This window comes from Micromonospora sp. HM5-17 (genome assembly GCF_003762835.1).
Classification (GTDB): Bacteria; Actinomycetota; Actinomycetes; order Mycobacteriales; family Micromonosporaceae; genus Plantactinospora.
This window is the reverse complement of record NZ_RJWA01000004.1, coordinates 1-56,938: the sequence shown is the minus strand read 5'-3', so window position 1 is coordinate 56,938 and position 56,938 is coordinate 1. Positions and strand designations below refer to the sequence as shown.

The following is a 56,938-nucleotide window of genomic DNA, read 5'->3' as shown; positions in this document are numbered from 1 at the left end:
GCCAGCAGGCCGGCGATCACGACCGGCGGCCAGAGTGCGCGGAACAGGCGCCGAGTCTGGCTCGGTGGTGCCGGACGGTCGTCGGGACGGGCACGTCCCGAGTGCCCGTCGGTCATCGCACCGCCCCCTGTGTCGCCTAGCGGGAGTCGTCCAGCCCGGCCAGGCGCCGGGCCCGGGCGAACACCTCGTCCAGCATTGCCGGTGTGAGCCGTCCGGTAAAGGTGTTCTGCTGGCTGACGTGGTAACAGCCGAGGACCTGCGGCACGGCTCCGCCGAACCAGTGTGCCCCATGGCCGAAGGCAGGTCGCGGGGTGGGCGGCTGGACGCCGTACACCCGGCGGAGGATCGGCCACCACGCGGCCCAGGCGAAGGCGCCGAGCGCGACCACGACGCGCAGGGTTGGTTTGATCAGTTCGAACTCCCGGTGCAGCCAGGGCGCGCAGGTGTCCCGTTCGGCCGGGGTGGGCTTGTTCTCCGGCGGCGCGCAGCGGACCGCGGCGGCGATCCGGGTGTGCCGCAGTTCGAGTCCGTCGCCGACGGCCACGCTGGTCGGCTGGTTGGCCAGGCCGGCCCGGTACAGCGCCGCGAAGAGGACGTCTCCGGAGCGGTCCCCGGTGAAGATCCGGCCGGTCCGGTTGCCGCCGTGCGCGGCCGGGGCCAGGCCGAGGATCGCGATCCGGGCGTCGGCGGCGCCGAAGCCGGGCACCGGCCGGCCCCAGTACTCCTGGTCCCGGAAGGCGGCGCGGCGTACCCGCGCCACCTCCTCGCGCCACGCCACGAGGCGGGGGCACGCACAGCACCCGGCAACGGCGGCGTCCAGCTCGGCCAGGTCGGCCGCCCGCGGTGCGCGGGCGGCCACGTCGGCGGGGGTACGCGGCTCAGCCAAGCCGGGTCCGGAAGAAGTCGAGGGTACGAGCCCAGGAACTGGCCGCCGCCGGCTGGTCGAAGACCTCGGGGCGGTCGTCGTTGAAGAACGCGTGCGAGGTGCCGGGGTAGTCGTGCAGGACACACGTCCCGCCGGCGGCCTCGATCGCCCGCCGGGCGGTCTGCACGCCCTCGGCGGCGGAGGTGCCGTCCTCCTCGGCGCAGTGGATCAGCGCCGCCTTGCCGGTGTAGTCGGTCCAGTCCGGGCGCATCCGTTCCCAGGGAAGGACGGGATAGAAGCCGACGGTCGCGACGATCCGCTCCGAGAGCGTGGCCGACCAGAGCGCCAGGCTGCCCCCGGCGCAGAAGCCGACGCTTCCGATCCTGCCGGTCACCTCCGGCCGCTCGGCCAGGTAGTCGGCGGCGCCGGCGATGTCCCGGGCGGCCTGGTCCATCGCCAGTCCCAGGAGGAGCCTGCCGGCGTGGTCGGGCTCGGTCGTGGAGACGCCGCGGTAGAGGTCCGGGGCGAGGGCGACGAAGCCGGCCGCGGCGAACCGGTCGGCGACCGAGGTGATGTGCGGCACCAGCCCCCACCACTCCTGGATGACGATGACGGCCGGACTGGCCGCATCCGAGTCGGGTATGGCGAGGTAGCCCTCGCTGGTCTCCCCGTTACTGCGGTAACGCACCATCTCGCCCATCGGTGGCCCTCCTGTCGGTCAGACATCGTTGGCTGGTCGCACAGTTATTTCCGACCGATGTCGGTGGTCGGCTCCTGCGTGTCGCCGGTGTCCGGGTAGCCTGCCACGATCGACCCGTTCGACGGAAGGCAATGCTGACGTGGCGTACACCTCCCGTTGCTCTGGTGTACGCCACGTCGCTGCTCGCCCCAAGTGAGCCGGGCGAGGGGGCTCAGGTGGTGGGAGTCACGCTCGGGGAGGACGGCACCGTCGGGCGGGCCGGAACCGAGCTCAGGGTCGGGGTCGGACTCTCGGGCGGGGCCGGGGTGCCGCCGGGGGCGGGCGGGGTGGTCGGGCGCAGCCGGAACGGGGCGCCCTCCGGGCAGTACGGGTACGGCTGCTGCGTCAGGTCGTCGAGGTACGGGTCGTAGTCGTCCTCACCGTCCGGGAAGAGTCGCTGCCGTGCCTCCGGACACCAGGGCTCGCCGAGCCGGATCGGCTCGCCGTTCTGGTCGAACAGCCGGACGCCCTCCAGCAGCCGCCCCTCGCTGTCGTAGACGTAGACGTCCCGCACCCCGGAGTACTGGTCGGTGTAGACCTCCTGGAACTGCGGGTAGGAGGAGCGCGTACCCACGGCGGCGAGTCCGATCAGGCCGAAGATGACCAGCAGGACGTTGCTGGTGTGCAGGATCCACCTCGGTCGCCGGCCGAGCCGGTCGGTCCGGCGGCCGAGCCAGATCGACCCGGGGACGGTCACCGCCAGCAGCAGCAGGGCGGCCAGGGTGCTGCCGCCGAGCCGGGGCAGCAGGCCGAACGACTCCCCGGTGCTGAACACGGTGATCAGCATCGCGACCAGGTAGCCGCGCAGCACCCACCAGGCGGGACGAAGCAGCCGGACGTAGTCGCTGAGCCGCTCGTACCCGAGGACCACCCCGAGCCGACGGTCGACCACGCGTAGCCGGTCGCGGCCGGCCTGGAGGACGGCACCGAGCCGCTGGTCGAGGTTGCGGGCGGAGGCCGGGGGAATCCCGGCGGCGGCGCGCAGCTCCATCGCGTACGCCTCGGGCGGGCCGAGCCGCTCGATGAGTGACCCCTCTGTCTCGGCGGCGACCTCGGCGAGGTGCTCGGGAAGGTCCTCCAGCAGTTCCTCCCGCACCGTCGCCGGCAGGTCGGCCAGGGTCGCCTGGACCCGGGCGACGTACCGGGCGATCTCCGGCGCGGTCACCGTCGCGCCCTCGCTCCGCTCGGTCATGCCGCCACTCCCTTCTCGTCGAGCAGCCGGTCCATCGAGGCGGCGAACGACCGCCACACCTTACCGGAGCGGGCGAGTTGATCCCGGCCGGCGGCGTTGAGTGAGTAGTACTTACGGTGCGGGCCCGACTCGCTGGGAACCACGTACGTGGCCAACAACCCAGCCTGGAAGAGTCGGCGCAGGGTGCCGTAGACGGAGGCGTCGCCGACCTCGTCGAGACCGGCGGAGCGGAGCCGGCGCATGATGTCGTAGCCGTAGCCGTCCTCGTCCTTCAGCACGGCCAGGACCGCGAGATCCAGCACGCCTTTGAGCAACTGGGTCGTGTCCACAAGCTGTGGATGCTACTCCGCAATACGGAATAGCGTCAACGACGCCGTAGTTGGCGGGCGCCCGTTACCGTGTCGCCGTGCCCGCCGAGACCGACGTCCTGCACCGTCTGCTCCGCTCCGCCGGGGTCTACCGGGGCCGCGGCGACGGGCCCGAGAGCGGGCCCTTCCTGGCCCGGATGGTGGTCACTCCGGCACTGGCCGGACGTGCCGCCATTCTGGACTACGAGACGACCACCGACCGGGACGGCCTGCGGCACGTCGAACACAGCGTCCTGCTGCTCGGCGCGGACGGCCGGCTGGAACTGCACGTCGCCAGCCTCGACCTGCCCGGCATGGTCCGCTTCACCCAGCAGACACCCGGACAGTTCACCGCGTACGAGGGACCGCTGCTCGCCCGGATCGTGCTCACCCTGCCCCGCCCCGGTCTGCTCAGCTACGCGTGGTGGTGGTCCCGGGACGATCGGGAACCCCGGGAACAGTACCGGGCCGACCTGCGGCGTACCGACTGACCGGCCCGGGTCCGGCGTGCCGTCCGGTTCCGCCGGCGTGCGGCGACCCCACCTCGTGCGGGCTTCGACCACCCCGTTTAGGTGCCGAGGCCGGGGGGAGACAAGCCGCCGACGGAGGGAGCAGAGATGGCCAAGGGACTCTTGTCCGGTCGCAGCAACCACACCGGCCGCCGGGGTGGTCGCGGCGGCCGCACTCGGACGGCCACCAGACCGGCTGCCGCCCGCAAGGCCACCGGCGCCAAGAAGGCGCCGACCAGGCGGACCACCCGGGCCGCGAAGGCCGCCACCGCCGCGAAGCGGGCCGCCAGGGCAACCGCGGCACAGACCCCGAAGAAGGCGGCGAAGCCGACCGCGCCTCGCGCCGGCCGGCCGGCCCCCGCCGCGACCCGAACCCCGCCGTCGAAGCGAACCCCCGGAGCGAAGCGGGCACCGGTGGCGAAAAAGTCGGCAGCGACACCGGCCCGCAACCTGGCCGCGAAGGCCCCCGCCCGGACGACCGCCAGCGCCACCGCACCCGCACGCACGGCGAGCGCGGCCAAGAAGCCGGCCCGCACGGCGACCGCGGCCACGAAACGCACGGCGACCGCGGCCGGGAAGTCAGCCCGCACGACCGCGGGTGTCCGGAGGCCGGCCCGCAGGGCCACCACCGGCTCGTCTCCGTCGCGGGCGACTCAACGCCACTGACCGGCGAACAGCGGTTCGGTCGGGCGCTCCGCCCGCCCGATACGCAGTTCCTCGAAGACCGTGTCCCGGGCGGCGCGCTCCACCTCGGCGTCCAGGTCGACGTCGAGTTCCGTCGAGGCGTCGTGTGCCGCTCCGATCAGCACCAGCTCCACGCCGGGCTGGTCGAGGAACGCGGGCGGGTCGAGCGGGGCGAACCGGCGGTCACCGAACCGTTGTTGCAGCTCGGCCGGGAGCCTCGCCCGGTCGGCCTCCCGCAGACCGACTCCGGGTGGGGACGGCGCGCGGGGATTCTTCACCGTGACGATGTGGCTCGCCTCCGGCTCGATCTGCAGATCGTGCTGCGGAGGGCCGGGGCGGCGTGGCAGTTCCAGCTGGTACGCGAGGTGCGTGTGGTCTGTGTGGCGGGCGAGGACGTACGCCCCCTCGGCCACCGGTCGGGCCGCCTCCTGCCGCCGCGCGCCCCGGGTCCGCGTCGCGTACTCGCGCGGCTCCAACGCCTCGTGGAGTTGCTGCGGCCGCCGCGCCACGGCGGCGACGAAGGCCCAGAAGCGGTCGTGCTCCTCGACGTCGGGCAGCCGCTTCCGACCGACCACGAGCAGCCGGAGCTGGCGTCGGCCCCGCCACGGGCGCAGCACCACCAGCAGCCGTTGCACCTCGGTCAGCGACTCCACCCGCTCGTCCGCCACCCGGGGCCGGTACAGGAAGTAGATGTCCCCGTCCTCCAGCACCTCCGTCATGGCGCCGGATACCCGCCCCGCCCGCGCCCGTAACCCGCCTCCGCGGGTCACCCCGTCGCCGGCGCCCCGGCCCTAGCCGCTGGTGACGACATCCACGGCCCGCTTCTTCGCCTCCTCACCGACCTCGGGCACCACGAAGTTGTTCGCCCTGATGTGCGCGAGCAGGTCCGGCTCCGGCGGAAGGCCGTGCTCCCGCAGGTAGTACGCGACCGCGCCGCCCCACACCCACGTACCGTCGGTGTGGAACGTCATCGGCACCTCCGGTCGGCGCTCCGGATCGAACTCGTCCCGGGCATAGCCCCGGGCGGCGAGCACCACCGGCGCGTTCTTCAGGTAGGCAACGACCTGGTCGAGTTCGGTTGACGGCACCGGCGGACGGTCGGCGGCGGGCCGCCCCGCGTCGTCCAGCCGGTCGTAGACCCGCGCCATCCGCAGTTCTCCCTGGCCGACCGGCGACGCGGACGGCACCGGCGGAGCCGACGAAGCCGGCGGCGCGGACGACGCGGGCGGAGTTGAGGAACCCGGAGGAGCGGACGGCACCGGCGGGGCCGAGGAGACCGGCGGCGTGGACGGCACCGGTACGGACGCCACTCCCCGCGCCGGCGGGCTCGCCGGCGCGGGCGGAAAGGCCGGCGGCGCACCCGGCGTCCCGGGAAACGCCGGAGCCATGGCCGGCGCGGCCGGGGGCGCTGCGGGATCGGCCGGGGGCACGGCCGGAGCACCGGGGAAGGCCGGCGGCATCGCCGGCATCCCCACCGGTGCGGCCGTCGGCGCCGATGGCATCGCCGGAGGAGCGGCCGGCGGCATCGTCGGGATACCGGACGGCCCGGTCGCCGTCACCGGTACGGCGGGCGGCACGGAGGCCGGCGGCTGGGCCGCCGGGGGCAGCCCGGCCCGCACCCGCAACCAGTCCGGAATGTACTGCTCGGCGCGGGGGAAGAAGCGCAGCTCGTCCTGGAAGCCCTGGGGCGAGGGCATCCAGCGCCAGCGCGGCTCCTGGTCCAGCCCGACGGTCAGCTGGGGCGGCGCTGCCGGGTCGACGACCAGGGTCGCGCTGAACCAGGTACCCCGGCCCGGCTGGTACATCCCGGCCCGCAGCCAGCCGAGCAGCTGGACGACCGTCGCGGGAGGCTGCACCGGCCAGGTGCCCCCGTCGAACCCGACCGCCAGCACGTCGGTCTCGATGTACAGCCCGACCGCCCGGTACTCCACGTGCAACTGTCGCCAGCCAGCCGGCACGGCGGCGGCAAGCAGTTCACCGATCGGCCCCACCAGGGGATGCGGCTGCGCCGGATACGCCGACATCGGTGGCTGGCTCATCGTTGCGTCCCTCCCCGGTTCCCACCGGCACCGGCAAGCCGTGTCGAGGCCGCCCCGCCGGTCGTACCCACACCAGCGCCGTCATCATCGCCGATCGCTCGCGCCGAGGCGTCACCGACTCCCGCCCTCGGTCGCCGGGCTCACCGCCCGGCGCCGACTGCCGGAGAATGTCCCCATGGCACGGACGCGACCCGGTCTCGACGTACCAGACCTCACCGGCCGGCTCGCGGTCGTCACCGGCGCGAACAGTGGACTCGGTTTCGGCCTCACCGGCCGGCTCGCCCGGGCCGGCGCGGAGATCGTCCTCGCGGTCCGGAACCTGGAGAAGGGGGCGGAGGCCGTCCGGCGGATCCGGGCGGAGCTGCCGGAGGCCCGGCTCGACCTGCGACACCTGGACCTGTCGTCGCTGGCCAGCGTCGCCGCGTTCGGTGCCCAGCTGGTGGCCGAGGGACGGCCCGTGGACATCCTGATCAACAACGCCGGCATCATGGCACCGCCGCACCGGGTCCTGACCGAGGACGGCTTCGAGCTGCAGTTCGGCACCAACTACCTGGGACACTTCGCGCTGACCGGACACCTGCTACCGCTGCTACGGGCCGCCGGCGCCGCCCGGGTCGTGTCGATGAGCAGCCTGATGAGTCGGCTCGGCACGCTCGACCTCGCCAACCTCCACGGCGAGCGACGCTATCGGTCGTGGATCGCGTACGGCCGTTCCAAGCTCGCCCTGCTGGTCTTCGCCCGGGAACTCCACCGGCGGAGCACGGCGGCCGGATGGGGCCTCCACAGTACCGCCGCTCATCCGGGCGCGACCGTCACCAACCTCCAGGTCACCGGCGCCACCCACGGTGGGCGCCGCATCCGGCTCATCGCACTCCGCAACCGGCTCATGTACGCCGTCCCGGTGTGGCAGCAGGTCCCGACCGGGATCCTGCCCGCCCTGTACGCCGCCACGAGCCCGCAGGCCGAGAGCGGCGGCTACTACGGGCCGGACGGCTTCGCCGAACTCGGCGGCGGCCCCGCCCCGGCGCGACTCCCCGCCAACCTGCCGGACGCGGCCGACGCCGCCCGGCTCTGGGAGATCTCCGAGCGGCTCACCGGGGTCCACTACCCCCGGTGAGGGGCGACGTGGACGTCGAGGCAGCCCGGGCCGGGTGCCGTCCCCACACCGCTGCTCCGCCCGGGGACGGTACCCGCACACCGATGGCCGTACCGGCTCAGACGGTGACGATCTCCGACCGCAGCGGCGCGAGCGCGGCGCCGATCTGGCCGATGGTCTCCTCCGGCACGCCGAGCCCGGAGAGCGTGGCGACCAGGTGCCCGACCACCGCGTCGAAGTGCTCATCGCTGATCTTCAGATCGGCGTGCGCGGCGGCCATGTCCCGGCCGGCGTAGATCTCCGAACCGCCGATCGCCGCCGCGATGAAGGAGCGCTGGTGCGCCTTCAGCCGCTGCATGTCCACGTTGGTGAAGTACGGCGCCAGCTTCGGGTCGCCGAGCACCCGTGCGTAGAAGTCGTCCACCGCCGCGTGGACGGCCGGTGCTCCGCCGATGGAATCGTAGATGCTCATGGGGTGAGGCCTTTCTCGACAGACGATGGCCGACAGTTCCGGGTGATCGCCCCGAGCCACGACACCGCAGACGGTACGTCCGGCTCGTTGCCTGGGCATTGGCGATCGACGACGGCGAGGCTATCAATCCCTCACATCGGGACGACGGCGGCGGTGCGGCATCCCCACCCGGATCCGTCGACGGGTACGGCGGCTCGCCGGCAGAAGGCGTGGGGCCTCGGTCAACGCGGTGCGGTCACAACCTCCGCGCCAGCGTCGACGCCGCCCCACGTCGGGGAGTCGTCGGGCCCGCCGCGGAGGCCGCGCCGGTGCACCCGGGCATCGCGCGGCGCGACAGGTCGTTTGTCCCGCCTACCCTCTCCCGACTCACCGACCCGGGACCGGTGCGGCACCACCCAGTGACCAGGCGATGCCGTCGAGAATGTCGTGCTCGGAGGCGATCACCGAATCCATCCCGGCCCGTTCCATGATCACCTTGAGCACCAGCGCACCCGCGCCGATCACGTCGGCCCGTCCCGGGTGCATGACCGGGATGGTCAGCCGTTCGGCCGCCGAACGGGCCAGCAGGTCGGCGGTCACCTTCGCGACCTCGTCGTAGGAGATCCGGGCGTGGTGGATCCGCTCGGAGCGGTACTCGGGCAGACCCAGCGCGATCCCGGCGACCGTGGTCACCGAGCCGGCCAGCCCGATCAGCGTGGCCGCCTCCCGCCCCGGCACGGCCGCCAGCGCCCGGTCCACCACGGCGGTGATGTCCGCCTCCGCCGCCGCGATCTGCGCCGCGGTCGGCGGGTCGTCGGCGAGGTGCCGCTCGGTCATCCGCACACACCCGACGTCCACCGAGACCGCCGCGTCGACCACCGCACTCCCGCCGGTCGGCCGGCCACCGACCACGAACTCGGTGGAGCCGCCGCCGATGTCGACCACCAGGTACGGCGCCGGCACGTCCGGACCGAGCCCGCGTACGGCCCCGGTGAAGGAGAGCCGGGCCTCCTCGTCACCGGTCACCACCTCCGGCTCGACCCCGAGCGTCGCCAGCACCATCGCCCGGAACTCCTCGGCGTTGGAGGCGTCCCGGGAGGCCGAGGTGGCGCACATGCGTACCCGGCCCGCGCCCAGCTCGGCGATCCGCGCGGCGTAGTCGGCGAGCGCCACCCGGGTCCGCTCGATCGCCTCCGGGGCCAGCCGGCCGGTTCGGTCGACGTCCTGGCCGAGCCGGACAATCTCCATCCGCCGGACCACGTCGACCAGCTCGGCCTCCGGCCCGGCGGACGGATCGGGCAGGTCGGCCACGAGCAGCCGGATCGAGTTCGTGCCGCAGTCGATCGCCGCGACCCGGTTGGGGACCGGTTCCGTCATCACGATCACCAGACTACCGAGCCGGTCGCCGCCCAGCGGGCTACAGCCGGAGCAGCATGCGGACGTTGCCGAGGGTGTTCGGCTTCACCCGTTCCAGGTCGAGGAACTCGGCGACACCCTCGTCGTACGAGCGGAGCAGCTGCTCGTAGACGGCGGGCGGGACCGGCGCCCCGTCGATCTCGACGAAGCCAAAGGACCCGAAGAACCGGGTCTCGAAGGTGAGGACGAAGACCCGGGAGACGCCGACCTCGCGGGCGGTCGCCAGCAGCTCCGTCACGATCCGCTGGCCGATCCCGCGACCGCGCCACCGCGGGTGGACCGCGACCGACCGGATCTCGGCCAGGTCCTCCCACATCACGTGCAGCGCCCCGCAGCCGAGCACCGTCTGCTCGGTCGGGTGCACCGCGACCCAGAACTCCTGGACGTCCTCGTAGAGCGTGACCAGCGGCTTGCTGAGCATCCGCCGTCCGCCCCGGTACGTCTCGATCAGATCCCGGATCTGACGTACATCCCCGGTCCGGGCCCGCCGAATCACCACATCCGGCGGGCCCGCCGGCGTCGCGGCGTCGCCGGTCATTCCGCCGGCTCCACGCAGGGGCCGTCACGCCACCACGGTTCCAGCAGCTCCAGCACCTCGTCGCCGAACGGGTTGACCCCGGGTCCGACGGCGAGCGCGTGCCCCAGGTGCACGTGGAGGCACTTCACCCGGCCCGGCATGCCGCCGGCCGAGATCCCCTCGATCTCCGGCACCCGCCCGATCGCCTCCCGCCGAGCGAGGTAGTCCCGGTGCGCCGCCCGGTAGCGCTCGGCCAGCTCCGGATCGTCGGCCAGCCGGGCGGTCATCTCCCGCATCACCCCGGCGGACTCCAGCCGGCTGCACCCGGCGACCGCCCGGGGGCAGGTCAGGTAGAACAGCGTCGGAAACGGGGTGCCGTCGGCGAGGCGGGGAGTCGTCTCCACCACGTCCGGCAGCCCGCAGGGGCAGCGGTGGGCCACCGCCCGGGTGCCGCGCGGCGTACGGCCGAGCTGGGCGGCCACCGCCGCCAGGTCGCGCGCGGTCGCCGGTTCGCGCACCGGGGGAGGTACCGCCGCCGACGTCTCCGCCGGCACGCCGGACCGCTCCGCCGGCACGTCCGGCGGGGTACCCGGTCGGCTCACCGTCCGGCCCGTTCCGACTCGTTGGCCGCCCGCACGCTGGACCAGAGGGTGTCGTACCAGGGCTCGGGACTGGTCTGCTCGGCCGCCTTCGGGTCGATCCCGGCGTCCCGGGCGGCGCCCTCCTGGTCGGTCAGGACCACCAGCGGCACCTCACCGGGAAGCACCATGTAGAACCGTTCCCGCGCCTGAATCTTCACGTACTCGGGGTCGTCCCAGAGCGCGGCCTCCTCCTCGAGGTCCCCGATCAGCTCCCGCTGTGCCCGCAGGTCCGCCTCCATCCGCGCGATGTCGGACTGCTGGTCGAGGTAGACCCGGACCGGGTAGGTGTAGGCGAGGGCGAGCGCGACCAGGACGCCGACCAGGACCGCGACCCGGCCGGTGTAGCGCCGGGGCTGGGGCGCGGTGGTGCGCTTCACGGCCCGGGGGGTGCCGGTGCGGCGCGTCGCCCCGGGCCGGTTGGCCGACCGGGGGCCATCCACGCTCCGTCCGGCACCCGCCACCCGGGGCACGCCGGTCGACCGGACCGCAGCCAGCCGCGACTCGACCCGCCCGCCGAGGTCGCGAGAGACCGGGCGGCCCGCCCGGATCCCCCGGGCCGACCGCCGCATCGGGCCCTGCCCACTCGGCGTACGGCGCTGCGTCATCGCCCTGGCACTCCTCCCCGAGCCGTGCGTGGTCAGGCCGAACGGTAGCGCGGGAAGGCGCTCGCACCCGCGTACCGCGCCGCGTCGGCCAGCTCCTCCTCGATCCGGAGGAGCTGGTTGTACTTTGCCACCCGGTCGGAACGGGCCGGGGCGCCGGTCTTGATCTGCCCGCAGCCCATCGCCACCGCCAGGTCGGCGATCGTGGTGTCCTCGGTCTCACCGGAACGGTGGCTCATCATGCACCTGAAGCCGGCCCGGTGCGCCAGGTCCACCGCCTCGAAGGTCTCGGTCAGCGAACCGATCTGGTTCACCTTGACCAGGACGGCGTTCGCCGCCTTCTCCGCGATACCCCGGGCGATCCGCTGCGGGTTGGTCACGAAGAGGTCGTCGCCGACGATCTGGATCCGCTCCCCGACCGAGGCGGTGAGGGCGGTCCAGCCGGACCAGTCCTCCTCGGCCAACGGATCCTCGATGGAGACGATCGGGTAGTCGTCGAGGAGCTTGTGGTAGTAGGCGGTCATCTCGTCCGCCGTCTTCTGGCTGCCCTCGAACGTGTAGACGCCGTTGTCGAAGAACTCGGTGGCTGCCACGTCGAGCGCGAAGACGATGTCGCTGCCGAGCCGGTAGCCAGCCTTCTCGACCGCCTCGGCGATCAGGTCGAGTGCGGTGGAGTTGGTCGGCAGGTCGGGGGCGAAACCTCCCTCGTCACCGAGTCCGGTGCTGAGGCCCTTCTTCTTCAGCACCGACTTGAGCGCCTGGTAGACCTCGGAGCCGGCGCGCAGCGCCTCCCGGAAGGTCGGCGCGCCGATCGGGGCGATCATGAACTCCTGGATGTCGACGTTGGAGTCGGCGTGCGCGCCACCGTTGAGGATGTTCATCATCGGCACCGGCAGCAGGTGCGCGTGCGGGCCACCGAGGTAGCGGAAGAGGCTCAGCCCGCTGCTCTTCGCCGCCGCCTTCGCCACCGCGAGCGACACGCCCAGGATCGCGTTAGCACCGAGTTCCGACTTGTCGTCGGTGCCATCGATGTCAATCATCTTCTGGTCGATGAGGCGCTGCTCGCTCGCCTCGTACCCGACGAGCTGGTCGACGATGCGGTCCTCGATGTTCGCGACCGCCTTCTCCACGCCCTTGCCGCCGTACCGGCTCTTGTCGCCGTCGCGCAGCTCGAGCGCCTCGAAAGCCCCCGTGGACGCGCCGGACGGCACCGCGGCGCGGCCGACCGTGCCGTCGTCCAGCCCGACCTCGACCTCGACGGTCGGGTTGCCCCGCGAGTCCAGAATCTCCCGGGCGACGATCACCTCGATGGTGGCCACTGTCCTGCTCCTCAGTAGTCGATAACGGTCCATCGGTTGTCGATGGCGGTGGCGTCCCCGTCGCGACGGTGCGGCTGAGGCTCCGTTGGGACAGCCTATCGGGCGGCCGTGGTCCGGCGTGCGCTGCCTGGCGGACCGTCCGCGGCCGCACCGGGAATCCCACCCCACCCCGACATTTGCGGAGCACCTTCCCGACTGGCGGCAGTCGGTTTGCGCGTACTCGACCCGATCGACAAGGCTGGGGGCATGCCGGCTGTGTCGACTTCACTCCGGGTACTCACGGGGGCCATCATCGCCGTTCTGACCGTCACCGGGTGTCAGACCCTGGACGACGCGGGTCGGGTCATCGGCCGAGCCGACCTGGTCAACGACCTCGCCGCCCGGCTGGACCGCGCGAACGACCTCACCTACACGGCCGACTACCAGCTGCCGGGCGGCCGGACCGCCTCGATCGCGCAGTCCCAGAATCCCGTCCGGACCGCCTACGTCTACCCGGGCGGGAAGCTGACCGTCACCGCCGAGGCGATCACGGAGTGTGACACCAGCCGGAAGAAGCCGACCTGCACCCTCACCGCGCCGCCCGCGCCGAGCACCAAGCCGGCGACCACGGTCTTCACCCAGATGAACAAGCACGGCCTGGTCACCCCGCCGGTGGTGGTGGGGCTGCTCACCGCCGCCGCGCTCGACCCCGCGGCGGTCATCGAGCAGAACGACACCACGATCGCCGGCCGGCACGCCACCTGCGTCCAGGTACGGGAGCTGAGCAACGCCGCCGCCAGCAGCTTCGACGCCTGCATCACCGGCGAGGGCGTGCTCGGCAGCTTCACCGGCACCGTCGACGGGACCGAGCTGCGGGTGACGATGAGCCGCTACCGCGATGCGGTGGAGAACAGCGTCTTCGAGCTGCCGCCCGGCGCCGGGGTGGTCGACCGGCGTCCCGCCGCACCGCGGTGACCGGGGACGCGGTGTCGGCCCGGGGTCTCCGCGCCGGGCCGACACCAACCCCGTCAGTGGCGGTCACGGGGTGGCCGCGATGCCCTCCATCCCGCTGGTGAGCTGGCCCTGGTTGACGGCCTTCGGCAGTCCGGTGACGGTGGTGACGAGCCGGAGCGAACCGTCCTCGCGGACCTCGTAGCCCTGCACGGTGCCGGCCGCGCCGTTCTGCACGTACAGGAAGCCTCCGCTGGCGGTCATGTCGATCGAACCGCCGTCGGTCGTCGCCGCCACCGCGGCGACCAGCTCGACCTGCCCGTCGGCGCCGATCCGGTAGCTGCTGATGGTCGAGGTACCGGCGTTGGCGACGTAGTAGAAGTCGCCGACCCGCTGGATCCAGCAACTGGCGGTCTGACCGTTCGGCACCGCCGGGCCGACCGCGGTCAGCTTGCCGCTCTCCTCGTCGATCAGGTAGCGGATGACCGCGTTGGCCGCGGCCAGCGTGACCATGACGCCTCCGCGGTGGTCGACGGTGAAGCCGAACGGCATGCCCTCGGCGGGGTTGGCGACCGGCTCGGCCGACAGGCGTCCGCCGCTCTCGATGCGGAACGTGTCGATGATGTCGTGGCTCTTGGTCGTGACCAGCACGAACCGGCCCTCCGGGTCGACGCCCACCTGGGCCGGGGCGTCGCCGAACGGCGGCGGGTTGGGATTGCCCAGCCCGAGCGACCGCTGCGCGCCGGGGATCGGATGGAGTTCGTCCCGCTCCAGGCGGTAGCCCTGGACAACGCCCTCCCCACCCGCGTTCAACACGTAGACCAGGTCGTCGTGCACGGCGACGCTGACCGGCAGCAGGCCGCCGGACCAGATCACCTGGCGCCGCTCCAGCGTGGTGCCCCGGACCCGGAACAGGGTCACGGTGTTGCTACCGGCGTTCACCGCGAAGAGCAGGCCGTCGTGGAAGGCCAGGGAGTGCTGGGAGGCCAGCGGATCAACCGGCGGGTTCAGGGTGCTGCCGCCCAGCCCGCCGGTCTCGAACTCGCCGCTGAAGGTGAGCTGGCCGGCGTCGTCCCGCTCGTAGACCCGGATGGCGTTGCCGAGAAAGTTGTTCGTCTGGACGAAGACGAGTCCCTCGGTACGCCCGGGTCGCGGTGGCCCGTCCGCCTCCGCCGGGACGGTCAGGGCGAGGGAGGCCACGAGACCGCCCAGGGCAGCGAAGATCGTACCTTTTCGGCGCATGACTCACCTTCCATATACCTGCGGTGAAGATGAGAAAACTATTCTCATTCACCAGGCTAGGGCGAGACCGCGCGCTTCGATGGCGTTTAGCCTGATCAGGGCCGACGAGAAGACACGAACGGGACCGAGCCGTCAGGCCGTCAGGCCGAGCAGGACCGGAAGGTGCCGCGGCGGCGGGGAGCCGTGCGCGAGCATCGCGTCATGCCACTCCCGGATCGAGACCCCGCCCGGCCGCCGGGCGGCGATCTCCGCGACCTGGGTGTAGCCGACGAAGTACGTCGAGAGCTGTGTCGAGGTGAGCAACGCCCGCCGCCACTTCCCGGCCGCCTCGCCCTCCTCCTGGAAGCCCCGGCCGGTCATCAGCGCCATCCCGTCGGCCTCGGTCATCCCCTCGCAGTGCACGAGCTGGTCGAGCAGGGCGTTGATGGTCATCCGGAGCTGCATCTTGAGCTGCTGCAACCGGACCGCCAGGCCGCCGAAGCCCCGTTCGGCCATCACCTGCTCCGCGTACACGGCCCAGCCCTCGACGAACGGCCCGGAGTGGCCGAGGGCGCGCACCCGGCTGCTGCCCCGGTAGCGGCGGGCGTGGGCCAGCTGGAGGAAGTGCCCCGGCATCGCCTCGTGGACCGTCAGGTTCCGGATCATGTGGTTGTTGTACTCGCGGTAGAACGACTCGACCCGGGCCGCCGACCAGTCGACGGGGGCCGGCGCGATGCAGTAGAACGTGGGCACGTCCGCGGTCTCCAGCGGACCCGGCGGATCGCAGTAGGCGACCGCGACCCCCCGGTCGTGCTCCGGCATCTCCCGGATCACGCAGGGATCGTCGACCAGCGAGACCAGCTCGGCGTCGGCGACGAAGTCGGTCGCCTCGTCCAGGGTCTGCCGCGCCAACGGCACGATCGACGTCGCGTCCGGATGCTCGTCGGCGAGCAGGCGCAGCGCCTGCCGGACCGCGTCGTCGGAGGCCGGGCCACCGACCAGCTCCACGGCGGCCGCGCGGATCTCCTCGGTGACCCGGTCGAGGTTGGCCCAGGCCCGGTCCAACACCTCCCCGGCGGAGAGCTCGGTGTCCAGGGTGTGCCAGAGCCGCGCCTCCCAGAGCCGCCGGCCCAGTCGCGGGTCGCGGCCCGGCTCCGCGTCGTCACGCAGGCCCGCCCGAAGCCGCTCGGCGAACCCGGTCAACTCGCGGATCGCCACCTCCGCGACCGGCTCCACGCTACGGCGCAGGCCGGGCGCCTCGGCGAGCAGCGCGGGAAGCTGGTTCCGCAGCAGCGCCGCCGCGCCGTCGTACTGACCGGCGGCGGTCTCGGCGTGGATCCGGGGAACGTCCGCCAGCAGCGCCCGGGCGGTGGCGAGCGCGTCCGGTACCGCCGCCAGCCGCCCCGCCAGGCTGGTCAGCCGTACGTCGGCCGGGGCGAACGGCCGCGCCAGCAGGGCGTGTAGCAACTGGGCCGGGTTGTGGACCATCGGGTTCCACTCGTGTGAGCGGACCTCGGTCAGCTCGAAGAGCTCCCGCTCCACCACCGCCGAGAGCACGGCGTGGTCGACCCGCTCCGCGGTCGGCAGCTCCTCCGTCTCGACCTCGGCGAGAGCATGCGCCGCCTCCCGGAGCATCGTCACCCGCCCGGCGACCGCGTCGGCCGACCAGTCCGGCAGACGGTCGTCGTAGGCGTGCTCGCCGACGTCGGAGGCGAGGCGAGGGTCGCTGGCGAGCATCGCGTCGACGATCCGCTCGGCCAGGGGGACGAATGGTGGCATGCGGCCAACCTAGACGATCAGTGCCGCCAGCCGCGCCACCGCCTCGGCCAGGACGTCCGGCGGGTGCGTCGCGTAGCCGAGGACCAGCCCGGGCGGACCACCCGACCGGAGCCGGAGCCGGGAGAGCGCCAGCGGGCCCAACCCCGACCGTCGGGCGGCCCGGGCCAGGGCCACGTCGTCGATCCCCGCCGGCAGCTCCACCACCAGGTGCAGCCCGGCCGCGACGCCGGAGATCCGGGCGGCCGGCAGGTGCCGACGGACCGCCGCCACGACCGCGTCCCGCCGGATGCGGTGGATCCGGCGCAGCCGCCGTAGGTGCCGGTCGTACCCGCCGCCCGCGAGGAACTCGGCGAAGGCGAGCTGCTCCAGCACCGGTCCGCAGACGTCGGCCGCGTGCTTGCGGGCCCGTACCGCCGCCCGCCAGGCCGGCGGCACGGCCAGCCAGCCGAGCCGCAGCGCCGGGGCGAGCGCCTTGCTGGCCGAGCCGATGTGCGCCACCCGGTCGGGAGCGAGTCCCTGCAGGCAGCCGACGGGATCACGGTCGTACCGGAACTCGGCGTCGTAGTCGTCCTCGACGATCAGCCCGTCGACCTGGCGGGCCCAGTCGAGCAGCGCCGCCCGCCGTTCGGGACCGAGCACCACGCCGGTCGGGAACTGGTGCGCCGGGGTGACCATGACCGCCCGTACCCCGGCCCGGGCCAGCGCGGCGACGTCCAGGCCACCGGCGTCGACCGGCACCGGCACCGTCCGTAGGCCGTGCGCGACGAGGTGGTCGCGGATGGCCGCGCTGCCCGGGTCCTCCATCCCGACCGTGTCGACACCGGCGGCGCGCAGCGCCCCGGCGACCAGGCCGAACGCCTGGCCCGCGCCGGTGGTGACGAGCAGGTCGTCCGGGTCGACCCGGGCCGCCCGGACCCGGCCGAGGTAGGCGGCGAGTTCCGCCCGGAGCCGGGGCGCGCCGGCCGGGTCGCCGTAGTCGAGGTCGGCGGCGACGGCTCGGTCGAGCGCCCGCTCGTACGCCCGCCGCCACGCCTGCCGGGGAAACAGCCCCAGATCGGGTACGCCCGGGCGGAGCGGCCGGATCCGGTTGACCGGTGCGGCCGGGGCCGTGATACCGGCCGCCGGGCCGGACCGCTCCGCGGCCGCACCGTCCCGTACCCCGGTGGAGCCGGCCCGCAGCGGGACCGGCCCCGGCCGCACCGGCGCCACCACGGTGCCGGCCCCCCGCCGGGACAGCAGCCAGCCCTCGGCGACCAGTTGTTCGTACGCCTCGACCACCACGCCCCGGGACACCCGCAGGTCGGCCGCGAGGTCCCGGCTCGACGGCAGGCGGCTGCCGGGGCGGAGCCGGCCGACGACGATCGCCTCGCGCAGCGCGACGGTGAGCCGGCTCGCCAGTCCGGGGCCGGTACGGTCGAACTCGACCAACGCCTCCAGCACCGTCAATTGGTCCTCCATAACGCCGCGCCAGTGGACCTGCGAAGCAGACCACCCGGACCCTAGCGTCGGCCGGGTGCAGATCTCGAACCTCGTCGCCGTCCTGCTCTGCGTCGGCGGAATGGTGATCGTCGGCAGCTCCGTCTCGATCAGCCAGTTGATCCTCGACTTTCCGCACCTCACCGGCCAGGCGGCCCGGTACGCGCTCGCCGCCGCCGTGCTCTTCGCCCTCGCGTGGCGGTTTCCCCGGCTGCTGGTCGGCGGCGGACCCCTGCCAAGCCGGCCCACCCGGCGGGACCTGGCCGTCCTCACCGCGCTCGCCGCCACCGGGATGGCCGGCTTCAACGCCTGCATCCTGCTCGCGCTGCCGCACGCCGACGCGGCCATGGTCGGCACGTTCATCGGGGCGGCCCCGCTCGGGCTCGCCCTGCTCGGCCCGCTCCTCCGCCGCCGCCGGCCCGCCGCCCGGCTGCTGGCCGCCGCCGCGATCGTCGTCGCCGGGACCGCGCTCGTCCAGGGCAGCGGCCGGGCCGACGCGATCGGTGTCCTCGCCGCCCTCGGCGCGTTCGGCGGCGAGGTCGCGTTCTCCCTGCTCGCCGCCGCCGTCCTGCCCCGGCTTGGGCCGGTGCTGGTCTCGGCGTACAGCTGCGCGCTGGCCGTACCGCTGCTCCTGCTGGCGGCGCTGCCGGCCGGAGAGTTCGGCCGGTTGCGCCCGCCCACCGCGACCGAGGTCGCCACCCTCGGCTACCTGGCCGCGTTCATGACCGTGGTCGCGTTCCTGTGCTGGTTCACCGGGCTACGGCGGCTCGGGGTCGAGCGGACCGCGCCGCTCGTCGGGGTTATGCCGATCTCCACCCTGCTCACCTCCGCCGTCCAGGCTGGTCGGCTGCCGGCCGTCGGGCAGGCCGCCGGCGTGCTGATCGCCGCGCTCGGGATCGCCCTCGGGCTGTGGGCGGGGCGCGGCGACCGGGCCGCGAGCGAGGAATCCGGGGCGACCGCCGCCGGAGGGCTGGAGGACCGTGAAAGCGGCGCCCGGCCCGAGGCACCGGCCGTAGCCTTGGTCAGGTGGAGAGAGCCCGCCTGACCCGCCGGCTGCTGCTCACCGGCCTCGGCTCGGCCGCCCTGGCGGCCGGTGTTGCCGGCTGCGAGGCGAATCGCCCGGTCCCGCCCCAGGTGGCGGTGACACCGCGGCCCCCGACAGCCCGCTCCACCGTTCCGGCGCGCCGGGACGAGGCCACGCTGCGCCGCAAGATCGCCAGCCTGCTCGTCGTCGGGTTCCGGGGCGAACAGCTCGACCAGGCCGAGTGGGTCAGGGCCGCGATCCGGGACGGCCTCGGCGGGGTGATCCTCTTCGACCGTGACCTGCGGACGGACGCGGTCCGCAACATCCGCTCACCGCAGCAGGTCACCGCCCTGGTACGTAGCCTGCGCCGGGCGGCGCCCCGGCTCATCGTCTCGATCGACCAGGAGGGTGGGAAGGTCGCCCGGTTCAATCCCGGCAACGGCTTTCCCGCCACGAAGTCGCAGGCCGAGATCGGTGCCGCGAACTCCGCCGCGACGACCCGCGCCTGGGCGCGGGAACTGGTTCACAGCCTCACCTCGGTGGGCATCACCCTCAACTACGCCCCGGTCGTCGACCTGAACGTCAACCCGGACAACCCCGCGGTCGGCAGGCTCGACCGCAGCTTCTCGGCGGACCCGAACGTCGTGGTGACGAACGCGACCGAGGAGATCCAGGTCCACCGGGAGGCCGGAGTCAAGACGTCCATCAAGCACTTTCCGGGCCTGGGCAGCGCCACCGCCAACACCGACTTCGCGGTCGCCGACGTCAGCACCTCCTGGCGGCCGGTCGAGCTCGAACCGTTCCAACGGTTGATCAGTGCCGGTGCCGCCGACTCGGTCCTGGTCGGCCACGTACTCAACCGGCAGCTCGATCCGGACCGCCCGGCCTCGCTGTCCCGGGCGGTCGTGACGGACCTGCTGCGGGGACGGCTCGGCTGGCGCGGCCCGGTGGTCAGCGACGACATGCAGGCCGTCGCGATCACCAGCCGGTTCGGTCGGGACGAGGCCGTCGCGCTGGCGCTGGACGCCGGCGTCGACCTGCTCGTCTTCGGCAATCAGCAGGTGTACGACCCCGCCATCGTCACCGAGGTCGTCGGCACCGTCGTCAGGCTGGTGCGGTCGGGCCGGCTCACCGAGGACCGGATCGACGAGTCGGTGGCCCGGGTCGACGCGCTCCGACCCCGGGGCTGACCCACCCGCGGTCACGGCCCGCCCGCCGTCGCTATCCGCCCTCGTCATGCGCGCCCCGCCCGGCGCCCCGGCCGCAGTCGCGCGGCTCGCCTCCGCGCCCGGGCGGCACATCGGCCGGCCCGGGCACGCCCGGACACCGCCCGCGGCTAGCGCGCTGGCCCGGGCTCGCCGCCGGCCGACTCCCCCGCCGGTCCGGGCTCGCCACCGACCCGCTCCCGCTCCACCGCGCGGACCGTCGCCGCGTACTCCAGGGTCGCCTGGCGCAGCGCCGCCTCGGCGTCCAGGCCGGCCTCCCGGGCCCGGGCCACCGTCTCCAGCAGGCTGGTACCGAGCCGCAGCACGGGATCGGAATCCGCCGTCGGCAGCGGTACGTCGAGTCCGGCCCGCTCGACCCGGTGCAGCACCTTCGCCGCCAGCGCCAGCGCCGGCTGGGAGAGTGCCACCCCGTCGAGCACCGAGGCCCGGGGCTTCTCCGCCCGCTTGATCTGCTCCCAGTTCTCGGTGATCTCCTCGAGGCTGCCGACCGTCTCCCCGGCGAAGACGTGCGGATTACGGCGGATCATCTTCGCCACCAGCCCGCCGGCCACGTCGTCGATGGTCCACCGCTGGCCCTCGGGAAGCTCCTCGGCCAGCCGGGCGTGCAGCACCACCTGGAGCAGCACGTCGCCAAGCTCCTCCCGGAGCGCGACGAGGTCTCCGGCGGCGATCGCGTCGTACGCCTCGTAGCACTCCTCGAGCAGGAACGGCGCCAGGGTGGTGTGGGTCTGGGCGCGCTTCCAGGGGTCACCCCCGGGCGAGAGCAGCCGGTCCAGCACGGCGACCGCGTCGAGCAGCCGCGCCCCGGGTGGGTCCCAGGAGCCGTACATCAGCTCCAGCTCGGCGAGGCCCGGCTCGCGCGCCAGCCGCAACCCCAACTCCCGAGCCAGGTCCTCGTCGCCGGTCGGGCCGGCGAGCCAGACCACCGTGCCGTGGGTCGCCGCCGCGGCCAGCAGCGCCGACACCGGCTCGTCGGTGACGGTGACCTCGGCGCCCGCGGCACGCAGGGCCGCGCTCAGCTCGCTCTCGGCGCCGGCCAGGACCGGGTGGGCGCGTACGGCGTCCCAGGCGGCGGCGGTCAGCAGCCCGGCCGGAAGCCGGGGCGAGGTGACCAGCAGAACGATCCGGGCGGTCATCGGGGCGCGGTCATCTTCCGTGCACTGCCGTGACGTCGCGTGGCGGGGGTCGGCGCCGCTCAGCGGGCCTCGACCAGCATGTCCGGACCCGCCTGGCCGATCAGCACCGAGACCGCGGGCGAGCCGTCCGAGAAGGAGAGCAGCGGAAACTCCAGCGGCCGGTACCGGGGACTGACGATGATCTCGTCCCGGTCGAGCGCCTCGCTCAGCACCTTGCGCTGCGACAGCGCGGTGCCGAGCTGCGGGCCCTGCGAGAGCCGGTTCCTGGCGTCCGCGTCCCGCTCGTCGGGGGAGACCACACCGGCCCGCCGACCCCGGGCGACCAGGTCGGTCAGGTCCGCGTCGGTCGGCGTCACCTGCTGGTCGGCGGGGATCGCGGTCAGGCAGGTGTAGAGCTCGGCGAGCTGCTGGACGTACCGCGAGCCCGCCGGCAGGGCGAACTGCGCGGCGACCTGGTCGGGGTTGGCCCGCTCGGACGGCTGGAGACCGCGTTCCGCGGTGAGCCGGCGGCAGACGTCGCCGAGGACCAGGACCCGGACCACCTCCGAACGGCTCGGCACCCTCACCACGGCGCCCCCGGCCGCCGCCTCGCCGCTCGGGGACGGCACCCTGCTCGTGGCATCCTCGAGCACCGAGGTCACCTCGGCCTCGGTGATCTTTCGGTCACCGAGGTACGCGGCGACGCTGGAGTCGGAGCGACAGGCGGAGAGAGCGGTGGTGCCGAGCACGGCAATGACCGCGATCGAAGCCAGACGACGGACACGCTGCATGCTCGACACTCTCTCACGCGGCGCCAGACCGCCGCAGCCGGGCCACCCCCCCGCGGGCCCGGCCGCCGGCCACTCCGGTCCGGCGGCGGCCGGCCGGCACCGCCGGAGGACTCACCGGGCCGGAACGGCGGCCCCGACCTCCCCCAGCACCGTGGTGAGCAGTTGGGCGCACCAGTCCAGCAGCGCCTGGTCCCGCAGTGGCTCGCCGCCGATCCGCCGGGTCGTCGGCCGGGGCACGCTGACCTGGTCCGTCGCGGCCTTGTACACCGCGTCCGGGTGGTACCGCTTCAGCCTCAGCTGCTTCGAGTCCGGCAGCGACAGCGGCGAGAACCGGACGTGCCGGCCCTGCATCGAGACGTCGGTCAGGCCGTACGCCCGGGCGAGCATCCGGAACCGGGCCACCGCGACCAGGTTGGCGACCTGCGCCGGCGGCTCGCCGTACCGGTCGGTCATCTCGGCGACCACCTCGGCGAGCCGCGCCTCGTCCCGGGCCTCGGCGAGCTTGCGGTACATCTCCAGGCGCAGCCGTTCCACCCCGATGTAGTCGTGCGGCAGATGCGCGTCGACCGGAAGGTCGATCTTGACCTCGGCCTCCTCCTCCGGCCGTTCGCCCTTGAACGCCTGCACCGCCTCACCGACCATCCGGACGTAGAGGTCGAAGCCGACCCCCTCGATGTGCCCGGACTGCTCGCCGCCGAGCAGGTTGCCGGCACCCCGGATCTCCAGGTCCTTCATCGCCACGTACATCCCGGCGCCCAGCTCGGTGTGCTGGGCGATGGTGGCCAGCCGCTCGTGGGCCTGCTCGGTCAGCGGCTTGTCCGGCGGGTAGAGGAAGTACGCGTACGCCCGCTCCCGGCCCCGGCCCACCCGGCCCCGGATCTGGTGCAACTGGGCGAGGCCGAGCAGGTCGGCCCGCTCCACGATCAGGGTGTTGGCGTTCGGGATGTCGATGCCGGACTCGACGATCGTGGTGCAGACCAGGACGTCGTACTCCTTCTCCCAGAAGCCGACCATGACCTTCTCCAGGGCGTCCTCGCCCATCTGGCCGTGCGCGACCGCGACCCGGGCCTCCGGGACCAGCTCGCGGATCCGCCGGGCCGCCCGGTCGATCGACTCGACCCGGTTGTGCAGGTAGAAGACCTGGCCGTCCCGGAGCAGCTCGCGGTGGATCGCGGCGGCGACCTGCTTGTCGTCGTACGCCCCGACGAAGGTCAGCACCGGGTGCCGCTCCTCCGGCGGGGTGGCGATCGTCGACATCTCCCGGATGCCGGTGATCGCCATCTCCAGGGTCCGCGGGATCGGGGTCGCCGACATGGTCAGAACGTCCACCGAGGTCCGGAGCTGCTTGAGGTACTCCTTGTGCTCCACCCCGAAGCGCTGTTCCTCGTCGACGATGACCAGCCCGAGCGCCTTGAACCGGGTCGACGCCTGGAGCAGGCGGTGGGTGCCGATCACGATGTCGGCGGTGCCGTCGGCGACCATCGCCAGCGTCTGCTCGGCCTCCCTCGGCGTCTGGAACCGGGAGAGCTGCCTGATCGTCACCGGGAACTGCGCCATCCGTTCGGTGAACGTGTTGTAGTGCTGCTGGGCGAGCAGGGTCGTCGGCACCAGCACCGCCACCTGCTTGCCGTCCTGCACCGCCTTGAACGCGGCCCGCACCGCGATCTCGGTCTTGCCGTACCCGACGTCGCCGCAGATCAGCCGGTCCATCGGGATCGGCTGCTCCATGTCCCGCTTGACCTCCTCGATCGCCGTGAGCTGGTCCGGCGTCTCGGTGTACGGGAAGGCGTCCTCCAGCTCCCGCTGCCACGGGGTGTCCGGGCCGAACGCGTGCCCCTTGGAGGCCTTGCGGGCGGCGTAGAGCTGGATGAGCTGGGCGGCGATCTCCCGCACCGCCTTGCGGGCCCGGGCCTTCGCCTTCTGCCAGTCAGAGCCGCCCATCCGGTGCAGCGTCGGGGTCTCGCCCCCGACGTAGCGGGAGAGCTGGTCGAGCTGGTCGGTGGGGACGAAGAGCCGGTCGCCGGGCTGGCCGCGCTTGCTCGGGGCGTACTCGATGACCAGGTACTCGCGCGCGGCACCGTTCACCGCGCGCTGCACCAGCTCGACGTACCGGCCGATGCCGTGTTGCTCGTGCACCACGTAGTCGCCGGCCCGCAGCTCCAGCGGATCGATGGTGTTGCGGCGTCGGCTCGGCATCCGGCGCATGTCCCGGGTGGTGGCGCCGCGCCCGCCGGTGATGTCGGTGCCGGTGAGGACGACGAACCGGGCCACCGGGTCGAGGAAACCGTGGGTGAGCGCGCCACAGGTGACGACCAGCTCGCCGTCGGCCGGCGGGGCGGTGACCCCGTCGGCGGTGACGGCGCCGAGCCCGGCGTCGCGGAGCACCTCGACGGCTCGCTGCGCCGGGCCGTTCCCCTCGAAGACCAGGGTCACCGCCCAGCCGTCGCCGGCCCAACGCTTCAGGTCGTCAACCAGCCGGGCGGTCTCGCCGTGGTACCGCGGGGTCGGCTGGGCGGCCAGGGTCAGGGACTCCCCCGCGTCCGGGGTGACCGTCACCTCCGGTTCCGGCTCGACCGCCCACGGCTCGACCGTGGCGGCCGGCCCGGGCGTCGCCTCCGCGAGACCGAACGGCGACACCGACCACCAGGGCTGTCCGAGGGCGGCGGCGGTGGCGCGTACCTCCGCCAGGGTCTTGAAGGCGGCGGCGCCGAGGTCGATCGGGGCCTGGCCGCCGACGGCGGCCGCGGCCCAACTCGCCTCCAGGAACTCCGCCGAGGTACGGACCAGATCGTGCGCCCGGGTCCGGATCCGCTCCGGGTCGCAGAGCAGCACGTGGGTGCCGGCCGGCATGCAGTGCAGGAGCAGTTCCAACGCCTCGGCCCCGATCAGGGCCGGCGCCAGCGACTCCATCCCCTCGACCGGGATCCCCTCGGCGAGCCGGTCCAGGATCTCGGCCAGCTCGGGGTGCTGCCGGGCCAGTTCGGCGGCCCTGGCACGAACGGCCGGCGTGAGCAGCAGTTCCCGACAGGGGGGTGCCCAGAGTGCCGGCACGACCTCGATGGTGCGCTGGTCGGCGACGGCGAAGGTACGGATCTCCTCCACCTCGTCGCCCCAGAACTCGATCCGGGAGGGGTGCTCGTCGGTCGGCGGGAAGACGTCGAGGATGCCGCCCCGGACGGCGTACTCGCCACGCTTGGTCACCAGGTCGACCCGCGCGTACGCCAGATCCGTCAGCCGGCGGGCGGTCTCCTCCAGCCCCGCCTCGGCGCCGACGACGAGCCGGACCGGCTCCAGGTCTCCCAGCCCCTTGAGCTGCGGCTGCAGCACCGAGCGGACCGGGGCGACGACGACCTGGACCGGACCGGCGTGCTCGTCGAGGTCTGGGTGTGCCAGCCGGCGCAGCACGCCGAGCCGCCGTCCGACGGTGTCGGAGCGGGGCGAGAGCCGCTCGTGCGGCAGCGTCTCCCAGGCCGGGAAGACCACGACCTGCTCCGGCGGCAGCAGGTCGCGCAGCGCGGCGGCGAGGTCGTCGGCCTCCCGGGTGGTCGCGGTCACCGCGAGCACGGGTCGGCCCGCTCCGCCGGCCTCCTCGCCGGCGGCCACGGCGGCGACCACGAACGGCCGCAGCGCCGGTGGCGCGGTCACATCGAGACCGTCCGCCTCCGCCCCGGCCGCCCGAGCCAGGTCCCGCGCCCGTGCCAACGCCCGATCCCGAAGCGCCGCAGTCAACAACCCGGTCAGCACGCCGATCACACCTTCAGGGCACGCGAAAGGAGCCCCGCGTCCGCCTCGGACGGGGGTTGCGGGGCCGCTGGGTCACCGCCCGCCCGCTCGGGTGGAATCCCCCTGACACCCGGGCCAAGCCTATCCCCTGAGCCGGACGATTCCCGGGCCACCGGCCGCAGCCCCTCCGTCGCCCGGTGATCCGCCCCGGGCCACCGCACCGGTGGCCCGGGCGCCGGGCGGGCGAAGGTCAGAGCCGAACCGGCGGCGAGCAGGAGCCAACCAGTCATGACAAAAGGTACGTATAATCCGCGTCTAAGGCTCCGGGCCGCCACGGGCGGGCCGCCCGGCAGCGGGTGCCCGCCGGCAGCGGCGACCGTCACGGCATGGACTCGTTCGCGTCGACCAGCCGGCACGGATACGATCCACGGTGTCGGACAGCGCCGTCCTCCGTACTGAGACGAAGGAGCGCACGGTGACCGACCAACATGATCATGACGGCCCCGATGCCGCCCTCCGAGCCGACATCCGCCGCCTCGGCCGTCTCCTCGGCCAGACCCTGGCCCGCCAGGAAGGCCCCCCACTGCTCGACCTCGTCGAGGAGATCCGCGCCCTGGTCCGGCACGACGCCGAGGCCGCCGCACAGCGGCTCGCGGCGATGGACGTCACCACCGGCACCAAGCTCGCCCGGGCCTTCTCCACCTACTTCCACCTGGCCAACATCACCGAGCAGGTACACCGCGCCCGGGAACTGCGCCGGCAGCGGGCCGCGCACGGCGGCTGGCTGGACCAGGCCGCCCGGCTGATCCGGGAGCGCGGCGTGCCGCCGGAGGAGATCGCCTCCGCAGCCCGCCGGCTCGCCGTCCGGCCGGTCTTCACCGCCCACCCGACCGAGGCGGCCCGGCGCTCCATCCTCTCCAAGCTGCGGGCCGTCGCCGACGAGCTCGACGCGGAGGCGTCGGCCGCCATCCTGTACGGGGCCACCGACGAGGGCCCGACGAACCGGCGCCTCGCCGAACTGCTCGACCTGCTCTGGCAGACCGACGAGCTGCGGCTGGACCGGCCCGACCCGACCGACGAGGCCCGCAACGCCATCTACTACCTGCGCGACCTCTACGCCGTGGCGGCGCCGCAGGTCCTCGACGACCTCACCGACACCCTGCGCAGCCTGGGCGTGGAAACCGCCCCGACCGCCCGGCCGCTGACCTTCGGCACCTGGATCGGCGGAGACCGGGACGGCAACCCGTTCGTGACCCCCCAGGTCACCCGGGACGTCCTGCTCATCCAGTTCGAGCACGGCATCCAGGCGACCGAGGCGGCGATGGAGGCGTTGATCAACGAGATCTCCGTCTCCCGGCGGCTGCGCGGCGTCTCGCTCGACCTCTCCGCCAGCCTCGCCAAGGACCTGGACGCGTTGCCCGAGGTGGCGCCCCGGTTCCGCCGGGTCAACGCGGAGGAGCCGTACCGGCTCAAGGCTCGGTGCATCAAGGCGAAGCTGGCCAACACCCGGCGCCGACTCCAGCAGGGCACCCCGCACGTGCCGGGACGGGACTACCGGGGCTCCGCCGACCTGCTGGCCGACCTGGAGCTGATGCGCGCCTCGCTCGCCCGCAACTCCGGCCAGCTCACCGCCGTCGGCCGGCTCGCCTCGGTGATCCGTACGGTCGCCGCGTTCGGGCCGCAGCTCGCGACCATGGACATCCGGGAGCACGCCGAGGCGCACCACGCGGTGCTGGCCCAGTTCTACGCCGCGGTCGGCGAGGTGCCCGACTACGCCGCGCTGAGCCGTGCCGACCGGACCAAGCTCCTCGCCGAGGAGCTGGCCGGTCGGCGACCGCTCTCCACCATGGACACCCCGCTCACCGATTCGGCCCGGAAGACCTTCGAGGTCTTCCACACCATCCGCGACCTCCAGGAGCGCTTCGGCGTCGAGGTGATCGAGTCGTACATCATCTCGATGACACTCGGGGTGGACGACGTCCTCGCCGCGGTGGTGCTGGCCCGGGAGGCCGGGTTGGTCGACGTGCACACCGGTCGGGCCCGGATCGGGTTCGTCCCGCTGCTGGAGACCCTGGCCGAGTTGGAGGCCGGGGGCGACCTGCTCGACGAGCTGCTCTCCCTACCCGCGTACCGGGCGATCGTGGCGGCCCGCGGAGACGTGCAGGAGGTGATGCTCGGCTACTCCGACTCCAACAAGGAGGCGGGGATCACCACCTCGCAGTGGTCCATCCACCGTGCCCAGCGCGCGCTGCGGGACGTGGCCGCCCGACACAACGTACGGTTGCGGCTCTTCCACGGCCGTGGCGGCACGGTCGGCCGGGGCGGCGGGCCCACCCACGAGGCGATCCTGGCCCAGCCGTACGGCACCCTCGACGGCGAGATCAAGGTGACCGAGCAGGGTGAGGTCATCTCCGACAAGTACACCCTCCCCTCGCTGGCCCGGGAGAACCTCGAGCTGATGCTGGCCGCCGTGCTGCAGAGCACCCTGCTGCACACCGAGCCGCGCCAGCCGGCCGAGGCGCTCGAGCGGTGGAACTCGACGATGGACGTGGTCTCCGACGCGGCGTACCGGTCGTACCGGTCGCTGGTGGAGCACCCGGACCTGCCCGCGTACTTCTGGGCCTCCACCCCGACCGAACTCCTCGGCGCCCTCAACATCGGGTCCCGGCCGGCGAAGCGGCCGAACACGGACGCCGGGCTCGCCGGGTTGCGCGCCATCCCGTGGGTCTTCGGCTGGACGCAGACCCGACAGATCGTCCCGGGCTGGTTCGGCGTCGGTTCCGGGCTCGCCGCCGCCCGTGAGGCCGGTCTCGGCGACATCCTCGCCGAGATGCAGCGCGCCTGGCACTTCTTCCGGACGTTCCTGTCGAACGTCGAGATGATGCTGACCAAGACCGACCTGGCCATCGCCCGGCGGTACGTCGAGACCCTGGTCCCGAAGAAGCTGCACCCGATCTTCGAGAAGATCGAGGCGGAGTACGAGCTGACCAAGCGCGAGGTGCTCGCCATCACCAACTCGCCGGCCCTGCTGGAGAACTCACCGGTGCTCCAGCGCACCCTGGCGGTGCGGGACACCTACCTGGAGCCGCTGCACCATCTCCAGGTCGCGCTGCTGCGGCAGTACCGCGACTCGGGACTGGCCGGACGGGCGGTGGCGACCGCCCCCGGTGGCCGCCGCGCCCCCGGCGACGGCGCCGCCCTGGAACGCGCCCTGCTCACCACCGTCAACGGCATCGCGGCCGGGATGCGCAACACCGGCTGACCCGCCGGATCGGCGTCACCGGGCCCGGGCCCGAGCCGAGTACCCTGCCAGGATCAACCGCCACGATCGGCGAAACGCGCACCGCGGAGAGGCGACGATGCAGGTGACGGTACGGCGGGCAACGGCCGAGGACGCGCCGACGCTGGCCCGGCTGCGCTGGCGGTTCGGCGCGGAACGGGGCCGGCAGGGTGATGACCAGGCCAGCTTCGTCGACTTCTTCACCGCCTGGACGCTCGACCATCTCGCCACCCACCTGCCGTTCCTGGTCGAGGTGGACGGCCGGCCGGCGGGGATGGCCTGGCTGGTCCTCGCCGACCGGGTGCCGAGCCCTCGGCTGCCGGACCGCCGCACCGGTGACGTCCAGTCGGTGTACGTCGTGCCGGAGCTGCGCGACGCGGGGGTTGGCCAGGCGCTGCTCGACGCCGTACTGGCAGAGGCCCGGAACCGGGAGCTGGAGTTCGTGACGGTTCACTCCAGCGATCGCGCGGTGCCCTTCTATCTGCGACGCGGGTTCAGAGACACCCCGACGTGGCTCGAGTGGCGTCCCTGAACCCGCGCAGCCCCCCGTTGGTCAGCTCGTCTCGCCGGCCGCGCTGAACGAGCGAAGTCGATCGATCGCCAGGACGGTGCCGCCGACCGTGAGGACGACGCTCAGCGCCAGCGCCACCGGCAGTGACACCGTCGGGGTCAGCAGGGACGTCGGGGCGACCCGGTCCGCCACGGTCAGCACGTACTGCTGGACCGAGAGGACCCCGGTGCTGCTCAGCAGGCTGCTGAGCAGCCCCTCCCAGATCAGCACGTACACCAGGCCGAGCAGCACCGGCCGCCGGGTGACCAGACTGAGCACCAGGAAGATCGCCACGTACGTCAGCGCGCCGAGCGCGCTCGCCACCGCCAGGGCCAGCCCGAACCGTACGCCCTGCGCGAGCACCCCGGAGACGTAGAGCGGTACCGCGACGGTGAGCGCGGTGACCCCGGCCGCCACCGCCAGCTTCGGCAGGATGATCTGCCAGCGCGGCAGCGGCTTGGTCAGGATGTGCAGCAGGGTCCCGTCGTCGATCTCCGAACCGAGCACCCCGGTGCCGACGATCAGGGCGGTCACCGGAAGCATCACCGCGAGCCCCAGGCCGACGATGACCGGCGGCACCCACTCGCTGGCGGCGACCCCGGCCCAGCGGGCCAGTACCGCCAGCCCGACCACCAGCAGCGGCAGCGGGAAGAGCAGCAGGAAGCGCCGCCGGCCGAAGAGCCCGCGTGCGGTGATCCAGGCAACTGTCGTCATCGTCTCAGGCCTCCACCAGATAGGAGAACACGCTCTCCAGAGACTCGTCCGAGGGGAGCAGTCGGCGTACCCGGATCCCCGAGGCCAGGGCGATCTTGGGCAGCGCCCGGGTGAAGCTGCCGTAGTCGCCGGCCCGGACCGTCAACCCGTCGCGGTCGAGTTCGACCCCGTTGACCGACGGCTCGGCCATCAGCGCCACCGCGAGCCGCCGGTCGTCGGTGGAGCGGATCGCGAAGACGTGCGGCCGGTTCGTCATCAGCCGCCGGATCGTCCGGAAGTCGCCGGAGGCGGCGAGCCGGCCCGAGACGATCACCTGCACCGTGCCGGAGACCTGCTCGACCTCCTCGAGGATGTGCGAGCTGAACAGAATGGTGCGGCCCGCGTCACCGAGCGAGTGCAGCAGGTCCATCATGTGCATCCGCTGCCGCGGGTCCATCCCGTTGAACGGCTCGTCGAGCAGCAGCACCTCCGGGTCGTGGACCAGCGCGGCGGCGACCCGCGCCCGCTGCCGCATGCCCTTGGAGTACGTGCCGATCCGGCGGTCCTCGGCGCTGGTCAGCTCGACCAGGTCGAGCACCCGCCGGGCGGCCGCCTCCGGCTGTGGCAGCCGGTGCAGCCGGGCGCTGGCGAGCACGAACTCGTACGCGGTGAGGAAGTCGTACGCCGCCTCGCGCTCGGTCACCAGCCCGAGCCTCCGGTAGACCGCGGGGTTGCGCCAGGTGGGCTCGCCGTCCAGCGTCACCGTGCCCCGCGACGGTGCGAGGAACCCGGCCATCATGTGCAGCAGGGTGGTCTTGCCGGCGCCGTTCGGGCCGAGCAGCCCGGTCACCCCGGGGCCGAGACTCATCGTCACGTTGTTGACCGCGACCACGTTGCCGTACCAGCGGGAGACCCCGCTCAGTTCCACATTCGTCACTTCGACGCGACCTTCCGGTAGCGGGCGAGCAGCAGCAGGACCCCGGCGACGACGAAACCGAGCGTCGTGAGGGCGTAGAGCGGGCCGTAGCCGCCGATCTCGGCCTCGCCACCGGGCTCGAACGCCCAGTCGCCGAGCCCGCCGACCAGGGTCACCGGGCTGGCCAGGCCGGCGAGCTGGGTCGCCCGCTCGTACGGCAGCACCATCAGCACCCCGACCACCGGGGTGGTGAGCAGGAAGGAGCCCACGATCGCCCCGGCCGCGACCGCCCGGCGTCGCAGCAGGGAGGCGACCAGCAACGCCAGCACACCGAAGACCACCGCGTGTACGGCGGCGTAGCCGAGCCCGACCAGGTAGTCACCGAGCTCGTCCCAGACCGCCCCGAGGCGGTCGACGCTGAACGCGGCGCCGACGAACATCACCGTCATCGGGCCGGCGAGCAGCAGGAACGTCGCCGAGACCAGCGCCGCCAGCCGGGCCAGCGCGTAGTCCTGACGCCGCAGCGGCCGGGCGAAGTAGAGCGGCAGCACCCCGTTGTGCAGGTCCCGGGAGACGAGTTCCGGGGCGACGACCGCGCAGAAGAAGATGATCAGCATGCTGAGCATCTCGGTGAACTCGGCGTAGCCGACCAGGGCCTGACCGGTGCGGGCCCGAAGGGCGGTCAGCACCGCGGCCACCACCGCGACCACGCCGACGATCAGCCACGGAAAGACCTTGGCCTTGGCGCTGCGGCCCAGCCCGAAGGCGGCCCGTAGGCCGTGCACGTAGAGCGCGCCGACGATGGGCCGGCGGCCGAGCCGCGGCCCGGTGTAGCGCTGGTAGCCGATGTCGTGAATGACACCCGTCGGCTGGCTCATCGAATCCCTCCCTCGGTGGCGCCGGCCCCGGCCAGCGCGGCCGGCGGCTCGCCGGAGGCCACCGGGCCGGTGGCGAAGAGTTCGGCGACCCGGTGCCGCCGCTGGTCGAGCCGGTGCAGCGGCAGGTCCAGCTCGGCGACCGCGGTCAGGATCAGGTCGTACGTCGTCTCGTCCGCGAGCGGCACCAGCAGCAGCCGGCCGTCCCGGCGGACCGGAAGGTTGGCCGCGGCCAGCCGAGCGGCGAGTTCGTCGGTCCCCTCGCTCACCTCCACGGAGAGCACCTCGGTCGCCGCCGTCATGTCGGAGAGCTGGGCGGCGCGCAGCAGTCGACCGCCGTCGATGGCGACCAGCGCGGTGCAGATCCGCTCGATCTCGCCGAGCAGGTGCGAGCAGACCAGGACGGAGATGCCGAACTCGGTGCCGATCCGTTCGATCAGGTTGAGCATGGCGTCCCGGCCCGCCGGGTCGAGCCCGTTGGTCGGCTCGTCGAGCAGGAGGAGGTCCGGGTCGTGCACCAGCGCCTGGGCCAGCTTGACCCGCTGCTTCATCCCCGTCGAGTAGCCGCCGATCTGCCGGTAGCGCTCCTCGTAGAGGCCGACGTGCCGTAGTGCCTCGGAGGCGCGCTCCCGCGCCGTGGTCTTCGGCAGCCCGCTCATCCGGGCCATGTGGGTGACGAACTCGGCGGCCGACAGGTCCGGCGGCAGGCAGTCGTGCTCGGGCATGTAGCCGACCCGGGCCCGGATCTGGTTGCCGTCGACCGTGGGGTCGAGGCCGAGCACCCGAACCTGACCGGAGGTCGGCGACAGCAGGCCGAGCACGATTTTGATGAACGTCGACTTGCCCGCCCCGTTGGCCCCGACCAGCCCGACGATGCCCGGCTCGATGCCCACCGTCAGGTCGGCCAGCGCGGTCACCCCGTTGCCGTAGGTCTTGGTCAGCGACTGGGTCGCGATCAGTGTCACACCCGCCAGCCTAGGGGCCCGACGCTCGCCGGGCGTCCGGGACGAACCCTGGCCGTCCCCTGAGCCGACGCCCCGAACCTCCTCGGGGCTTCCAGGACCTGGTGAAGTGCCGCGGCCATGCTCAGGGTCGTTGGGTAACCTCTCATGGTCGCCGATCAAACCGGTCCTCCGCACAGGGACGTCCAATCGGGAGTGGCGGTCTCGACCGATCGACGGCCGGCTGCGACACTGTGTGCCGGCCAGGGTAGTTGGGGGGTGCGATGAGCAACGGGTGGGTGCTGCCCGATGAGTTGCTGCGTGACGCTCCGGCGTACACGCCCCGCCCGTATGAGCTGGCCGACCTGGAGCTACTCCTCTCTGGGGCGTACGCCCCGCTCTCCGGCTTCATGGGCCGCGCCGACCTGGCCTCGGTGGCGCGTCGGGGCCGGCTCGCCGACGCCACCCCCTGGCCGGTGCCGGTGACCCTCCAGGTCCCGGCCGAGGTGGTCGGCGGGATCGACCTCAACAATCCGATGGAGCGCCGGCTGATCCTCACCGATCCCGAGGGGGCGCCGACCGCGCTGCTGGAGGCGACCGACGTCTGGCCCACCCAGCAGCGCTGGTACGGCGTTGGCGGCCCGGTGCGCCGGATCGGCGACGGCGGACGCGGTCCGTTCCAGCGGCTACGCCGCCCGCCGGCCGAGATCAGGGCGCTGCTGCCGCCCGGGCGGGTGCTCGGGGTGATCGCCGACCGGCCGCTGCACCGCCCCCAGCTGGCGCAGATCGCCCACGCGGTCCGGACCCTCGCGGCGCATCTGCTCATCCTCATCCCGGTGGCCGAGAACAGCCGGGACGGGCTTCCGCCGGAGGCCCTGGTCCGCAGCATCTTCGGGGCCCGGGACCGGATGCCCCCGGCGACCATCGTGGCGGTGCCGATGGCCCGCCGCGGCGACGAGATCTGGGACGCGCTGCTGCGGGCCCGGGTGGCCCGCGCCTACGGGGTGACCCACGTCCTCTCCACCACCGAGCTGGTCACCGGCGGCGGGCTGCGCATGCTGGTCCCGCGCGAGCTGGCGTACGACAACCGGGACGGCCAGTGGCGCTGGCAGGAGGACATCCCGCCCCGGAACCGGCGGCAGGCGCTGGCCCAGGAGGAGATCGACGACCTGCTGGACCGGGGTTTCCCGCTGCCGGAGTGGCACACCCCGCCGGCGGTGGCCAGGGAGCTGAGCCGGGCGCGGCCGCCGCGCCGGCACCGCGGTCTGGTGGTCTTCTTCACCGGCCTCTCCGGCTCCGGCAAGTCGACCATCGCCCGAGGGCTCGCGGACGCGCTGCGGGAGAGCGGCGACCGGACGGTCACCCTGCTCGACGGCGACGTGGTCCGCCGGGAGCTCTCCGCGGGTCTCGGCTTCAGCAAGGCCGACCGGGACACGAACGTCCGCCGGATCGGCTGGGTCGCCGCCGAGGTGGCTCGGCACCGGGGGCTGGCGATCTGCTGCCCGATCGCGCCGTACGCCCGGGCCCGGGCGGCCGCCCGGGAGATGGCCCAGGCGGCGGGGGCCGGGTTCGTGCTCATCCACGTCGCGACCCCGCTGTCGGTCTGCGAGCAGCGGGACCGCAAGGGCCTGTACGCCCGGGCCCGGGCCGGGCAGCTCACCGGGATGACCGGCATTGACGACCCGTACGAGGAGCCGACCGACGCCGACCTGGTGTTGGACACCAGCGACGTGACCGTCGAGGAGTGCGTCCGGACGGTGCTGGCGCACCTGACCGAGCACGGTTGGGTGGAGCCCCGGCTCCAGCCGGTCTGATCCCCCACCCGCCGACCCGCCCTGAGCACCGACGACGGTGGCCGGGGCTCTTCTCGTACGCTCGCCTGAGCGGTAGTGTTCGCATCTGTTGAATTCCGTTCTGTTAGGTTCACGGGTGCGCGAGGGGTGTGGGATGGGACGACTGGTGCCGAAGGTCTCCGGCCTCAGCTACGGCGGTGACTACAACCCGGAGCAGTGGCCCGAGGAGGTGTGGCCGCAGGATGTGGCGCTGATGCGCGAGGCCGGGGTCAATCTGGTCACCGTCGCCGTCTTCGGCTGGGCCTGGCTGGAGCCCGCCCCGGGCGCCTACACCTTCGACCGGTTGGACCGGATCATGGACGGGCTGCACGCCGGTGGGATCCGGGTCTGCCTCGCCACCGCCACCGCCTCCCCGCCGCCCTGGTTCTCGTACGCCCACCCGGAGACGCTGCCGGTCGACGCCGACGGCCGGCGGCTGACCTACGGCAGCCGGCAGGCGATCTGCCCGAGTTCCCCGGTATACCGGCAGGCCGCGCTGGCGCTGACCGAGCAGCTCGCGCGCCGCTACCACGACCATCCGGCCCTGGCGCTCTGGCACGTCCACAACGAGTACGCCTGCCACAACGCGTACTGCTACTGCGACACCTCGGCCGCGGCCTTCCGGGACTGGCTCCAGCGGCGCTACGGCGACCTCGACGCGCTCAACGCCGCCTGGGGTACGGCGTTCTGGTCGCAGACGTACACCGACTGGGCGCAGGTGCAGCCGCCCCGGGCCACCCCGACGTCGAAGAACCCCGGGCAGGTGCTGGACTTCCGGCGGTTCAGCTCGGCCGAGCACCTGGCGAACTTCGTCGCCGAGCGGGACGTCCTACACGCGCTCGCGCCCGGCATACCGGTCACCACGAACCTGATGACCGGAAGCTGCGTCGACCTGGACTACTGGGCCTGGGGCCGGGAGATGACCGGCCCCGACCGGCTGGTCTCCAACGACCACTACATACTCGCCGAGCACCCCCTCGAACCGCCGGCCCAGATCGCCTTCGCCGCCGACCTGGCCCGGTCGCTGGCCGGTGGCCCGTGGCTGCTGATGGAACACTCGACCAGCGCGGTGAACTGGCAGCCGCGCAACCTGGCCAAGCCGCCGGGCCAGCTGATCCGGGACTCGCTGGCGCACGTCGCCCGGGGCTCGGAGGGGGCGCTCTACTTCCAGTGGCGGGCCAGCCGGGCGGGCTCGGAGAAGTGGCACTCGGCGATGGTGCCGCACGCCGGCACCGAGTCGAAGATCTGGCGCGAGGTGGTCACGCTCGGCGGCCACCTGCGGGCGCTGGCCGAGGTCGAGGGGGCCCGGACCGAGGCCGAGGTCGCGGTGCTGCTCGACTACGCCAGCGTCTGGGCCCAGGAGGCGCCGAACCAGCCGAGCGTGGACATGGTCGCGTTCGCCGAGATCCAACGCTGGCACGCCGCGCTGTGGCGGGCCGGAATCACCGCCGACCTGGCCCCGCCCGACGGCGACCTTGGCCGGTACCGGCTGGTCGTCGCACCCGCGCTCTACCTGATGGACGACGACGCGACGGCCAACCTGACCGGGTACGTCGCCGCCGGCGGGACCCTGGTGGTCGGCCCGTACAGCGGGCTGGTCGACGCGTACGACCGGGTCCGGCCGGCGCCGTTGCCGGGTGCCCTCGCCGACCTGCTCGGCATCCGGGTCGAGGAGTTCTTCCCGCTCCCGGCCGGCGGCACGGTACGCCTCGTCGCCGCCGGCGTACCCGATCCCGCCGACGCCACCGACCGGCCCGGCGCCGGTCGACCGGGCCCGACCGAGGTCGCCGGCCTGCTCGGCGCCGACGCCACCGCGGCGGTCTGGACCGAGCAACTGGCCGCGCCCGGTGCGGAGGTGCTGGCCCGGTACGCCGACGGTCCGGTCGCCGGGGCGCCGGCGCTGACCCGCCGCACCGACGCCGGTGGTCCGGCCTGGTACCTGGGGACGCGACCCGACGACGCCACGCTGGGCCGGCTGCTCGCCGGGATCGCCGCCGCGGCGGGTGTCCGTCCGGTCGTCCCGCCGGTACCGGGCGTGGAGGCGGTCCGGCGCCGGCACCCCGACGGGCGGTCGTACCTCTTCCTGCTGAACCACGGGGACCAGCCGGCGGAGGTCGCCGCGGCCGGGACCGACCTGCTCACCGGCGACCACCACGCCGGATCGGCCCGGATCCCGGCGCGGGGTGTCGTGGTCCTCGCCGAGGACGCCGGGACGACCGGGGACGGCCGGTGATGCTGGCCCGGCAACGTCAGGAGGCGATCCTGCGGCGGGTCCGGACCAGTGGCGGGGTTCGGGTCAGCGAACTCGCCGCCGAGTTCGGGGTCTCCGACATGACCGTCCGGCGCGACCTGGAGGTCCTGGCCGAGCGGGGTCTGCTCGCCAAGGTGCACGGCGGAGCGACGGCGGCCCCGCCGGGCGCGACCGACGAGCCGGGGTTCGCCGCCAAGTCGGCCCGGCAGCGGGCCGAGAAGCGCGCCATCGCCCAGGCCGCCGCCGGGCTGGTCACCCCCGGGATGGCGGTCGCGCTCTCCGCCGGTACGACCACCGCCGAACTGGCACACCGGCTCGCCGACGTCGCCGGGCTGACCGTGGTGACCAACTCGGTCCCGGTCGCCGAGATCCTGCACCGGGCCGGCCGGCCGGACCAGACGGTGATCCTCACCGGCGGGGTCCGGACCCCGTCGGACGCGCTGGTCGGGCCGGTGGCCGTGACGGCGATCCGCTCGCTCCACCTCGACCTGGTCTTCCTCGGCGTGCACGGGATGACCGAGCGAGCCGGGTTCACCACGCCGAACCTGCTGGAGGCGGAGACCGACCGGGCGCTGGTCACGGCGGCGGAGCGGCTCGTGGTGCTGGCCGACCACACCAAGTGGGGCACGGTGGGGCTCTCCTCGATCGCCCCGCTCGCCGACGCGCACACCGTGGTCTCCGACGACCGGCTGCCCGAGCCGGCCCGCCAGACGCTGCGGGAGCACGTGACCGACCTGGTCCTGGCCGAGGTGGAGGGATGAGACGGCACCCGGTGAAGCTCGCCGACGGGCGGGAGCTGATCTACTTCGACGAACGGGACGGCGTGGTACGCGAGGGCCCGGACCGGCGGGACCTGCCGCTGCCGCCGCCCGCCTCCCAACTGCGCTACGACCCGCTGGTCGACGAGTGGGTGGCGGTCGCCGCGCACCGGCAGACCCGGACCTTCCTGCCCCCGAGCGACGAGTGCCCACTCTGCCCGTCCACGCCCGAGCGCAGCAGCGAGATCCCGGCGTACGACTACGACGTGGTGGTCTTCGAGAACCGCTTTCCCGCGTTCAGCGACCGGCCCGGGGACCCGCCGGGCCAGGTGACGCCGTACACCGCGGTCCGGCCGGGGAGCGGGCGGTGCGAGGTGGTCTGCTTCACCGCCGACCACAACGCCTCCTTCGCGACCCTGCCGCCGTCCCGGGTTCGGACCGTGCTGGAGGTGCTCGCCGACCGCACCGCCGCGCTGTCCGGGCTGCCCGGGGTGGAGTACGTCTTCTGCTTCGAGAACCGGGGGGTGGAGATCGGGGTGACCCTGCACCACCCGCACGGCCAGATCTACGCGTACCCGTTCGTGCCGCCGCGGGCCCAGGCGATGCTGGCCGCCGCGCGCCGGCACGCGGCACGCACCGGCGGTCGGAACCTCTACGCCGACGTCCTCGCCGCCGAACGCGCCGCCGGGGAGCGGGTGGTCGCCAGCAACGACCACTGGACCGCGTACGTCCCGGCCGCCGCCCGGTGGCCGTTCGAGGTGCACCTGGCGCCGCACCGGCCGGTGCCGGACATCCCGGCGCTCGACGACGCCGAGCGGGACGCCTTCGGACCGCTCTACCTTGACCTGCTGCGCCGCTTCGACGCGCTGTTCGACCGGCCGATGCCGTACGTCGCGGCCTGGCACCAGGCACCGGTGCACGCCGAGCCGGGACTGAGCCACCTGCACCTGCAACTGTTCAGCATTCGCCGGGCGGCGGACAAGCTGAAGTTCCTCGCCGGCTCGGAGTCGGCGATGGGGGCCTTCGTCAACGACATCCTCCCGGAGCAGGCGGCGCGCCTGCTCCGGGACGCCGGTTGAGCCGAGCCGGGCGGCACCGGGTCCGGCACCGACGACGCGGCGGCCAGACCTGTCCCGACGGCGCGACGGCCGGCCCCGTCCCGCCCGGCGGCGGAGCCGACAGGGTGGGCGGCCCTCAGGTCGCCCGCGGCAGGGTGACCGTGACGACCAGGCCACCGCCGTCGCGGGGCTCGGCGCGCACGGTGCCGCCGTGTGCGCGGGCCACCGCCCGCACGATGGACAGCCCCAGACCGGCACCGGGCGCGCCGGAGAGTTGCTCGGTGCCGAGCCGTCGGAACGGCTCGAACAGGCTCGGGATCTCGTACCGGGGCACGACGGGGCCGGTGTTGGCGACCCGGACCTCGACCGAACCGTCCGGGCCGGTGCCGCTGGTCACCCGTACCCAGCCTCCCTCGGGGATGTTGTACCGCACCCCGTTCTCGACCAGGTTCTGCACCAGCCGCTCGAGCAGGACGGGGTTGCCGGTGGTCGGTGCCTCCCCCGGCTCGGCCTCCACGGTGACCGGCCCGGCCGCTGTCTGCGTGATCACGTGCTCCACGATGTCCGCCATGTCCACGTATGACCGCTCCGGTATCTCGCGCTCGGAGCGCGCCAGCAGCAGCAGCCCGTCGATCAGCCGCTCGTGCCGCTGGTTGATCGCCAACAACGTCCGGCCGAGCTGGGCCAGTTCCGGGGACGCCGTGGCCGGATCGATCATGACCTCCAACAACGTCCGGTTCAGGGTGAGCGGGGTACGCAGCTCGTGCGAGGCGTTGCCGATGAACCGTCGTTGGCTGTCGAAGGCGTGGTCGAGGCGTTCCAGCATCACGTCGAAGGTGTCGGCGAGCTCCTTGATCTCGTCGGCCGGGCCGTCCAACGCGATTCGTTCGTGCAGTCCCCGGTCCGCGTCCGGGGCGCTGGCGATCCGCCGGGCCGTCTCGGTCACCCGGGTCAGCGGCTGGAGCAGCCGGCCCGCGATCAGCCAGCCGAAGGCGATCGCGGCGGCCCCGACCACCACCAGCGCGATCCCGCCCTGGGTCAGCAGCGCGTTGAGGGCGTCCCGCCGGGTGTCCGTGACGAACTGGGTGAAGGAGGGCCCGTTCCCGCCGCCGGTCGCCGGTGAGGGGCGGACGGTCGCGCCGGGCACCGGCGACCCGGTCGTCGCGCCGACCTCCGGACCGGTCGTCGTGATGGTGCTCCCCTGCGGAAGCCGCTGCGAGACCAGGACGTACGTCACGCCGAGCAGCAGGAGGCCGGCGAGGAGGAAGAGCCCGCCGTAGACGAGGGTCAGCCGGGCCCGGATGGTCCGCCTGGCGAGCCAGTTTCGTATCACGGGATCCGGTACCCCACACCCGGCTCGGTCATCACCACCGGCGGCTCGCCGAGCTTGCGGCGCAGCTTGAGGATCGTCATCCGTACCGCGTGGCTGAACGGGTCCGCGTGCTCGTCCCACGCCTTCTCCATCAGCTGCTCCTGCGAGACCGCGGCGCCGTCGGCGCGGAGCAGCTCGGCGAGGACGGCGAACTCCTTGCGGGAGAGCGGAACATACCGGCCGTCCCGGTACACCTCGCGCCGGTGCGGGTCGAGGCGGATCCCGGCGCGTTCCAGCACCGGCGGTGCGGCGGCCCGGGCCCGCCGGCCGAGGGCGGCCACCCGGGCGGCGAGCTCCCGGAAGGCGAACGGCTTGGGCAGGTAGTCGTCCGCGCCCAGGGCGAGCCCGGTGACCCGGTCGTCGATCTCGGCGGCGGCGGTCAACATCAGCACCCGGACCGAGGAGTCGCGGGCGACGAGAACCCGACACACGTCGTCGCCGTGCACGACCGGGAGATGCCGGTCGAGCACCACCACGTCGTAGTCGTGCACGTCGAGCCGTTCCAGCGCCGCCGCGCCGTCATGCACCACGTCCACCGCATGGGCCTCCCGCCGCAACCCCTGCGCCACCGCGTCGGCGAGCAGCGGTTCGTCCTCCACCACCAGGATGCGCATTGGCCCATGGTGACTCGTCGTGATGTCACCTCAGTGTCAACGTTTTCGGTGACGGCCGGGAAAACCCCGATTCGCTGTACTTCGGCGTACGGCCGACGCCTGCTCGGCCGCGGATGGAGACAGACGAACCATGCGGACTAGAAGGATGCTCGCTCTCGGCGGCCTGGTCCTGGCGCTGGCCGTGGGCGGCTGCGGCGGATCCGACGAGGGCGACGGGGTGGCCACCGCGGGCGGCACCCCCAGCGCCAAGGCCGCCGGCAACAACGCGGCCGGCGCCGATCAGGAGCGGGAGGCGATGCTGAGGTTCTCGCAGTGCATGCGGGAGAACGGCGTCCCCGAGTACCCGGACCCGAAGTTCGAGGAGGGCGGCGGGGTCAACCTCTCCCTGCCGGAAGGGACGAGCAAGGAGAAGGTCGACGCCGCGGAGCAGAAGTGCAGACAGTACCTGCCGAACGGCGGTGAGGCGAAGAAGCCGGACCCCGGGGTCACCGAGCAGCTGCGGGCGTACTCGAAGTGCATGCGGGAGAACGGGATCGAGAAGTTCCCGGACCCGACCGACCAGGGCCTCCAGGTCAACAACGAGCAGCTCGGGATGAAACCGGACGACCCGCGCCTCAAGGCGGCCGAGGAGAAGTGCCGGCAGCTCAGGCCGAACCCGGATGACGCCGAGTCGGGTACCCAGAGTCGGAGTCAGGGATGACGGGATCGGCCCGACGGCGGACCGGTCGGGTGGTGGTCGTGGCGGCGGTGGCGGTGGCCATCGCCGCCACGGCCGCCGCGGCCACCGGATTTGGTCTGGACTTCGGTTCCGCAGGCTCGGATCCGAAGAACGCCGGCGGTAACCAGCCTCTGGAGACCACGCAGGTGACCCGGGAGACGCTGGTCGAACGCAAGACCGAGGACGGCACCCTGGGATACGGGGACGCCACGATCGTCGCCGATCGGCTCGGCGGCACCCTGACCGCCCTGCCATCGGTCGGGACGACCATCAAACGCGGGCAGGCCCTCTTCCGGGTCGACAACCAGCCGGTTGTGCTGCTCTACGGCAAGCTGCCCGCGTACCGGACCCTGGAACCCGGCACCGAGGGCCCGGACGTCAAGCAGTTCGAGCAGAACCTGCGAGCCCTGGGCTACACCGGGTTCACCATCGACGAGGAGTACTCCGCCTCGACGGCGTCCGCGGTCAAGGAGTGGCAGGAGGACCTCGGCCTGGCGGAAACCGGCACCGTCGAACTGGGCCGGATCGCGTACGCGCCCGGACAGGTGCGGGTGGCGAGCCACGAGGCCTCCGTGGGCGACGTCCTCCAGCCCGGCGAGCCCGTGATCTCCCACACGGGTACGACCCGGGTGGTCACCGTCGACCTGGAGGTGACCGACCGGGCGATGGCCCGCAAGGGGGCCGAGGTGACGTGCACCCTGCCGAACGGCAAGACCACTCCCGGCAAGATCATCGCAACCGAGACGGTGATCAGCACGCCCGGCGCCGGGGGCGGGGGCGACGAGGACCCCGAGACCAAGCTGCGGGTGACCGTCGGGATCACGGACACGAAGGCCCTGGCCGGGCTCGACGAGGCGACGGTGCCGGTCGCGTTCACCGCCTCGGAACGCAAGGACGTGCTGACCGTGCCGGTGGCCGCGTTGCTCGCCCTGGCCGAGGGCGGGTACGGCCTCCAGGTGGTGGAGAACGGCACGACCCGGATCGTGCCGGTCGAGACCGGGCTCTTCTCCGAGGGCCGGGTGGAGGTCTCCGGTGCCGGCGTGGTCGAGGGCATGACCGTCGGGATGCCGTCGTGACCGCCGTCGTGGAACTCAGCAGGGTGACCAAGACCTACCCCGGCGGGGTGACGGCGGTACGGGACGTCAGCCTCTCCATCGAGTACGGCGAACTGGTCGCCATCGTCGGCCCGTCCGGCTCCGGCAAGTCGACGATGCTGCACCTGATCGGCACGCTGGACCGCCCCTCGTCCGGGACGATACGCATCGACGGATACGACGTGGCGACGCTGCGCGACCGCCAGTTGTCGGCACTGCGGGCGTACCGGATCGGGTTCGTGTTCCAGCAGTTCCACCTCGCGCCCGGGGAGACGGCCCTGGACAACGTCGCCAACGGCCTGCTCTACACCGGCATGCCGCTGCGCGAGCGGCGGCGGCGCGCGGAGGCCGCGCTGGTCCGGGTCGGGCTGCACGACCGGCTCGACCACCGGCCGCACGAGCTCTCCGGCGGCCAGCGGCAGCGGGTCGCCATCGCCCGCGCCGTGGCCGGCGAGCCGGCGCTGGTGCTCGCCGACGAGCCGACCGGCAACCTGGACTCCAGCTCGGGGGCGGGCGTGATGGAGCTGCTGCGGGAGCTGCACGCCGCTGGCACCACCGTCCTGATCATCACCCACGACCGGGACATCGCCGCCAGCCTGCCCCGACAGGTGGTCATGCGGGACGGGGAGGTGCGCGGGTGACCGGGCCAGCACCGGGCGGGCGAGTGCGGCGGCGCACGCTCACCCCGGCCCGGCTGCGTCCCGGAGACGTGCTCCGGGTGGGCAGCGCCGGGCTACGGACCCGGCCGTTGCGGGCGTTCCTCTCCGCGCTCGGCATCGCGATCGGCATCGCCGCCATGGTGGCGGTGGTCGGCATCTCCTCGTCGAGTCGGGTGGAGCTCGACCGCCAGCTCGAGGCGCTCGGCACCAACCTGCTCACCGTGGCTCCGGGCAACACCCTCAGCGGCGGCGATGCCAGGCTGCCCGTCGAGTCGGTCCGGATGATCGCCCGGATCGGGCCGGTCCAGCAGGTTGCCGCCACCGGGAAGATTCCTGACACGGCCATCTACCGCAGCGACCGGATTCCGGAGGTGCAGACCGGCGGCCTGACCGTGCTGGCCGCGCACCTGAACCTGCTGGAGACGGTGGGTGCCCATCTGGCTGACGGCGTCTGGCTCAACGCGGCGACCGAGCGGTACCCGGCGGTGGTGCTCGGCGCCGCCACGGCCCGGCAGCTCGGCATCCCGGAGGCCGGCCCGGAGATCCAGGTCTACCTCGGGCGCCAGTGGTTCACCGTGATCGGCATCCTCGAACGGGTGCCGCTCGCGCCGGAGCTGGACTCCGCCGCCCTGGTCGGCTGGCCGGTCGCCGAGAGCCGGCTCGACTTCGACGGGCACCCGACCACCGTCTACACCCGGTCCGCCGACGCCCACGTCGAGGCCGTCCGCAGCGTTCTGGCGGCGACCGCCAACCCGGAGGCGCCGAACGAGGTCAAGGTCTCCCGCCCCTCCGACGCGCTGGCCGCCCGCCAGGCCGCCGACCAGGCCTTCACCGGCCTGCTGCTCGGCCTCGGCGCGGTGGCCCTGCTGGTCGGCGGCGTGGGAGTGGCCAACACGATGGTCATCTCGGTGCTCGAACGCCGGGCCGAGATCGGGCTGCGCCGGTCCCTCGGCGCGACCCGGGGACAGATCCGGTTGCAGTTCCTCGCCGAGTCCCTGCTGCTCAGCGCCATCGGCGGCGCTGGCGGGGTGGTGATCGGGATCGTCGTGACCGCCGGGTACGCCAGCTCCCAGTCCTGGCCGGCGGTGGTCCCGGCCTGGGCGTCCGCGGGCGGAGTCGGCGCGACGCTGGTCATCGGGGGCGTCGCCGGCCTCTACCCGGCGATCCGCGCCGCCCGGCTGGCCCCCACCGAGGCCCTTGCCGCCACCTGACCAGCGGCCGGGCACCTCGGTGGGGAGGAGCCGCCCGGATCGGTAAGCCCCGGCGGGACGGGACGGCGCCGCGTCCCGTCCCGCCGGCAGACCGACCGACCCGGTGGCCGCACGCTCGGTAACCGGTCGGGATCAGCGGAAGACCGAGATCCGGGTGCGGTGGTGGCGAGGGTTCTCGATCTCGTCGACCACCGCCACCGCGAGGTCCGCGTACGACAGGGACTCCGATCCCGGCTCGGGCACGCGGTCCCCGCCGGTCCGGTACCGCCCGGTCCGGGGACCGTCCGGGGTCAGCCCGGCCGGCGGGGTGAGGACGAGCCAGTCGACCGGGGTCTGCGCGGCGCGAAGCCGGTCCAGGCCGGCGGTGTGCGCGAGGGCGAACGGGCGCAGTTCGGGCGGGAACGCCGCCGGGTCGTCCAGCACCATCCGCCCGTGCTCGTCCAGCAGGTTCGCGAAGAGGCCGATGACGACGAGCCGGGACACGCCGGTCGCGGTCATCCCGGCCAACAGCGCGTCCACGGCCGTGACGAAGAACCGCTCGTCGAGCTGGCCGAGCTGGGCCAGGGCCTCCGGCCCGGAGGCCGGCGTCACGGTGCTGACCGCGGCGTCGTGGCCGGGCAGGATCGCGGCCACCGCGGCCGCGTCCCGGACGTCGCCCGCCACGACGCGGACACCGTCCGCCGCGAGGCCGGGGTGGCGGGCGGGGTCCCGCACCACCGCGGTGATCCGGTGTCCCCGGCTCCGCGCCTCGGCGGTGATGGCCCGTCCGGCGCGGCCGCCCGCGCCGAAGACGGCGATGTCGCTCATGACCTCCGTACCTCCATCGTGGTCGACAGCGGGGGGCACGGTATCCGGGCAGGTCCTGGTTACCGCAACGAAACCGGCGCTAGCCTCGGTCGGGTGACCACGCCGCTGGATCCCGAGATGTTCGACCCGATGTGCCCGTCGAGCGTCCTGCCCTTCCGGATCGGCGACAAGTGGACCGGGATGGTCGTGCGCTGCCTGGAGCAGGGTCCCCGTCGGTTCGGCGAACTCCGGGGACCGCTCCGGGGCGTCACGTCCAAGGTCCTCAGCGAGACCCTGCGGGCGATGGAACGGGACGGGCTCATCCGGCGGATCGCCTACCCGGAGAACCCGCCCCGGGTCGAGTACGACTTGACCCCGCTCGGCCGCAGCCTGCTGCCCCTGCTCGACGCGGCGCGGGCCTGGAGCCGGGAACACCTTCCCGAACTGCTGAGGGCCCGGCAGGCGTACGACGCCGACTGACAGCGGAACCGACAGAGGATCCGGTGTGGAGCACCGGGACCCATCCGGGCCGGCCGTCCGTCAGCCCCGGATCTCGCGCCGGCGGATGGTGCTCCGGAAAGGGCGCGGGGGGCCCGGGACAGGGCCCCCCGCAGGGAAGGGACGGCCGGCTGTGCGCAACAGCCGGGAAGACCGTCCTACCGGCACGGGCCTCTCGCGGCGGCCCCGGCCGGACCGGTCTTCCTGGACGCGACTGGCATCACGTCCAACCTGCTCAACGAACCGAACTCACGCCGGTAACGGATAAAACGGACGATCTTCGGCGGACCGCCGGCCGGCTCGGCCGTCCCGGCGGCCCCGGCTCAGGCCGCGAGTTTCCGCGCCAGGTTGCTGTCCAGCGCGGCCATGAACTCGTCGGTGGTCAGCCACGGGGTGTCCCGGGAGATGAGCAGCGCGAGGTCCTTGGTCATCTGCCCACCCTCGACGGTCTCGATGCAGACCTGCTCCAGGGTCTCCGCGAACCGGGTCACCTCGGGCGTGCCGTCCAGCTTGCCCCGGTGGGCCAGGCCGCGGGTCCAGGCGAAGATCGAGGCGATCGGGTTGGTCGAGGTCTTCTCACCCTTCTGCCACTGCCGGTAGTGCCGGGTCACCGTACCGTGCGCCGCCTCGGCCTCGACGGTCTTGCCGTCCGGGGTCATCAGGACCGAGGTCATCAGGCCGAGCGAGCCGAAGCCCTGCGCCACGGTGTCGGACTGCACGTCACCGTCGTAGTTCTTGGTGGCCCAGACGAAGCCGCCCTCCCACTTCAGCGCGGCGGCGACCATGTCGTCGATCAGCCGGTGCTCGTACGTGAGCCCGGCGGCGTCGAACTCGGCCTTGAACTCGGTCTCGAAGACCTCGGCGAAGATGTCCTTGAACCGGCCGTCGTACGCCTTGAGGATGGTGTTCTTCGTCGACAGGTAGACCGGGTAGCCGCGGTCGAGGCCGTACCGGAAGGAGGCGCGGGCGAAGTCCCGGATCGAGTCGTCGAAGTTGTACATCCCCATCGCGACGCCGCCGCCGGGGAACTTCGCGACCTCGAACTGCATCGGTTCGGAGCCGTCGTCCGGGGTGTAGGTGATGGTGACCGTGCCGGGACCGGGAACGACGAAGTCCGTCGCCTTGTACTGGTCGCCGTGCGCGTGCCGGCCGATGACGATCGGCTTGGTCCAGCCCGGCACCAGCCGCGGCACGTTCGAGATGATGATCGGCTCGCGGAAGACCACGCCGCCGAGGATGTTCCGGATGGTGCCGTTCGGCGAGCGCCACATCTTCTTGAGGCCGAACTCCTCGACGCGGGCCTCGTCGGGAGTGATGGTGGCGCACTTGACGCCGACGCCGTGCTGCTTGATCGCGTTCGCCGCGTCGACCGTGACCTGGTCGTCGGTCTCGTCGCGGTGCTGGATCGAGAGGTCGTAATAGTGCAGGTCGACGTCGAGGTACGGCAGGATCAGCTGCTCGCGGATCTGCTTCCAGATGATCCGGGTCATCTCGTCGCCGTCGAGCTCTACCACCGGGTTCTTAACCTTGATCTTCGCCATCGGCCGGCGCTCCTCTCCGCGGACACGTGCTCTAGCAGTACGAGCGTACTGGAGGGCGCCGAACGTCCGTGCACGGCCCGGCACGGTGCGCGGCCGCCCGTCGGTTACGACCTGGTCGACGCCGGTCGAACCGGCTCACGGCGCCACCGGAGTACACCGATCGTTCGGCGGCAATACGACGTCAGGTCGATTGACGGGGGTGGCACCGTTCGCCCGCCGGCGATGATCGTCGACTCATGACTTCTCCGTACCCGTTCAGCCGCCGGCGGTTCGTCTCGGCCGCCGGCGCCGCCACCGCCGGACTCGTGGTCGGGCCGATGCTCCTCGGCCCCGACGGCGCCGCCGCGCACATTCCGTCGACCGCCGGCGGCCCGCTCCCCACCGGCCTCTTCACCCTCGGTGTCGCCTCCGGCGACCCGCTCCCCGACGGCGTGGTGCTCTGGACCCGGCTCGCGCCCCGGCCGCTCACCGGCGGGGGGATGCCGGAGCGGCCGGTGCCGGTGCAGTGGGAGGTCGCCGAGGACGAACGCTTCCGACGCGTCCGGGCCCGGGGCACCGCGATCGCCCATCCCGGCCTCGGCCACTCGGTGCACGTCGAGGTCTCCGGCCTGCGGCCGGACCGGGAGTACCACTACCGGTTCCGCGCCGGTCGAGAGATCTCCCCGGTGGGCCGCACCCGTACCGCCCCGGCCGACCGCGCCCGTCCGGGCCGGCTCCGCTTCGCGTTCGCGAGCTGCCAGGACTTCCAGGCCGGGGCGTACACCGCGCACCGGCACCTCGCGCAGGAGGAGCTGGCCTTCGTCGCCTTCCTGGGTGACTACATCTACGAGAGCCGGCCCAACACCGCGGCGTACCGCACCCACGAGGGGAGCGACGAGCCGTACTCGCTGGTCGATTACCGCAACCGGCACGCGCAGTACAAGACCGACCCGGACCTGCAGGCCGCGCACGCCGCGTTTCCGTGGATCGTCACCTTCGACGACCACGAACTGGACAACAACTGGGCCGACGAGATCCCCCAGGACCCCGACCAGCAGACCCCGGAGGCGTTCCGGGCCCGCCGGAAGGCCGCCTTCCAGGCGTACTACGAGCACATGCCGCTCCGCCGGTCGGCGCTGCCGCGCGGCCTGGACATGCGGCTCTACCGACGGTTGCGCTTCGGCGACCTGGCGAGCGTGCACGTCCTGGACACCCGGCAGTACCGCAGCGACCAGCCGGCGACGCTCGCCGACGCGGAGAACCCCGAGCTGTCGATGACCGGACCGGAGCAGGAACGCTGGCTGATCCGGGGGCTCCGCTCCTCGGGGAGCCGGTGGAACCTGCTGGCCAACCAGGTGATGTGGGCCTCCAACGACCGCCAGGCCGGGCCGGGGCGGACCTTCGACCTCGACAACTGGGACGGCTACCGCGTCCAGCGCCGCCGGCTGCTGGAGTTCTTCGGCTCCGGTCAGGTCGCCAACCCGGTGGTGCTGACCGGCGACCGGCACTGCACCTGGGTCTGTGACCTCAAGCCGGACTTCGACGACCCGGCCTCGCCGGTGGTCGGCGCCGAGATCACCGGTACGTCGATCTCCTCGGGCGGGAACCCCGACACCGCCGCCTTCCACCGGACGTACGACCCGATCATGGCGGAGAGCCCGCACTGGAAGTACATCGACAACCAACGCGGGTACGTCGTCTGCGACGTGACGCGGGAGCGGATGCTCAGTTCACTGCGGCTGGTCGACACGGTGTGGGCGGAGAACGCCACGGTCCGGACCGCCGCCGAGTTCCTGGTCCTCGCGGGCAGGCCCGGGATCTCGGTGGTGAGTCAGGAGTCCCCGGCCGTCACCGCCACCGCCCGGGCGCGGGCCGCCGCCGGCCCGGTCTACGCGGTCGACGACCACCAGGACTCGTTCCCGCTGCGCTGACGCCACCGTCCGGCCGGACGCGAGCCCGGCCGGGCTTGGGGGACGACCGGTCCGACGTGTCGACGACGGCCGGGGACCGGTGCGGCCGCCAGCCGGAAGCCGGCCGGCCCGAGGTGTCCGGCCCGGTCCCGGCACGGCCCGGCTGCCCGACGCGGCCGCCGGCATGAAGCCCCGGCACGGCCGGGGGCCCGGCTCACCGCGTCCACGGGTGGGCCGGGCCCCCGGTCGGGATGCCTGATCGGCGGGTCACATGTTCGCGACGTCCGCCTGCTTCGCGCGGACCGCCTCGGCGGCGGCCTTCAGGCTCGCGATCTCGTCGTCGTCGAGCGGGGTCTCGATGACCCGGCGAACCCCCTCGCGACCGATCTCGGCCTCGACCCCCAGGTAGACCCCGGAGATGCCGTACTCGCCGTCGACCCAGGCGCAGACCGGCATGATCTCGCCGGAGTCGGTGGCGACCGCCCGGGCCATCCGGGCCGCGGCGGCCGACGGGGCGAAGTACGCCGACCCGGTCTTGAGCAGCGCGACCACCTCGGCACCGCCGTTGCGGGTCCGGACCACCAGGTCCTCGATCTGCTCGGCGGGCATCACCTCGCGCAGCGGCTTGCCGTCCACGGTGCTCCGGGACGGCACCGGCACCATGGTGTCGCCGTGCGAGCCGAGCGTCAGGGTCTTCACCGAGGCGACCGGGACCGACAGCGCCTCGGCGACGAAGTGGGTGAACCGGGCGGTGTCGAGCATGCCCGCCTGGCCCATGACCCGGTTCTTCGGGAACTGGGTGGCGATCTGGGCGAGCGCCGTCATCTCGTCGAGCGGGTTGGAGACGACGATGACGACGGCGTTCGGGGCGTACTTCGCGACGTTCTCGGAGACCTGACGCACGATCTTGGCGTTGGTCTCCAGCAGGTCCATCCGGCTCATCCCCGGCTTGCGGGGCAGGCCGGCGGTGATCACCACCACGTCCGAGCCTTCGATGGCCTCGTAGCCCTCGCCGTTCTTCCCGGTCGTCACACCGACGACCCTGGTCTCGAAGCCCTCGATCGGACGGGACTGGTTGAGGTCCAGCGCGAGGCCCTCGGGCTTGCCCTCGATGATGTCGGTGATCACGACCGTGTCGAAGATGTCGTACTCCGCCAGGCGCTGCGCGGTCGTGGAGCCGTAGAAGCCGGCGCCGACGACGGTGACCTTTTTGCCCATGGTCGTCCCACTCTCTGATACCGGTCGGGTTCTGTCCGGACGGTATCAGTCACGGGAGGCCGGCTCAGGCCAGGGGCGGATTCCGCAGCCCGTTACGCCCGTTCGAGCCGGGATCGCCCGGACAGTCGGCCGGGGCCGCACCCGCCGCGTGCGACCAGCCGGCCAATTCGGTCGCGGCGCGCCGGCGACGCCCGGGCTACGCCGGACCGGCGGCACCCACCATCGCCTCGGCGCGCTCGACGACGTTGGTCAGCAGCATCGCCCGGGTCATCGGGCCGACGCCGCCGGGCATCGGCGCGAGCTTGCCGGCAACCTCGGCGACCTCAGGATCGACATCGCCGGTGTAGCGGCCCTTGCCGTCCGGGCCCACCACGCGGGTGATCCCGACGTCGACCACCACCGCGCCCGGCCGGACCATCTCGGCGGTGAGCAGCCCCGGCACGCCCGCCGCGACCACCACGATGTCAGCCGCCCGGGTGTGTGCGGCCAGGTCCAGGGTGCCGGTGTGGCAGAGGGTGACGGTGGCGTTCTCGCTGCGCCGGGTCAGCAGCAGGCCGAGCGGCCGGCCGACGGTGTTGCCCCGACCGACCACCGCGACCTGGGCGCCACGCAGCGGTACGTCGTACCGGCGCAGCAGCTCGACGATCCCGCGCGGGGTGCAGGGCAGCGGACCGGGGTAGCCGAGGACGAGCCGGCCGAGGTTGACCGGGTGCAGGCCGTCGGCGTCCTTCTCCGGGTCGATCAACTCCAGCACCCGCTGCGTGTCGAGCTGACCGGGAAGCGGGAGCTGCACGATGTAGCCGTGGCAGGCGGGGTCGGCGTTCAGCTCCGCCAGGACCGCCTCGACCTCGGACTGGGTGGCGTCGGCCGGCAGTTCGCGTCGAATCGACGCGATGCCGACCTCGGCGCAGTCCCGGTGCTTGCCGTCGACGTACGCCCGGGAGCCCGGGTCGTCCCCGACCAGCACCGTGCCGAGTCCCGGGACGACGCCGCGGTCGGCGAGCGCCTTGACCCGGTCACGCAGTTCGTCCTTGATCCGTGCCGCGGTGGCTTTTCCGTCGAGAAGGCTGGCCGTCACCACCTGATCGTCTCACGCGCGCCCGGAGACGGAGTCACCACCCGGCCGGCCGGCGCCCGGCTCCTCCGGTCGGCCACGCGTCGCTCAGCCGGGCGACCACGACGTGACGATGACTATACGTAACCGTGTTGTTAGTCACTCTCCGTAAGATCTTGTGGGGTTTCGCACATCCGGTAACCGGACATGGCTCGCTTTCCCGACAAATTTTCGACTCGATTCCGTCGACCATCGCGCCGGCGAGAGATTGGCTTTCAGGGTGATACATCCCTGATGACCGAATATGCACATGGCCTGAGGGGCACTGCTATAGCAGCTCAGAGCGGCATGTGCAACTGCTGAAAGCCCGCTGTGTTACTGACTCGTAACCCTTCGGCTTGGCCCTACGTCCCCCTGCGGCCTACTTTTGCCGAGCGTTGCTCAGCGTCACCTCCCACGGAAGGCGACTGCGCAACGTGAGGAGATGAGGAGGCTCAATGCAGGTTCGTAGGCTCGCCGCCTGGACCGCCCTCCCCCTTGCCGCGGCCCTCGGTCTCGCGGCCTGTGGGGGCGGCGACTCGGGCGAGAGCAACGCGAATGGCGTGGTGTCGGTCCAGATCGGCGAACCCCAGCACCTGATCCCGACCAACTCGAACGAGTCGAGCGGCAACCAGGTCCTCAGCGCCCTGTTCACCCCGCTGGTCAAGTTCGACGCCCAGAACAAGCCGTACGAGGTCGCGGCGGAGTCGATCACCTCGACGGACAACAAGGTCTGGACGATCAAGCTGAAGGACGGGTTCACCTTCCACAACGGCGAGAAGGTCACCGCCGACAGCTACATCAACGCCTGGAACTACGGCGCGTACGGCCCGAACGGCCAGGGCAACAGCTACTTCTTCGAGAAGATCGCCGGCTACGACGACATGCAGGCCGAGGACCCCGACGGCGACGGCCCGCAGCGGGCACCGGAGCCGAAGGCCAAGACCCTCAGCGGCCTCAAGAAGGTCGACGACCTCACCTTCACCGTCACGCTGTCGAAGCCGTACAGCGAGTTCAAGGCCGTACTGGGCTACAACGCGTTCTACCCGCTGCCGCAGGCGGCGTTCTCGGCTCCCGGCGTGCTCAAGGAGGACTTCGAGCAGGCGCCGATCGGGAACGGCCCCTTCAAGATGAAGGGCACCTGGCAGCACGACGCCAAGATCGAGGTCGAGCGCTACGACGCGTACCCGCTGGACAAGCCGAAGATCAGCGGCGCCGAGTTCCGGATCTACCAGCAGCTGACCGCGGCCTACGCGGACGTGCTGTCGGACAACCTCGACGTCATCGTGACGGTGCCGACCGAGAACCTGAGCACGGCGGAGAGTGACCTGGGAGACCGGCTCCAGAAGAGCCCGAACTCGTCGTTCCAGTTCATCGCCTTCCCGACCTACCAGAAGGAGTTCAGCAACCCGGACGTCCGCAAGGCGGTCTCGATGGCGATCGACCGGGACGAGATCGTGAAGTCGATCTTCAAGGACTCGCAGGTCTCCGCCCGCTCCTTCGTGTCCCCGGTGGTCGCCGGCTACCGTGACAACACCTGCGGCGAGGCGTGCGAGTTCGACCCGGCCAAGGCCAAGGCGCTCTACCAGGCGGCCGGCGGCCCCGCCCAGCTGAAGATCACGTACAACGGCGACGGCGGCCACAAGGACTGGGTCGACGCGACCTGCAACCAGATCAAGGCCAACCTCGGGATCGACTGCGTCGGCGTCGCCGAGCCGAAGTTCTCCGACCTGCTCACCAAGATCAAGGCCAAGGAGCCGGTTGGGCTGATCCGGATGGGCTGGCTCATGGACTACCCGTCCATGGAGAACTACCTCGGGCCGATCTACTCCACCAACGGCTCGTCGAACTACTACGGCTACAGCAACCCCGAGTTCGACCAGCTGGTCGCGGACGGCGCCGCCGCGGCGACGCCGGAGGAGGCGATCAAGAAGTACCAGCAGGCCGAGGAGATTCTGGCCAAGGACATGCCGGTGATCCCGCTGCGGTTCGGCCAGAACGTCTTCGCCCACTCGACCAAGGTCAAGAACGTCGAGGTCGACCTTTTCCAGGTCGTCGACATGACCAAGATCGAGGCTGTCAGCTGAGCTGACCGAAGACACCGGTCCGGGCCACCCGGTGATCCTGGGTGGCCCGGACCGTTCCACACCTCGCGCACTACCCCACGCGCGCAATCCACCACGGAGAGTCGGCAGGCATGTTCCGCTACATCGTGCGGCGTTTGCTCCAGATGGTCCTGGCCTTCTTCGGGACCACGCTGATCGTCTACGCGCTGATGTTCGCCGGACAGGGTGACCCGATCCAGGCGCTCGCCGGCGAACGCCCGGTGAGCGCGGCACAGCGGGCATACCTGACCGAGAAGTTCCACCTGGACCAACACGGGGTCGGCGGGTTCTTCTACCGCTACGCCGACTACGTCACGAACCTGCTCCGCGGCGACCTCGGCGAATCCCTCACCGGCCGGAAGATCGGCGACATACTCGCGCAGGCCTGGCCGGTCACCGCCAAACTCGCCCTGATCGGCCTGCTCGTCGCGATCATCATCGGCGTGACCTGCGGGGTCGTCGCCGGCATCCGCCGGGGCGGCGTCTTCGACAACGCCACCCTGGTACTGACCCTGCTGGTGCTGGGCGTCCCCACCATCGTGCTGGCCCCGCTCGCCCAGTACCTCCTCGGCGTGAAGCTGTCGCTCTTCCCGCCGACCGCCGGCGCCGACCCGAGTCTCTACGCGCTGCTGCTCCCCGGCATCGTGCTCGGCTGTCTCTCGTTGGCGACGGCGCTCCGGCTGACCCGTACCTCGGTCGCGGAGAACCTCCGCTCGGACTACGTACGGACCGCGAAGGCCAAGGGCCTGCCGACCCGGCGGGTCGTGGGCGTGCACGTCCTCCGTAACTCGCTGATCCCGGTGATCACCTTCCTCGGCGTGGAGCTGGGCAACCTGATGGGCGGCGCCATCATCACCGAGGGCGTCTTCAACATCCCGGGCGTCGGCTTCAACCTCTTCCGCGCCATCAGGACCGAGGACGGACCCCTCGTCGTCGGCCTGGTCAGCGTCCTGGTCGTGGTCTACCTGGTGTCGAACCTCGTGGTGGACGTCCTCTACGCGGTCCTCGACCCCCGAATCCGGTACGAGTGAGGGACTAGGCATGACTGAGGCACACACCGTCGGCGCCGCCGAGGCCGGCCGGACGGCCGACCCGACCACCCGGCCCCGTAGCCTGGCCGGCGACGCCTGGCGCGACCTCCGCCGTAACCCGATCTTCTGGGTCTCGCTGATCCTGGTCCTGGTCGTGACCGCGATGGCGATCGTCCCCGGCCTCTTCACCCCGAACGACCCGCTGGACTGCACGCTGTCCCGCCAGCACGCCGGTCCGAGCGGCGCCGCCGTCTTCGGGTACGACTTCCAGGGCTGCGACGTCTACGCCCGGGCGGTCTACGGGGCCCGCGCCTCCCTGCTGGTCGGCGTGCTCTCCGCGGCGCTCACCGGCGTGATCGCGGTGGTGGTCGGCATGCTCGCCGGCTACTTCGGCCGCTGGGTCGACGCCGCGCTCTCCCGGGTGGTCGACATCGTCCTCGGGATCCCGCTGCTGCTCGCCGCGATCGTGCTTCTCAAGCGGATCGACAGCGACAACCCCACGGTGCGGATCGGGGCCGTGGTCTTCGTCCTGGCGATCCTCGGCTGGACCACCGCCGCCCGGGTCATCCGCTCCTCCGTGATCAGCGCCAAGCAGCAGGACTACGTGGCGGCGGCCCGGATGCTCGGTGCCGGCAACGGCCGGACGATGTGGCGACACATCCTGCCGAACTCCCTGGCCCCGGTGATCGTGGTGCTGACCATCGCGCTCGGGTCCTTCATCGCCGCCGAGGCGACACTCTCGTTCCTCGGCATCGGTCTGAGGGCCCCGACGGTCTCCTGGGGCATCGACATCGACAGCGGCCGTACCCACATGCGCGAGTCCGCGGTCCCGCTGGTCGTCCCCTCGACCTTCCTCGCGCTGACCGTGCTGGCCTTCATCATGCTGGGCGACGCGATTCGCGACGCCTTCGACCCGAAGCTGCGGTGATCACATGAGCGAGCGAATCGTCAGACCCCGCGCCGACCAAGAGTCCGGCGGCCACCTGCTGGAGGTGCGCGACCTCTTCGTCGAGTTCCGCACCCGGGACGGGGTGGCCAAGGTCATCAACGGTGTGTCGTACCACCTGGACGCCGGGGAAACCCTGGCGGTGCTCGGCGAGTCCGGCTCCGGCAAGTCCGTCACCGCGCAGGCGATCATGGGCATCCTCGACTCACCCCCCGGCTTCATCACCGGCGGCTCGATCCGCTACCGCGGTACCGACCTGCTGACGCTGCCCGAGGAGGAGCGCCGGAAGATCCGCGGCAAGCACATCGCGATGATCTTCCAGGACGCGCTCTCCGCGCTGAACCCGGTCTTCCCGGTCGGCTGGCAGATCGGCGAGATGCTGCGCCTGCGCGAGGGACTCTCCCGGGCCGACGCCCGGCGTCGCGCCATCGAGCTGATGGAGCTGGTGAAGATCCCGGCGGCGAGGCAGCGGGTCCGGGACTACCCGCACCAGTTCTCCGGCGGTATGCGGCAGCGCGTCATGATCGCGATGGCGCTCGCCCTGAACCCGGCGGTGCTGATCGCCGACGAGCCGACCACCGCGCTGGACGTCACCGTCCAGGCCCAGATCATGGACCTCCTCGGCGAACTGCGCCGGGAACTCGACATGGCGATGATCCTGATCACCCACGACCTCGGCGTGGTCGCCGACGTGGCCGACCGGATCGCCGTCATGTACGCCGGCCGGATCGTCGAGCACGCCGACGTGCACGCGCTCTACGAGGCGCCGGCGCACCCGTACACCCGGGGACTGCTGGAGTCGATTCCGCGGCTGGACCACAAGGGCCAGCAGCTTCGGACCATCCGGGGCCTACCGCCGAACCTGATGCGGATCCCCAGTGGCTGCCCGTTCCACCCGCGCTGCCCGTACGCCCGGCAGGAGTGCGTCGACGTCGTGCCGGCCGTGCACCGGCTCGGCGGCGACCGGACCAGCGCCTGCCACTTCGCGGAGGAGGTTCTCGATGGCCGCATCTGACCGGACGACGTCCACTCCGGCCGGCGACGCCGCGACCGGCCGCCGCGGCGAGACGGTGCTACGGGTCGAGAACGTCGTCAAGCACTTCCCGATCACCCAGGGCATCGTCTTCAAGCGGCAGATCGGCGCCGTGAAGGCGGTGGACGGGGTCAGCTTCGAGCTGCGGCGGGGCGAGACCCTCGGCATCGTCGGGGAGTCCGGGTGCGGCAAGTCCACCCTGGCCAAGCTCCTGATGCGGCTGGAGACCCCGACCTCCGGCCGGGCGCTGCTGAAGGGACGGGACCTGTTCGCC

Annotated in this window: 52 protein-coding genes (1 of these 52 cut by a window edge); 22 read left to right on the top strand and 30 right to left on the bottom strand. The window is 72.7% G+C overall.

Translation table 11 applies throughout. The annotated features are described in order from the left end of the window. The 5 genes from EF879_RS13770 to EF879_RS13750 form a co-directional block, all read right to left on the bottom strand. A protein-coding gene (locus EF879_RS13770) for a DUF4129 domain-containing protein (protein ID WP_123558599.1) crosses the window boundary here: on the bottom strand, positions 1–116 show its 5' portion. 649 nt of this gene lie to the left of the window's left edge; the window shows 116 of its 765 coding nt (coding positions 1–116); its start codon is at positions 114–116; the stop codon falls past the left edge of the window. A gap of 20 nt (positions 117–136) precedes the next feature. Further along, a complete protein-coding gene (locus tag EF879_RS13765; protein ID WP_123558597.1) occupies positions 137–859 on the bottom strand; it encodes a uracil-DNA glycosylase in 723 nt (240 codons plus the stop codon). A gap of 19 nt (positions 860–878) precedes the next feature. After that, on the bottom strand, positions 879–1,565 hold the full coding sequence (locus EF879_RS13760) for a dienelactone hydrolase family protein (protein WP_123558595.1): 687 nt from the start codon (positions 1,563–1,565) through the stop codon (positions 879–881). Between the two features lie 211 nt (positions 1,566–1,776). After that, the gene (locus tag EF879_RS13755) at positions 1,777–2,796 is read right to left on the bottom strand and encodes a hypothetical protein (RefSeq protein ID WP_123558593.1); all 1,020 of its coding nucleotides are present in this window, start codon (positions 2,794–2,796) and stop codon (positions 1,777–1,779) included. Next, positions 2,793–3,125 carry a PadR family transcriptional regulator gene (locus EF879_RS13750; RefSeq protein WP_123558591.1) on the bottom strand — a complete coding sequence of 111 codons (333 nt, stop codon included), beginning with the start codon at positions 3,123–3,125 and terminating at the stop codon, positions 2,793–2,795. The genes EF879_RS13755 and EF879_RS13750 overlap by 4 nt, the downstream gene beginning before the upstream one ends. A gap of 77 nt (positions 3,126–3,202) precedes the next feature. Between EF879_RS13750 and EF879_RS13745 the strand changes: the two genes are divergently transcribed. Beyond that, on the top strand, positions 3,203–3,634 hold the full coding sequence (locus EF879_RS13745; protein ID WP_123558589.1) for a hypothetical protein: 432 nt from the start codon (positions 3,203–3,205) through the stop codon (positions 3,632–3,634). Positions 3,635–3,711: 77 nt separating this feature from the next. On the opposite strand, the gene EF879_RS13740 is transcribed toward EF879_RS13745, so the two are convergent. From EF879_RS13740 to EF879_RS13730, 3 genes are all read right to left on the bottom strand, one after another. After that, positions 3,712–4,242 (bottom strand): hypothetical protein, encoded by a 531-nt coding sequence (locus EF879_RS13740; RefSeq protein ID WP_148086437.1) that lies wholly within the window; start codon positions 4,240–4,242, stop codon positions 3,712–3,714. A gap of 63 nt (positions 4,243–4,305) precedes the next feature. Beyond that, on the bottom strand, positions 4,306–5,055 hold the full coding sequence (locus EF879_RS13735; RefSeq protein WP_123558585.1) for a hypothetical protein: 750 nt from the start codon (positions 5,053–5,055) through the stop codon (positions 4,306–4,308). 72 nt (positions 5,056–5,127) lie between these two features. Beyond that, on the bottom strand, positions 5,128–6,375 hold the full coding sequence (locus EF879_RS13730; RefSeq protein ID WP_148086436.1) for a hypothetical protein: 1,248 nt from the start codon (positions 6,373–6,375) through the stop codon (positions 5,128–5,130). 175 nt (positions 6,376–6,550) lie between these two features. Here EF879_RS13730 and EF879_RS13725 point away from each other — a divergent pair, with 175 nt between their 5' ends. After that, a complete protein-coding gene (locus EF879_RS13725; protein ID WP_123558581.1) occupies positions 6,551–7,492 on the top strand; it encodes an SDR family oxidoreductase in 942 nt (313 codons plus the stop codon). A gap of 97 nt (positions 7,493–7,589) precedes the next feature. Here EF879_RS13725 and EF879_RS13720 read toward each other — a convergent pair whose 3' ends face one another. The 6 genes from EF879_RS13720 to eno all read right to left on the bottom strand — a co-directional run bounded on the left by EF879_RS13720 (position 7,590) and on the right by eno (position 12,417). Next, positions 7,590–7,943: a group 1 truncated hemoglobin gene (locus EF879_RS13720; protein ID WP_123558579.1), complete on the bottom strand. Its 354-nt coding sequence runs from the start codon at positions 7,941–7,943 to the stop codon at positions 7,590–7,592. Between the two features lie 366 nt (positions 7,944–8,309). Further along, positions 8,310–9,299 carry a Ppx/GppA phosphatase family protein gene (locus EF879_RS13715; protein WP_123559184.1) on the bottom strand — a complete coding sequence of 330 codons (990 nt, stop codon included), beginning with the start codon at positions 9,297–9,299 and terminating at the stop codon, positions 8,310–8,312. A gap of 40 nt (positions 9,300–9,339) precedes the next feature. After that, positions 9,340–9,876: an amino-acid N-acetyltransferase gene (locus tag EF879_RS13710; protein ID WP_123558577.1), complete on the bottom strand. Its 537-nt coding sequence runs from the start codon at positions 9,874–9,876 to the stop codon at positions 9,340–9,342. Then, positions 9,873–10,409 (bottom strand): DUF501 domain-containing protein, encoded by a 537-nt coding sequence (locus EF879_RS13705; protein WP_370375503.1) that lies wholly within the window; start codon positions 10,407–10,409, stop codon positions 9,873–9,875. Before EF879_RS13705 ends, EF879_RS13710 begins: the two co-directional genes overlap by 4 nt. 44 nt (positions 10,410–10,453) lie before the next feature. Next, on the bottom strand, positions 10,454–11,101 hold the full coding sequence (locus EF879_RS13700; protein WP_123558575.1) for a septum formation initiator family protein: 648 nt from the start codon (positions 11,099–11,101) through the stop codon (positions 10,454–10,456). A 32-nt stretch (positions 11,102–11,133) separates the two neighbouring features. Beyond that, complete coding sequence (eno, locus tag EF879_RS13695) at positions 11,134–12,417, bottom strand: phosphopyruvate hydratase (RefSeq protein ID WP_123558573.1); 1,284 nt, start codon at positions 12,415–12,417, stop codon at positions 11,134–11,136. A gap of 246 nt (positions 12,418–12,663) precedes the next feature. Here eno and EF879_RS13690 point away from each other — a divergent pair, with 246 nt between their 5' ends. Then, positions 12,664–13,371, top strand: coding sequence for a hypothetical protein (locus EF879_RS13690; RefSeq protein ID WP_123558571.1), 708 nt, complete (start codon positions 12,664–12,666; stop codon positions 13,369–13,371). Positions 13,372–13,434: 63 nt separating this feature from the next. On the opposite strand, the gene EF879_RS13685 is transcribed toward EF879_RS13690, so the two are convergent. The 3 genes from EF879_RS13685 to EF879_RS13675 form a co-directional block, all read right to left on the bottom strand. Next, positions 13,435–14,589: a beta-propeller fold lactonase family protein gene (locus EF879_RS13685; protein WP_123558569.1), complete on the bottom strand. Its 1,155-nt coding sequence runs from the start codon at positions 14,587–14,589 to the stop codon at positions 13,435–13,437. A gap of 132 nt (positions 14,590–14,721) precedes the next feature. Then, entirely contained in the window at positions 14,722–16,347 is a 1,626-nt protein-coding gene (locus tag EF879_RS13680) for a DUF885 domain-containing protein (RefSeq protein ID WP_123558568.1), read from the bottom strand. A 9-nt stretch (positions 16,348–16,356) separates the two neighbouring features. Next, a complete protein-coding gene (locus EF879_RS13675) occupies positions 16,357–17,805 on the bottom strand; it encodes a PLP-dependent aminotransferase family protein (RefSeq protein WP_123558566.1) in 1,449 nt (482 codons plus the stop codon). Between the two features lie 55 nt (positions 17,806–17,860). On the opposite strand from EF879_RS13675, the gene EF879_RS13670 reads away from it, so the two are divergent. Next, entirely contained in the window at positions 17,861–18,868 is a 1,008-nt protein-coding gene (locus tag EF879_RS13670) for a DMT family transporter (protein WP_123558564.1), read from the top strand. Next, positions 18,850–20,037, top strand: a complete 1,188-nt coding sequence (locus EF879_RS13665) for a glycoside hydrolase family 3 N-terminal domain-containing protein (RefSeq protein ID WP_233604447.1) — start codon at positions 18,850–18,852, stop codon at positions 20,035–20,037. The genes EF879_RS13670 and EF879_RS13665 overlap by 19 nt, the downstream gene beginning before the upstream one ends. Before the next feature lie 146 nt (positions 20,038–20,183). Here EF879_RS13665 and EF879_RS13660 read toward each other — a convergent pair whose 3' ends face one another. The 3 genes from EF879_RS13660 to mfd form a co-directional block, all read right to left on the bottom strand. Further along, on the bottom strand, positions 20,184–21,209 hold the full coding sequence (locus EF879_RS13660) for a nucleoside triphosphate pyrophosphohydrolase (RefSeq protein ID WP_123558562.1): 1,026 nt from the start codon (positions 21,207–21,209) through the stop codon (positions 20,184–20,186). 59 nt (positions 21,210–21,268) lie between these two features. Beyond that, entirely contained in the window at positions 21,269–21,979 is a 711-nt protein-coding gene (locus tag EF879_RS13655; RefSeq protein ID WP_233604446.1) for a hypothetical protein, read from the bottom strand. Between the two features lie 111 nt (positions 21,980–22,090). Next, the gene (mfd, locus tag EF879_RS13650; RefSeq protein ID WP_123559179.1) at positions 22,091–25,723 is read right to left on the bottom strand and encodes a transcription-repair coupling factor; all 3,633 of its coding nucleotides are present in this window, start codon (positions 25,721–25,723) and stop codon (positions 22,091–22,093) included. Between the two features lie 454 nt (positions 25,724–26,177). Between mfd and ppc the strand changes: the two genes are divergently transcribed. Beyond that, positions 26,178–28,964, top strand: coding sequence for a phosphoenolpyruvate carboxylase (gene ppc / locus EF879_RS13645; RefSeq protein ID WP_123559177.1), 2,787 nt, complete (start codon positions 26,178–26,180; stop codon positions 28,962–28,964). A gap of 97 nt (positions 28,965–29,061) precedes the next feature. Continuing rightward, complete coding sequence (locus EF879_RS13640) at positions 29,062–29,514, top strand: GNAT family N-acetyltransferase (RefSeq protein ID WP_123558558.1); 453 nt, start codon at positions 29,062–29,064, stop codon at positions 29,512–29,514. A gap of 21 nt (positions 29,515–29,535) precedes the next feature. Here EF879_RS13640 and EF879_RS13635 read toward each other — a convergent pair whose 3' ends face one another. The 4 genes from EF879_RS13635 to EF879_RS13620 are packed head-to-tail and all read right to left on the bottom strand — an operon-like array spanning position 29,536 to position 32,981. Next, on the bottom strand, positions 29,536–30,246 hold the full coding sequence (locus tag EF879_RS13635) for an ABC transporter permease subunit (RefSeq protein ID WP_123558556.1): 711 nt from the start codon (positions 30,244–30,246) through the stop codon (positions 29,536–29,538). A gap of 4 nt (positions 30,247–30,250) precedes the next feature. Then, positions 30,251–31,162, bottom strand: coding sequence for an ABC transporter ATP-binding protein (locus tag EF879_RS13630; RefSeq protein WP_233604445.1), 912 nt, complete (start codon positions 31,160–31,162; stop codon positions 30,251–30,253). Beyond that, entirely contained in the window at positions 31,159–32,019 is an 861-nt protein-coding gene (locus EF879_RS13625) for an ABC transporter permease (protein ID WP_123558554.1), read from the bottom strand. Before EF879_RS13625 ends, EF879_RS13630 begins: the two co-directional genes overlap by 4 nt. Then, positions 32,016–32,981 (bottom strand): ABC transporter ATP-binding protein, encoded by a 966-nt coding sequence (locus EF879_RS13620; protein ID WP_123558552.1) that lies wholly within the window; start codon positions 32,979–32,981, stop codon positions 32,016–32,018. The genes EF879_RS13625 and EF879_RS13620 overlap by 4 nt, the downstream gene beginning before the upstream one ends. A 260-nt stretch (positions 32,982–33,241) precedes the next feature. Here EF879_RS13620 and cysC point away from each other — a divergent pair, with 260 nt between their 5' ends. From cysC to galT, 4 genes are all read left to right on the top strand, one after another. After that, the gene (cysC, locus tag EF879_RS13615) at positions 33,242–34,771 is read left to right on the top strand and encodes an adenylyl-sulfate kinase (RefSeq protein ID WP_123558550.1); all 1,530 of its coding nucleotides are present in this window, start codon (positions 33,242–33,244) and stop codon (positions 34,769–34,771) included. A gap of 133 nt (positions 34,772–34,904) precedes the next feature. Beyond that, positions 34,905–37,022, top strand: a complete 2,118-nt coding sequence (locus tag EF879_RS13610) for a beta-galactosidase (protein WP_123558548.1) — start codon at positions 34,905–34,907, stop codon at positions 37,020–37,022. Continuing rightward, on the top strand, positions 37,022–37,801 hold the full coding sequence (locus tag EF879_RS13605) for a DeoR/GlpR family DNA-binding transcription regulator (protein ID WP_123558547.1): 780 nt from the start codon (positions 37,022–37,024) through the stop codon (positions 37,799–37,801). Before EF879_RS13610 ends, EF879_RS13605 begins: the two co-directional genes overlap by 1 nt. Continuing rightward, entirely contained in the window at positions 37,798–38,877 is a 1,080-nt protein-coding gene (gene galT, locus EF879_RS13600; protein WP_123558544.1) for a galactose-1-phosphate uridylyltransferase, read from the top strand. The genes EF879_RS13605 and galT overlap by 4 nt, the downstream gene beginning before the upstream one ends. Before the next feature lie 115 nt (positions 38,878–38,992). On the opposite strand, the gene EF879_RS13595 is transcribed toward galT, so the two are convergent. Then, entirely contained in the window at positions 38,993–40,189 is a 1,197-nt protein-coding gene (locus tag EF879_RS13595) for a HAMP domain-containing sensor histidine kinase (RefSeq protein ID WP_123558542.1), read from the bottom strand. Continuing rightward, complete coding sequence (locus EF879_RS13590) at positions 40,186–40,842, bottom strand: response regulator transcription factor (protein WP_123558540.1); 657 nt, start codon at positions 40,840–40,842, stop codon at positions 40,186–40,188. Before EF879_RS13590 ends, EF879_RS13595 begins: the two co-directional genes overlap by 4 nt. A 130-nt stretch (positions 40,843–40,972) precedes the next feature. Between EF879_RS13590 and EF879_RS13585 the strand changes: the two genes are divergently transcribed. From EF879_RS13585 to EF879_RS13570, 4 genes are read left to right on the top strand one after another with little or no spacing between them, the layout of a single operon-like run. Next, positions 40,973–41,542, top strand: a complete 570-nt coding sequence (locus EF879_RS13585) for a hypothetical protein (RefSeq protein WP_123558538.1) — start codon at positions 40,973–40,975, stop codon at positions 41,540–41,542. After that, the gene (locus tag EF879_RS13580; protein ID WP_123558537.1) at positions 41,539–42,636 is read left to right on the top strand and encodes an efflux RND transporter periplasmic adaptor subunit; all 1,098 of its coding nucleotides are present in this window, start codon (positions 41,539–41,541) and stop codon (positions 42,634–42,636) included. The genes EF879_RS13585 and EF879_RS13580 overlap by 4 nt, the downstream gene beginning before the upstream one ends. Continuing rightward, on the top strand, positions 42,633–43,295 hold the full coding sequence (locus tag EF879_RS13575) for an ABC transporter ATP-binding protein (protein ID WP_123558535.1): 663 nt from the start codon (positions 42,633–42,635) through the stop codon (positions 43,293–43,295). The genes EF879_RS13580 and EF879_RS13575 overlap by 4 nt, the downstream gene beginning before the upstream one ends. After that, positions 43,292–44,524, top strand: a complete 1,233-nt coding sequence (locus EF879_RS13570; protein ID WP_233604444.1) for an ABC transporter permease — start codon at positions 43,292–43,294, stop codon at positions 44,522–44,524. Before EF879_RS13575 ends, EF879_RS13570 begins: the two co-directional genes overlap by 4 nt. A 132-nt stretch (positions 44,525–44,656) precedes the next feature. Here EF879_RS13570 and EF879_RS13565 read toward each other — a convergent pair whose 3' ends face one another. Further along, positions 44,657–45,331 carry an NAD(P)-dependent oxidoreductase gene (locus EF879_RS13565; RefSeq protein ID WP_123558533.1) on the bottom strand — a complete coding sequence of 225 codons (675 nt, stop codon included), beginning with the start codon at positions 45,329–45,331 and terminating at the stop codon, positions 44,657–44,659. A 93-nt stretch (positions 45,332–45,424) separates the two neighbouring features. Between EF879_RS13565 and EF879_RS13560 the strand changes: the two genes are divergently transcribed. Continuing rightward, a complete protein-coding gene (locus tag EF879_RS13560; protein ID WP_233604443.1) occupies positions 45,425–45,790 on the top strand; it encodes a helix-turn-helix domain-containing protein in 366 nt (121 codons plus the stop codon). Positions 45,791–46,131: 341 nt separating this feature from the next. Here the strand turns inward: EF879_RS13560 and EF879_RS13555 are convergent, their stop codons facing one another. Continuing rightward, positions 46,132–47,349, bottom strand: a complete 1,218-nt coding sequence (locus EF879_RS13555; protein ID WP_123558531.1) for an NADP-dependent isocitrate dehydrogenase — start codon at positions 47,347–47,349, stop codon at positions 46,132–46,134. Between the two features lie 236 nt (positions 47,350–47,585). Between EF879_RS13555 and EF879_RS13550 the strand changes: the two genes are divergently transcribed. Next, positions 47,586–49,259, top strand: a complete 1,674-nt coding sequence (locus EF879_RS13550; protein ID WP_123558529.1) for an alkaline phosphatase — start codon at positions 47,586–47,588, stop codon at positions 49,257–49,259. Between the two features lie 246 nt (positions 49,260–49,505). Here the strand turns inward: EF879_RS13550 and mdh are convergent, their stop codons facing one another. After that, positions 49,506–50,456, bottom strand: a complete 951-nt coding sequence (mdh, locus tag EF879_RS13545; RefSeq protein WP_123558527.1) for a malate dehydrogenase — start codon at positions 50,454–50,456, stop codon at positions 49,506–49,508. Positions 50,457–50,652: 196 nt separating this feature from the next. Continuing rightward, on the bottom strand, positions 50,653–51,534 hold the full coding sequence (locus tag EF879_RS13540) for a bifunctional methylenetetrahydrofolate dehydrogenase/methenyltetrahydrofolate cyclohydrolase (RefSeq protein WP_123559169.1): 882 nt from the start codon (positions 51,532–51,534) through the stop codon (positions 50,653–50,655). 473 nt (positions 51,535–52,007) lie between these two features. On the opposite strand from EF879_RS13540, the gene EF879_RS13535 reads away from it, so the two are divergent. The 5 genes from EF879_RS13535 to EF879_RS13515 all read left to right on the top strand — a co-directional run. Continuing rightward, positions 52,008–53,636 carry an ABC transporter substrate-binding protein gene (locus tag EF879_RS13535; protein ID WP_123558525.1) on the top strand — a complete coding sequence of 543 codons (1,629 nt, stop codon included), beginning with the start codon at positions 52,008–52,010 and terminating at the stop codon, positions 53,634–53,636. A gap of 110 nt (positions 53,637–53,746) precedes the next feature. Further along, positions 53,747–54,685: an ABC transporter permease gene (locus EF879_RS13530; RefSeq protein ID WP_123558523.1), complete on the top strand. Its 939-nt coding sequence runs from the start codon at positions 53,747–53,749 to the stop codon at positions 54,683–54,685. A 10-nt stretch (positions 54,686–54,695) separates the two neighbouring features. Beyond that, positions 54,696–55,613 (top strand): ABC transporter permease, encoded by a 918-nt coding sequence (locus EF879_RS13525; protein WP_123558521.1) that lies wholly within the window; start codon positions 54,696–54,698, stop codon positions 55,611–55,613. Positions 55,614–55,617: 4 nt separating this feature from the next. Further along, positions 55,618–56,646, top strand: coding sequence for an ABC transporter ATP-binding protein (locus EF879_RS13520; protein WP_123558519.1), 1,029 nt, complete (start codon positions 55,618–55,620; stop codon positions 56,644–56,646). Next, the coding region (locus EF879_RS13515; protein WP_148086435.1) for an ABC transporter ATP-binding protein at positions 56,633–56,938 on the top strand (306 nt) is incomplete at its 3' end. The genes EF879_RS13520 and EF879_RS13515, both read left to right, overlap by 14 nt.

Excerpts from the sequence above, each read along its gene's own strand:
- EF879_RS13685 (WP_123558569.1), bottom strand. The coding sequence starts at position 14,589 with ATGCGCCGAAAAGGTACGATCTTCGCTGCCCTGGGCGGTCTCGTGGCC.
- galT (WP_123558544.1), top strand. The coding sequence starts at position 37,798 with ATGAGACGGCACCCGGTGAAGCTCGCCGACGGGCGGGAGCTGATCTAC.
- EF879_RS13625 (WP_123558554.1), bottom strand. The coding sequence starts at position 32,019 with ATGAGCCAGCCGACGGGTGTCATTCACGACATCGGCTACCAGCGCTAC.
- EF879_RS13525 (WP_123558521.1), top strand. The coding sequence starts at position 54,696 with ATGACTGAGGCACACACCGTCGGCGCCGCCGAGGCCGGCCGGACGGCC.
- EF879_RS13655 (WP_233604446.1), bottom strand. The coding sequence starts at position 21,979 with ATGCAGCGTGTCCGTCGTCTGGCTTCGATCGCGGTCATTGCCGTGCTC.
- EF879_RS13520 (WP_123558519.1), top strand. The coding sequence starts at position 55,618 with ATGAGCGAGCGAATCGTCAGACCCCGCGCCGACCAAGAGTCCGGCGGC.
- EF879_RS13760 (WP_123558595.1), bottom strand. The coding sequence starts at position 1,565 with ATGGGCGAGATGGTGCGTTACCGCAGTAACGGGGAGACCAGCGAGGGC.
- EF879_RS13550 (WP_123558529.1), top strand. The coding sequence starts at position 47,586 with ATGACTTCTCCGTACCCGTTCAGCCGCCGGCGGTTCGTCTCGGCCGCC.
- EF879_RS13590 (WP_123558540.1), bottom strand. The coding sequence starts at position 40,842 with ATGCGCATCCTGGTGGTGGAGGACGAACCGCTGCTCGCCGACGCGGTG.
- EF879_RS13675 (WP_123558566.1), bottom strand. The coding sequence starts at position 17,805 with ATGGAGGACCAATTGACGGTGCTGGAGGCGTTGGTCGAGTTCGACCGT.
- EF879_RS13735 (WP_123558585.1), bottom strand. The coding sequence starts at position 5,055 with ATGACGGAGGTGCTGGAGGACGGGGACATCTACTTCCTGTACCGGCCC.
- mdh (WP_123558527.1), bottom strand. The coding sequence starts at position 50,456 with ATGGGCAAAAAGGTCACCGTCGTCGGCGCCGGCTTCTACGGCTCCACG.
- EF879_RS13710 (WP_123558577.1), bottom strand. The coding sequence starts at position 9,876 with ATGACCGGCGACGCCGCGACGCCGGCGGGCCCGCCGGATGTGGTGATT.
- EF879_RS13555 (WP_123558531.1), bottom strand. The coding sequence starts at position 47,349 with ATGGCGAAGATCAAGGTTAAGAACCCGGTGGTAGAGCTCGACGGCGAC.
- cysC (WP_123558550.1), top strand. The coding sequence starts at position 33,242 with ATGAGCAACGGGTGGGTGCTGCCCGATGAGTTGCTGCGTGACGCTCCG.
- EF879_RS13535 (WP_123558525.1), top strand. The coding sequence starts at position 52,008 with ATGCAGGTTCGTAGGCTCGCCGCCTGGACCGCCCTCCCCCTTGCCGCG.
- EF879_RS13755 (WP_123558593.1), bottom strand. The coding sequence starts at position 2,796 with ATGACCGAGCGGAGCGAGGGCGCGACGGTGACCGCGCCGGAGATCGCC.
- EF879_RS13640 (WP_123558558.1), top strand. The coding sequence starts at position 29,062 with ATGCAGGTGACGGTACGGCGGGCAACGGCCGAGGACGCGCCGACGCTG.
- EF879_RS13565 (WP_123558533.1), bottom strand. The coding sequence starts at position 45,331 with ATGAGCGACATCGCCGTCTTCGGCGCGGGCGGCCGCGCCGGACGGGCC.
- EF879_RS13610 (WP_123558548.1), top strand. The coding sequence starts at position 34,905 with ATGGGACGACTGGTGCCGAAGGTCTCCGGCCTCAGCTACGGCGGTGAC.
- EF879_RS13605 (WP_123558547.1), top strand. The coding sequence starts at position 37,022 with ATGCTGGCCCGGCAACGTCAGGAGGCGATCCTGCGGCGGGTCCGGACC.
- EF879_RS13700 (WP_123558575.1), bottom strand. The coding sequence starts at position 11,101 with ATGACGCAGCGCCGTACGCCGAGTGGGCAGGGCCCGATGCGGCGGTCG.
- EF879_RS13730 (WP_148086436.1), bottom strand. The coding sequence starts at position 6,375 with ATGAGCCAGCCACCGATGTCGGCGTATCCGGCGCAGCCGCATCCCCTG.
- EF879_RS13530 (WP_123558523.1), top strand. The coding sequence starts at position 53,747 with ATGTTCCGCTACATCGTGCGGCGTTTGCTCCAGATGGTCCTGGCCTTC.
- EF879_RS13635 (WP_123558556.1), bottom strand. The coding sequence starts at position 30,246 with ATGACGACAGTTGCCTGGATCACCGCACGCGGGCTCTTCGGCCGGCGG.
- EF879_RS13690 (WP_123558571.1), top strand. The coding sequence starts at position 12,664 with ATGCCGGCTGTGTCGACTTCACTCCGGGTACTCACGGGGGCCATCATC.
- EF879_RS13725 (WP_123558581.1), top strand. The coding sequence starts at position 6,551 with ATGGCACGGACGCGACCCGGTCTCGACGTACCAGACCTCACCGGCCGG.
- EF879_RS13680 (WP_123558568.1), bottom strand. The coding sequence starts at position 16,347 with ATGCCACCATTCGTCCCCCTGGCCGAGCGGATCGTCGACGCGATGCTC.
- EF879_RS13660 (WP_123558562.1), bottom strand. The coding sequence starts at position 21,209 with ATGACCGCCCGGATCGTTCTGCTGGTCACCTCGCCCCGGCTTCCGGCC.
- EF879_RS13715 (WP_123559184.1), bottom strand. The coding sequence starts at position 9,299 with ATGACGGAACCGGTCCCCAACCGGGTCGCGGCGATCGACTGCGGCACG.
- EF879_RS13720 (WP_123558579.1), bottom strand. The coding sequence starts at position 7,943 with ATGAGCATCTACGATTCCATCGGCGGAGCACCGGCCGTCCACGCGGCG.
- EF879_RS13585 (WP_123558538.1), top strand. The coding sequence starts at position 40,973 with ATGCGGACTAGAAGGATGCTCGCTCTCGGCGGCCTGGTCCTGGCGCTG.
- EF879_RS13580 (WP_123558537.1), top strand. The coding sequence starts at position 41,539 with ATGACGGGATCGGCCCGACGGCGGACCGGTCGGGTGGTGGTCGTGGCG.